The organism is Halopenitus sp. H-Gu1 (genome assembly GCF_041821145.1).
In the GTDB taxonomy this organism is placed as follows: Archaea; Halobacteriota; Halobacteria; order Halobacteriales; family Haloferacaceae; genus Halopenitus.
The window spans coordinates 1-57,671 of the sequence record NZ_JBGUBC010000016.1 but is presented as its reverse complement, the minus strand read 5'-3'; the positions used below and the strand labels follow the sequence as shown (position 1 = coordinate 57,671).

General features: G+C 57.7%; 54 protein-coding genes and 1 pseudogene (1 of these 55 running past the window's edge). 26 read left to right on the top strand and 29 right to left on the bottom strand.

The window, feature by feature from the left end:
* Positions 1–334 carry the 3' portion of a DUF2267 domain-containing protein gene (locus ACERIT_RS11980; protein ID WP_373675091.1) on the top strand. It extends 434 nt beyond the left edge of the window, so the window shows 334 of its 768 coding nt (coding positions 435–768); its start codon lies off the left edge, out of view; its stop codon occupies positions 332–334.
* 165 nt (positions 335–499) lie between these two features.
* Positions 500–1,279, top strand: coding sequence for a high-potential iron-sulfur protein (locus tag ACERIT_RS11975; RefSeq protein WP_373675090.1), 780 nt, complete (start codon positions 500–502; stop codon positions 1,277–1,279).
* Positions 1,280–1,439: 160 nt separating this feature from the next.
* Here the strand turns inward: ACERIT_RS11975 and ACERIT_RS11970 are convergent, their stop codons facing one another.
* The 3 genes from ACERIT_RS11970 to ACERIT_RS11960 all read right to left on the bottom strand — a co-directional run bounded on the left by ACERIT_RS11970 (position 1,440) and on the right by ACERIT_RS11960 (position 3,073).
* Positions 1,440–1,634 (bottom strand): DUF2196 domain-containing protein, encoded by a 195-nt coding sequence (locus tag ACERIT_RS11970; RefSeq protein ID WP_373675089.1) that lies wholly within the window; start codon positions 1,632–1,634, stop codon positions 1,440–1,442.
* Positions 1,635–1,733: 99 nt separating this feature from the next.
* A complete protein-coding gene (locus ACERIT_RS11965) occupies positions 1,734–2,015 on the bottom strand; it encodes a hypothetical protein (RefSeq protein ID WP_373675088.1) in 282 nt (93 codons plus the stop codon).
* A 215-nt stretch (positions 2,016–2,230) separates the two neighbouring features.
* A complete protein-coding gene (locus ACERIT_RS11960) occupies positions 2,231–3,073 on the bottom strand; it encodes a deoxyribonuclease IV (protein ID WP_373675087.1) in 843 nt (280 codons plus the stop codon).
* Positions 3,074–3,233: 160 nt separating this feature from the next.
* Between ACERIT_RS11960 and ACERIT_RS11955 the strand changes: the two genes are divergently transcribed.
* The 3 genes from ACERIT_RS11955 to ACERIT_RS11945 all read left to right on the top strand — a co-directional run bounded on the left by ACERIT_RS11955 (position 3,234) and on the right by ACERIT_RS11945 (position 7,112).
* A complete protein-coding gene (locus ACERIT_RS11955; protein WP_373675086.1) occupies positions 3,234–3,656 on the top strand; it encodes a CBS domain-containing protein in 423 nt (140 codons plus the stop codon).
* A 408-nt stretch (positions 3,657–4,064) separates the two neighbouring features.
* Complete coding sequence (locus ACERIT_RS11950) at positions 4,065–5,300, top strand: iron-containing alcohol dehydrogenase (RefSeq protein WP_373675085.1); 1,236 nt, start codon at positions 4,065–4,067, stop codon at positions 5,298–5,300.
* Positions 5,301–6,290: 990 nt separating this feature from the next.
* Entirely contained in the window at positions 6,291–7,112 is an 822-nt protein-coding gene (locus tag ACERIT_RS11945) for an SDR family NAD(P)-dependent oxidoreductase (RefSeq protein ID WP_373675084.1), read from the top strand.
* Between the two features lie 129 nt (positions 7,113–7,241).
* Here the strand turns inward: ACERIT_RS11945 and ACERIT_RS11940 are convergent, their stop codons facing one another.
* The gene (locus ACERIT_RS11940; RefSeq protein ID WP_373675083.1) at positions 7,242–8,021 is read right to left on the bottom strand and encodes an HpcH/HpaI aldolase/citrate lyase family protein; all 780 of its coding nucleotides are present in this window, start codon (positions 8,019–8,021) and stop codon (positions 7,242–7,244) included.
* A 117-nt stretch (positions 8,022–8,138) separates the two neighbouring features.
* Here ACERIT_RS11940 and ACERIT_RS11935 point away from each other — a divergent pair, with 117 nt between their 5' ends.
* From ACERIT_RS11935 to rdfA, 3 genes are all read left to right on the top strand, one after another.
* Positions 8,139–9,185: a mannonate dehydratase gene (locus ACERIT_RS11935; RefSeq protein WP_373675082.1), complete on the top strand. Its 1,047-nt coding sequence runs from the start codon at positions 8,139–8,141 to the stop codon at positions 9,183–9,185.
* Positions 9,186–9,382: 197 nt separating this feature from the next.
* The gene (locus tag ACERIT_RS11930; RefSeq protein ID WP_373675081.1) at positions 9,383–11,344 is read left to right on the top strand and encodes an archaea-specific SMC-related protein; all 1,962 of its coding nucleotides are present in this window, start codon (positions 9,383–9,385) and stop codon (positions 11,342–11,344) included.
* A 59-nt stretch (positions 11,345–11,403) separates the two neighbouring features.
* Positions 11,404–12,021: a rod-determining factor RdfA gene (gene rdfA / locus ACERIT_RS11925; RefSeq protein ID WP_373675080.1), complete on the top strand. Its 618-nt coding sequence runs from the start codon at positions 11,404–11,406 to the stop codon at positions 12,019–12,021.
* A gap of 94 nt (positions 12,022–12,115) precedes the next feature.
* Here rdfA and ACERIT_RS11920 read toward each other — a convergent pair whose 3' ends face one another.
* Both ACERIT_RS11920 and ACERIT_RS11915 read right to left on the bottom strand, forming a co-directional pair.
* Positions 12,116–13,120: an LLM class flavin-dependent oxidoreductase gene (locus tag ACERIT_RS11920; protein ID WP_373675079.1), complete on the bottom strand. Its 1,005-nt coding sequence runs from the start codon at positions 13,118–13,120 to the stop codon at positions 12,116–12,118.
* A 176-nt stretch (positions 13,121–13,296) separates the two neighbouring features.
* On the bottom strand, positions 13,297–14,469 hold the full coding sequence (locus ACERIT_RS11915; RefSeq protein ID WP_373675078.1) for a M24 family metallopeptidase: 1,173 nt from the start codon (positions 14,467–14,469) through the stop codon (positions 13,297–13,299).
* Positions 14,470–14,608: 139 nt separating this feature from the next.
* On the opposite strand from ACERIT_RS11915, the gene ACERIT_RS11910 reads away from it, so the two are divergent.
* Positions 14,609–15,631 (top strand): glycoside hydrolase family 88 protein, encoded by a 1,023-nt coding sequence (locus ACERIT_RS11910; RefSeq protein ID WP_373675077.1) that lies wholly within the window; start codon positions 14,609–14,611, stop codon positions 15,629–15,631.
* A gap of 139 nt (positions 15,632–15,770) precedes the next feature.
* Here ACERIT_RS11910 and thsA read toward each other — a convergent pair whose 3' ends face one another.
* A complete protein-coding gene (gene thsA / locus ACERIT_RS11905) occupies positions 15,771–17,396 on the bottom strand; it encodes a thermosome subunit alpha (RefSeq protein ID WP_373675076.1) in 1,626 nt (541 codons plus the stop codon).
* 164 nt (positions 17,397–17,560) lie between these two features.
* Between thsA and ACERIT_RS11900 the strand changes: the two genes are divergently transcribed.
* Positions 17,561–18,553: an MBL fold metallo-hydrolase gene (locus ACERIT_RS11900; RefSeq protein WP_373675075.1), complete on the top strand. Its 993-nt coding sequence runs from the start codon at positions 17,561–17,563 to the stop codon at positions 18,551–18,553.
* An 11-nt stretch (positions 18,554–18,564) separates the two neighbouring features.
* Here ACERIT_RS11900 and ACERIT_RS11895 read toward each other — a convergent pair whose 3' ends face one another.
* From ACERIT_RS11895 to ACERIT_RS11880, 4 genes are all read right to left on the bottom strand, one after another.
* Positions 18,565–19,350 carry an inositol monophosphatase gene (locus ACERIT_RS11895; protein ID WP_373675074.1) on the bottom strand — a complete coding sequence of 262 codons (786 nt, stop codon included), beginning with the start codon at positions 19,348–19,350 and terminating at the stop codon, positions 18,565–18,567.
* Positions 19,351–19,491: 141 nt separating this feature from the next.
* Positions 19,492–20,265, bottom strand: coding sequence for an enoyl-CoA hydratase/isomerase family protein (locus ACERIT_RS11890; RefSeq protein ID WP_373675073.1), 774 nt, complete (start codon positions 20,263–20,265; stop codon positions 19,492–19,494).
* A gap of 32 nt (positions 20,266–20,297) precedes the next feature.
* Positions 20,298–21,476, bottom strand: coding sequence for a CaiB/BaiF CoA transferase family protein (locus ACERIT_RS11885; RefSeq protein ID WP_373675072.1), 1,179 nt, complete (start codon positions 21,474–21,476; stop codon positions 20,298–20,300).
* A gap of 124 nt (positions 21,477–21,600) precedes the next feature.
* Complete coding sequence (locus ACERIT_RS11880) at positions 21,601–22,752, bottom strand: acyl-CoA dehydrogenase family protein (protein ID WP_373675071.1); 1,152 nt, start codon at positions 22,750–22,752, stop codon at positions 21,601–21,603.
* A 173-nt stretch (positions 22,753–22,925) separates the two neighbouring features.
* Between ACERIT_RS11880 and ACERIT_RS11875 the strand changes: the two genes are divergently transcribed.
* The 5 genes from ACERIT_RS11875 to dapA all read left to right on the top strand — a co-directional run bounded on the left by ACERIT_RS11875 (position 22,926) and on the right by dapA (position 27,511).
* Entirely contained in the window at positions 22,926–24,083 is a 1,158-nt protein-coding gene (locus ACERIT_RS11875) for an ABC transporter ATP-binding protein (RefSeq protein ID WP_373675070.1), read from the top strand.
* Between the two features lie 13 nt (positions 24,084–24,096).
* Positions 24,097–24,552 (top strand): MaoC family dehydratase, encoded by a 456-nt coding sequence (locus tag ACERIT_RS11870; RefSeq protein ID WP_373675069.1) that lies wholly within the window; start codon positions 24,097–24,099, stop codon positions 24,550–24,552.
* Between the two features lie 136 nt (positions 24,553–24,688).
* On the top strand, positions 24,689–25,165 hold the full coding sequence (locus tag ACERIT_RS11865) for a MaoC family dehydratase (protein ID WP_373675068.1): 477 nt from the start codon (positions 24,689–24,691) through the stop codon (positions 25,163–25,165).
* 23 nt (positions 25,166–25,188) lie between these two features.
* Positions 25,189–26,451, top strand: a complete 1,263-nt coding sequence (locus tag ACERIT_RS11860) for an MFS transporter (RefSeq protein ID WP_373675067.1) — start codon at positions 25,189–25,191, stop codon at positions 26,449–26,451.
* Positions 26,452–26,626: 175 nt separating this feature from the next.
* On the top strand, positions 26,627–27,511 hold the full coding sequence (gene dapA / locus ACERIT_RS11855) for a 4-hydroxy-tetrahydrodipicolinate synthase (RefSeq protein ID WP_373675066.1): 885 nt from the start codon (positions 26,627–26,629) through the stop codon (positions 27,509–27,511).
* Between the two features lie 182 nt (positions 27,512–27,693).
* Here dapA and ACERIT_RS11850 read toward each other — a convergent pair whose 3' ends face one another.
* The 6 genes from ACERIT_RS11850 to ACERIT_RS11825 form a co-directional block, all read right to left on the bottom strand.
* Positions 27,694–27,894 carry a hypothetical protein gene (locus ACERIT_RS11850; protein ID WP_373675065.1) on the bottom strand — a complete coding sequence of 67 codons (201 nt, stop codon included), beginning with the start codon at positions 27,892–27,894 and terminating at the stop codon, positions 27,694–27,696.
* Positions 27,895–28,117: 223 nt separating this feature from the next.
* Positions 28,118–28,969, bottom strand: coding sequence for a carbohydrate ABC transporter permease (locus tag ACERIT_RS11845; protein ID WP_373675064.1), 852 nt, complete (start codon positions 28,967–28,969; stop codon positions 28,118–28,120).
* The gene (locus tag ACERIT_RS11840) at positions 28,966–29,871 is read right to left on the bottom strand and encodes a carbohydrate ABC transporter permease (RefSeq protein ID WP_373675063.1); all 906 of its coding nucleotides are present in this window, start codon (positions 29,869–29,871) and stop codon (positions 28,966–28,968) included. The genes ACERIT_RS11845 and ACERIT_RS11840 overlap by 4 nt, the downstream gene beginning before the upstream one ends.
* Before the next feature lie 101 nt (positions 29,872–29,972).
* Complete coding sequence (locus tag ACERIT_RS11835; RefSeq protein WP_373675062.1) at positions 29,973–31,583, bottom strand: extracellular solute-binding protein; 1,611 nt, start codon at positions 31,581–31,583, stop codon at positions 29,973–29,975.
* A 40-nt stretch (positions 31,584–31,623) separates the two neighbouring features.
* Positions 31,624–32,826 carry a CaiB/BaiF CoA transferase family protein gene (locus ACERIT_RS11830; RefSeq protein WP_373675061.1) on the bottom strand — a complete coding sequence of 401 codons (1,203 nt, stop codon included), beginning with the start codon at positions 32,824–32,826 and terminating at the stop codon, positions 31,624–31,626.
* A gap of 89 nt (positions 32,827–32,915) precedes the next feature.
* Complete coding sequence (locus ACERIT_RS11825; protein WP_373675060.1) at positions 32,916–33,944, bottom strand: glycoside hydrolase family 105 protein; 1,029 nt, start codon at positions 33,942–33,944, stop codon at positions 32,916–32,918.
* Between the two features lie 32 nt (positions 33,945–33,976).
* Here ACERIT_RS11825 and ACERIT_RS11820 point away from each other — a divergent pair, with 32 nt between their 5' ends.
* Positions 33,977–34,300, top strand: a complete 324-nt coding sequence (locus tag ACERIT_RS11820; RefSeq protein WP_373675059.1) for a hypothetical protein — start codon at positions 33,977–33,979, stop codon at positions 34,298–34,300.
* Here ACERIT_RS11820 and ACERIT_RS11815 read toward each other — a convergent pair.
* From ACERIT_RS11815 to ACERIT_RS11790, 6 genes and pseudogenes are all read right to left on the bottom strand, one after another.
* Complete coding sequence (locus ACERIT_RS11815) at positions 34,282–35,124, bottom strand: aldo/keto reductase (RefSeq protein ID WP_373675058.1); 843 nt, start codon at positions 35,122–35,124, stop codon at positions 34,282–34,284. The two genes, ACERIT_RS11820 and ACERIT_RS11815, sit on opposite strands and share 19 nt — an antisense overlap.
* A 268-nt stretch (positions 35,125–35,392) precedes the next feature.
* On the bottom strand, positions 35,393–35,893 hold the full coding sequence (locus tag ACERIT_RS11810) for a gamma carbonic anhydrase family protein (protein WP_373675057.1): 501 nt from the start codon (positions 35,891–35,893) through the stop codon (positions 35,393–35,395).
* Positions 35,894–35,997: 104 nt separating this feature from the next.
* Positions 35,998–37,635 carry an acyl-CoA synthetase gene (locus ACERIT_RS11805; RefSeq protein WP_373675056.1) on the bottom strand — a complete coding sequence of 546 codons (1,638 nt, stop codon included), beginning with the start codon at positions 37,633–37,635 and terminating at the stop codon, positions 35,998–36,000.
* A gap of 157 nt (positions 37,636–37,792) precedes the next feature.
* A complete protein-coding gene (locus tag ACERIT_RS11800) occupies positions 37,793–38,563 on the bottom strand; it encodes an IclR family transcriptional regulator (protein WP_373675055.1) in 771 nt (256 codons plus the stop codon).
* Between the two features lie 836 nt (positions 38,564–39,399).
* Positions 39,400–39,570 carry a hypothetical protein gene (locus tag ACERIT_RS11795; protein ID WP_373675100.1) on the bottom strand — a complete coding sequence of 57 codons (171 nt, stop codon included), beginning with the start codon at positions 39,568–39,570 and terminating at the stop codon, positions 39,400–39,402.
* Between the two features lie 233 nt (positions 39,571–39,803).
* Positions 39,804–40,801 (bottom strand): annotated as a pseudogene (locus ACERIT_RS11790) (transposase).
* Between the two features lie 156 nt (positions 40,802–40,957).
* On the opposite strand from ACERIT_RS11790, the gene ACERIT_RS11785 reads away from it, so the two are divergent.
* The 4 genes from ACERIT_RS11785 (at position 40,958) to ACERIT_RS11770 (ending at position 44,083) form a co-directional block, all read left to right on the top strand.
* Positions 40,958–41,800, top strand: a complete 843-nt coding sequence (locus ACERIT_RS11785; protein ID WP_373675099.1) for an NAD-dependent epimerase/dehydratase family protein — start codon at positions 40,958–40,960, stop codon at positions 41,798–41,800.
* Between the two features lie 156 nt (positions 41,801–41,956).
* Positions 41,957–42,811: an MBL fold metallo-hydrolase gene (locus ACERIT_RS11780; protein ID WP_373675054.1), complete on the top strand. Its 855-nt coding sequence runs from the start codon at positions 41,957–41,959 to the stop codon at positions 42,809–42,811.
* 205 nt (positions 42,812–43,016) lie between these two features.
* On the top strand, positions 43,017–43,307 hold the full coding sequence (locus tag ACERIT_RS11775) for a hypothetical protein (RefSeq protein ID WP_373675053.1): 291 nt from the start codon (positions 43,017–43,019) through the stop codon (positions 43,305–43,307).
* Positions 43,308–43,585: 278 nt separating this feature from the next.
* Positions 43,586–44,083 (top strand): cupin domain-containing protein, encoded by a 498-nt coding sequence (locus tag ACERIT_RS11770; protein ID WP_373675052.1) that lies wholly within the window; start codon positions 43,586–43,588, stop codon positions 44,081–44,083.
* A 33-nt stretch (positions 44,084–44,116) separates the two neighbouring features.
* On the opposite strand, the gene ACERIT_RS11765 is transcribed toward ACERIT_RS11770, so the two are convergent.
* From ACERIT_RS11765 to ACERIT_RS11745, 5 genes are all read right to left on the bottom strand, one after another.
* Positions 44,117–44,908, bottom strand: a complete 792-nt coding sequence (locus ACERIT_RS11765; RefSeq protein WP_373675051.1) for a creatininase family protein — start codon at positions 44,906–44,908, stop codon at positions 44,117–44,119.
* Between the two features lie 114 nt (positions 44,909–45,022).
* Positions 45,023–45,937 (bottom strand): DMT family transporter, encoded by a 915-nt coding sequence (locus ACERIT_RS11760; RefSeq protein WP_373675050.1) that lies wholly within the window; start codon positions 45,935–45,937, stop codon positions 45,023–45,025.
* 210 nt (positions 45,938–46,147) lie between these two features.
* On the bottom strand, positions 46,148–47,623 hold the full coding sequence (locus ACERIT_RS11755) for a CoA-acylating methylmalonate-semialdehyde dehydrogenase (RefSeq protein WP_373675049.1): 1,476 nt from the start codon (positions 47,621–47,623) through the stop codon (positions 46,148–46,150).
* Positions 47,624–47,762: 139 nt separating this feature from the next.
* Positions 47,763–48,776, bottom strand: coding sequence for a PfkB family carbohydrate kinase (locus tag ACERIT_RS11750; protein ID WP_373675048.1), 1,014 nt, complete (start codon positions 48,774–48,776; stop codon positions 47,763–47,765).
* A 145-nt stretch (positions 48,777–48,921) separates the two neighbouring features.
* Positions 48,922–50,619: a formate--tetrahydrofolate ligase gene (locus tag ACERIT_RS11745; RefSeq protein WP_373675047.1), complete on the bottom strand. Its 1,698-nt coding sequence runs from the start codon at positions 50,617–50,619 to the stop codon at positions 48,922–48,924.
* A 581-nt stretch (positions 50,620–51,200) separates the two neighbouring features.
* Between ACERIT_RS11745 and ACERIT_RS11740 the strand changes: the two genes are divergently transcribed.
* From ACERIT_RS11740 to ACERIT_RS11720, 5 genes are all read left to right on the top strand, one after another.
* Positions 51,201–52,454: an MgtC/SapB family protein gene (locus tag ACERIT_RS11740; RefSeq protein WP_373675046.1), complete on the top strand. Its 1,254-nt coding sequence runs from the start codon at positions 51,201–51,203 to the stop codon at positions 52,452–52,454.
* Positions 52,455–52,635: 181 nt separating this feature from the next.
* Entirely contained in the window at positions 52,636–53,073 is a 438-nt protein-coding gene (locus ACERIT_RS11735; RefSeq protein ID WP_373675045.1) for a universal stress protein, read from the top strand.
* Positions 53,074–53,184: 111 nt separating this feature from the next.
* Positions 53,185–53,934 (top strand): proteasome assembly chaperone family protein, encoded by a 750-nt coding sequence (locus ACERIT_RS11730; RefSeq protein WP_373675044.1) that lies wholly within the window; start codon positions 53,185–53,187, stop codon positions 53,932–53,934.
* A gap of 237 nt (positions 53,935–54,171) precedes the next feature.
* A complete protein-coding gene (locus tag ACERIT_RS11725) occupies positions 54,172–54,618 on the top strand; it encodes a universal stress protein (protein WP_373675043.1) in 447 nt (148 codons plus the stop codon).
* A 179-nt stretch (positions 54,619–54,797) separates the two neighbouring features.
* Positions 54,798–55,748 carry a ribokinase gene (locus ACERIT_RS11720; RefSeq protein ID WP_373675042.1) on the top strand — a complete coding sequence of 317 codons (951 nt, stop codon included), beginning with the start codon at positions 54,798–54,800 and terminating at the stop codon, positions 55,746–55,748.
* Between the two features lie 24 nt (positions 55,749–55,772).
* Here the strand turns inward: ACERIT_RS11720 and ACERIT_RS11715 are convergent, their stop codons facing one another.
* Entirely contained in the window at positions 55,773–56,222 is a 450-nt protein-coding gene (locus ACERIT_RS11715) for a universal stress protein (protein WP_373675041.1), read from the bottom strand.
* Between the two features lie 340 nt (positions 56,223–56,562).
* Here ACERIT_RS11715 and ACERIT_RS11710 point away from each other — a divergent pair.
* Positions 56,563–57,671, top strand: a 1,109-nt coding sequence (locus ACERIT_RS11710; protein ID WP_373675098.1) for an APC family permease, incomplete at its 3' end; no start/stop codon positions are given.

Sequence of the window (57,671 nt, the reverse complement as noted above, 5' to 3'; positions counted from 1 at the left end):
TCCGGACGTCGACGCCGAAGCGCTGGTTCGAGCGGTCCTCGAGACGTTGGGGGTGCGACTCTCCCGCGGCGAGGCCGAAGACCTCGCGCAGTACCTCGAAGGGGAGGCCGAACAGTGGCTGATCGACGAGACGTCGTCCGATGCAGCGGATTTCTCGGCGGATGAGTTCGTTACCCGGGTCGCGAGGCAGGCAGACGTCTCCGAGGAGACGGCCCGAGAAACCATCCAGGTCGTCGGCAACGCCCTGTCCGATATCGTTCCATCCGAAGAAATCGAGAGGGCTCTTGACCAACTCCCCGCAGGGTTCGGCTCGCTGCTGGCCCTCAAGGAGTGAACGCCCGCCACAGCGTGCGGAGAGCCCGAACCGCGGGATACCGGACGGATATCTATTGACCGATTGCAAGGAGAACCCCAGATCGTTGTATAAAGTTAATGAACAATTCCAAATTCCAAGAGGAGGCTATCACGTTTTATATTGGGTAGTGTTAACTATGCGCATATGTCGGATCATAATTCGTGGCGGAACCGGGAAGTCAACTACGACATGTGGAGTCGACGAAATTACCTCGTTGCGACGGTCGGCATAGCAGCGTTGAGCGGATGTGCCGGCGACACGGGTAACGGAGATGGGACGACGGAACCCGGTGAGGAAGACGAGGCGGAACTTCCGGAGGGGGTTTCGGCGGAGGAGTTCGAAAGCGGGCCCGTGCCCGATGTGTACCTGGCGGCGACGTCGATCGGGGGCGAACAACGCGATCCCGACGAGTTACACACGAAATCCGACGTCAGTTTCTCCGAATACGAGGAAGCACGGGAGATGGAAGCACACCAACCGGGAACGTGCTGTGCGAACTGTGCCGATTACATTCGGGACAAAAACGGCGACGAATTCGGTGCTTGTGCGGAGGTCGAGGGATACATCGATGGAGAAGACTGGTGTGAGATTTACGAAGCGTTGCCCGAACCGGAAGTTCCCGAAGGGATGTCCAAAGAGGAGTTGGCAACCGCCGAGGTTCCGGAGGAGTACCGGATGGCGAGTTCACAGGCCGGTGAGGAACGCGATCCGGACGATCTCCAGAGTCAGGAGGACGTAAACCTGATGGAGTCTGTGGACGCGATCGAGGACGGGACGGCCCCACCAGGGCAGTCCTGTGGGAACTGTGCGGAGTTCATCCCCGACAAGAACGGCGACACGTGGGGAGCCTGTGCTGCAGTTGAGGGGTACGTTGCAGTCGAGGACTGGTGTACCGTTTGGGAACACGTCACCGAAGAAATTTGACTGGATGTCCATCCTCGACGGTGTAGCGAGTTCCGGCACGGTTCACCGTCGTCCGCCCCCGTTTGGACGTCGCTTACGGCTTCGATGGGAACGACGTGTCGGCTCCCGTCGAAGAGGGCGACGATGAGGGTTCCGCGGAGCCAGCACGCGTACTCGGCGGCTAGACTTCCGGGCCGATACGTTTCACGCGTCCCTGGGCCCCGGATTTGAGTTTCACGAGGATTCCCTTGGGATGGGTTCGTTCGTCAGTGAGGACGACGCCGACCTCGCCGACGATACGGTCGCCGTTCTCCTGTTCGATTTCTACGGCCATCCCTTGTCTCAGTTCGTTTCGGGTTGGAAGATCAGCCGACATAGAAGAACCATTGGTCGCAAACCTCTTAGAATGAGGGCGTCGTTCCCGGGATTCGAGAAGTATCCCGTCGATTCAGCGAGACGTCTCCGACCGGATCACTCACCCCTGTTTGACGGCGTCATTCACTTCCCCGACTTCTTCCCACTGTTCCCCGTCGATCGGACGCCGTCGAAGACGGATCGGCCCGCCTGGTTGCTTGCCGGTCGTGAGTTCATACAGCATTTCACGCACCTCGTTCCGTCCTTCGGCGTGAAAGCCACGTTCTTCGCTCACGTCTACCTCATCGAGGACGGCGTCGACCGTGTCTCCGCCTTCAATCCGAAGTTCCCACTCGCCAGCCCCGAGTTTTCCCATCGTGATTGCGAGTTCGTCGAGTGCCATGGTTTGACTACCGGAGCACCGGACAAAAAACGACGGGTCAATACCGATTGCCGGGAGTCTCCGATATCCCTAACAGGGAGAAGGCTCCTGAGAGGACGAGTGAACGAGACCCCCACGGACATCGGTGACTGCGACGGACGTCGATGACTGTGACGGATATCGGTGACTGGACGAACGTCGGTGGCTGCATCCAGCAGAGTTGATGCCCTCGACGATCAGTCGCCGGCGTAGAGGTGTTTTACCGTCTCGATGTTCCACGCAAACCCCTTCTCGTTCTCGGGCGTCTCCAGAACCATTGGCTTGTCACGAAGCGCGTCATGGGTGATGAATCGACGGAATCCCGCCTCACCGATCGCTCCCTCGCCGATGTGCTCGTGTTCATCCTTTTCGGAGCCGAGCGGATGCCGCGAATCGTTGAGATGGAGATAGTGGACGTTCTCGAGGCCAACGGTTGCGTCGATCTCCGTCACCAGGTCGTCCATCACTGCTTCGTCCCCGAAATCGTACCCAGCAGCGAAGAGATGGCACGTGTCGAGACAGATACCGAGATCGTCGTAGTCGTAGGCTGAGGACTCGACCATCTCATTGAGATCGGGGAGCCGCTTTCCGACGGTGGTTCCCTTTCCGGCGGTGTTCTCCAACAGGATCATGACGCCATCCGGGATATCGAGCTCGGAGAGGCGTTCGGCGACGTTCGCGATTCCGGTCTCCGAACCGGCACCAGTGTGTGCACCCGGGTGGAAGACGTAGTAGGGAATGTCCAGGGTTGCTGTTGCCTCGAGTTCGGCCTGAACGCATTCGATCGACTTCGTCGCGAGGTCGTCTTTCGGCGTCGCGAGATTGATGAGATAGGTTCCGTGAACGATCCACGGACTAACGTCGAACTCCGAGGCGGCGTCTCGGAACGCGTCGGCGTCGCCCTCGTCCACCTCGCTAACCGCCCAGCCACGAGGTGACCCAACGAAAACCTGTCCGCAGTTCCCACCCAGTTCCGCCTCGCGTTCGACGGCGGCAGCAAACCCATCCGCGATCGAGACGTGAGCACCGATCCTGAACATGCTCGATGGTCGTGGAGTCATGCAGTTAATCGTTCCTGCCGGGAGGAGGAGAATGACGCTCTTCCTCCCCTTTAGGATCTGAGCTATTTCCAAGTTACTGAGAATCACGCTACCGGTATAATCCCTCTCTAGTTCAATTATAGAACGGAGGGACCCCCAAATGCCAATCCAAGACCTCGCTCGAGATGATGTCATCAGTGCCAGTACGGACGCATCGGTTTCGGAACTCGCCCAGTTGATGCGTGACGAAAACGTAGGCAGCGTCGTCATTACGAATGACGGGACACCCGTTGGGATCGCTACGGATCGCGATCTGACGATGCGGGTGTTGGCGGAAGAAGCGGATCCGAACGACCAGACCGCCGAGGACGTCATGTCGGGTGAGCTGTGTACTGTCAGTCCGGAGACGGGGTTCTACGAAGTTGCAGCAGTGATGAGCGAGAACGGTGTCCGTCGGCTCCCCGTCTGTAACGAGGACGACGAACTGACGGGAATCATCACCGCCGACGACCTGACGGAACTACTGGCGGATGAAAGCGAGCAACTCGCGTCGGTCATTCAGGCACAACGCCCGTCGTATTGAGTCCGGAACACCCAATCAAGTATGGAATTCGACACGTCACGGTCCGGTTCCGAACGGATCGATGACGACCGGGATCTACCGGATCCACTCTTCCGGTAGTCCCCCGAACGATTTCGGTTGTCGCCCATCGCTTGGCGGTCGATTACACCGACACTTCGATCACTGATGTGAACCGCCTCGGAGGCGCGTGATTCGGGACGTGGAACGTCTCGTTAGCAGTGAAATAGACGGATTCCGCACCATCACCGGGCTTCCCGTAGAATCGTCCATCCCGGAAGAGGCGTCGACCCGAACTGCTCCCGCCGTTACCCCGCGAGGGGCGCTGTGGAACTGCCGAAACGAGTGAGTGGACGAGGAAAGTTCACGATTCCCAAAAGAACTAATTGGGAGTGGTGAGGTGTACTTAATGTGTCATACAAAACGGTTCTTTCTGATCAGACGCGTACAGTCGTTTCACCGAGCAAAGTCGTCGTCGGTGCCGGCGCAGTCAGTCAAACCGGTGAACAGGCATCCCTCTATGGGAACACTGCACTCGTGATCGCAACCGAACAGATATTTGATATACATGGCGAAACTCTTCTCAATACGCTCGAACGTGAAGGCATCGAGACGGCCGTCTACACAGACGTCCGTCCGGATCCGACGGTCGAGAACGTCGAAGAAGCCTACGATCGCTGGACGGAACACGACTGTGACGTGATCGTTACGCTCGGCGGCGGCTCCTCCATCGATACTGGAAAAGGCGTCGGGATCCTCGCCGCCAACGATGGATCGATCCGGGATTTCGGCGTCGATAAAGCAGGATATGAAAGCGTTCCCAATCCGATTCCCCCACTCATTGCAGTGAACACGACCGCAGGAACCGGCAGCGAAGCGACGCGATCGATCGTTCTCAGCGATACCGCTACCGCAACGAAGTTTCTGATCGTTTCACAGAACGTCGTTCCCACCGTCGCCCTTGAGGATCCGGAACTCACCGTCTCGCTCCCGCGCAGCCATACTGCCTTTACCGGAATCGATGCACTGACACATGCCATCGAAGCGTACGTCTCGACGGAATCATACAGTATTCCGGATCATCTGGCGGAGGAAGCCATGGAACGGATCGTCCGCTCACTGCCAGTCGCGTGGGCAAACGGGCAGAATCTCGATGCGCGGGCGGACGTGATGGTCGGACAACTCCATGCCGGGCAGGCCTTCACGAACTCCTCAGTCGCACTCGTACACGGAATGGCCCGTCCACTCGGTGCGCAACTACACATTCCCCACGGGCTCGCAAATGCGCTTATTCTGCCGTACGTCGTGGAGTTCTCGACGATGGCAGCCCCCGAAAAGTACGCGACGATCGCCCGGATCCTCGGTACGGCCAGTGAGGAGGACGGCACGCGTGAAGCCGCCGAAAAGGCCGCCGACGGCATCTATCAACTCTGCGATGATCTCTCGTTGACCGGCTATTTGGACGACTTCGGTGACGTTCCGTCCAGAGACGCGTATCTCGACGTGATCGGCGAGATGACGCAGGACGCGATCGACTCCGGATCGCCGGACAATAACCCCAGAAAGCCGACTCGATCGGAGATCGAGGAGATCTACCGTACTATCTACGATGATGCACTTGCCCCGAACAGTCCCCGCCGCTCCTGAATCGAACGGACGGACGTACCGCTAACGGCGCGTCACTCCGTATCCAGGCGTTCAATCGAACCCGATCGTCGCCGCTCGCGAACTCCTCCGGCACGATTCACGCAAAGCAGAAGTTATCCGAAGAGTGGCTAGCCGACAAGGCGGATCGACGTCGGCAGTCAACGGAATCCCGCGACGTGTCCTCGGCAGCCGTACCGTCCATTCGAGACGGAAAATTCCGAGGGATCGGACGGAGACGATCCCGATAGTATTCCATTAAACTATCAGTCTTAAATACAATATTATAGTTTGATTATTTGAATGTCGAGCACGGTCACATGACCGTTCACGACTGGGTTCGAAAAGCCGAGTTATGGCCAGCTCCGAGTTATGAACAGCTCCGAGTTAGCTGACGGTGGACGGTCGGAGCGCGTCACGGTCGATGCGAAAGCGATCCGGATCACCGACTGACGATACTGACTGTCCCCTGCCGTCGATCCTGAAACGACCAAATCCCCCTCATAGGGCTAGTTCGGACGTATACGATGGCGATGGTGGAAGGGCATCTCCCCGAGTTAGCCGAGAAGCACGACGTTTCCGAGGGCCACGGAAACTCGGATATCTCCGATATATAAACGAGAGAGATCACTTTCGTTACCGCCGCGTTTCTCCTCGATGACGTTGCCGATCCCGCTGGCCGTGTTAGCTGAACGTAGAAGGCGAGGAGCGCAGCGAGATCCGCGACGACGGAACAGAACCGAATCGAACCAACCCGAATTGAGCCGAGCCGAATCGGATCGGGTCGGACCGAATCAGTCCGAATCGGACCGGATCAAAAATATTTGTATAGAAATATGAATTCGAACACCACAGATATCGAACTATTCGAGACACGTGTGGTGGTCCGCCGGGTGGCTCGTATGAATTCGATCGAACCCGAAAACCGGTTGGTCCCTTGCTAAGGGGAGGCACACGAAACACTAAGTGAACTCTGCGCGTGTACAGAGACGTATGACAGGGCAGTTGCAGGGCCAAACGGCAGTAATTACGGGATCAAGTAGTGGAATCGGTTCCGGGATCGCAAAACGCTTCGCCAAAGAGGGGGCAAACGTTATCACTAACTCTCGCTCGTTGGAACGCGCCGAATCCACGGCCACGGAGATCGAGGCTGCTGGGGGCACCGCGATCGCCGTCGAGGCGGACGTCACGGATCGAGAAGCGATGGGTGAGTTGATCGACACGGCCGTCGATGAGTTCGGCTCACTCGACGTCATGGTGAATAACGCTGGGACGACGGTCATCGATTCGTTCGTCGAGTTGGATCCCGAAGACTGGCGTCACGTCGTCGAGGTCAACTTGACGGGCGTATTTAACGGAGCCCAAGCAGCTGCCACGCAAATGACGGAGCAGGATGCCGGCGGACAAATAATCAACATCGGTAGTATCTACGGAATGTCCGGGGTTCAGGGACGAACGCCGTACAATGCAAGCAAAGCCGGCGTTCACAACCTGACGCGAGGGATGGCGGTCGAACTCGCCGAGCACGATATTGGTGTAAACGCGTTAGCACCCGGATTCATTCGAACGGCGATGGACGAACAGACCCGCGACGACGAGACGAACGAGGATCGACTCGACCGATCGGAGTGGCCGTATTACGGCTACTCCGATGAACACATTCAAAATCGGACCCCGATGGATCGATACGGATCCACCGAGGAGATGGCGAACTGTGCCGTCTTCTTAGCGGTCGGTGAGCACTACATGACGGGGGAGATCATGACTGCTGATGGCGGCTGGAATGCGTTCGGATGGGGAAGCAAGGGCACCTGATCGGGACTTCCATTCGTTCCGTTCTATGTCGTTTGAGTTCGTTCCGTTCTATGTCGTTTGAGTTCCGCGATCATCGTCGAGGCGGATCCCACCGAGAAGCGCACGGGAAGGTCACTACCGGCGATCGTCTCACTCTTGGGTTTCAACCGCCTCAGCAAATATCGTGCTCACGTCGTCAAGCCCCTCCCAGAGATGGATGGTATCCTTTCCGGCGATCACGTAATCGAATCCCCTCGTAAGCCATCGTTCGATCTCGGTCGGATCAGGAACGAACAGACCGACGGACGTGTTTTCGGCATCAGCGGCATCGAGTACCGACGAAACGGCATCGACGAAGACGTCCGACTCGAGATCGCCGAAGGTATCGAGTGAGGCGGAGAGATCCGACGGGCCGAGAAAGAGCGCATCGATGCCATCGACGGCTGCGATCGCTTCTGCATTCGTTACAGCAGCCTCGCGTTCGATCTGAGCGACGACGGTGACCTGCTCATCCGCCTCGGTGACATATTCCGTGAAGTTGATACCGTAGCCAGCCGCTCGCGAGCCGCCGACACCGCGGGTCCCCTCCGGTGGATACGTCGCAGCTGAGACGAGTTCTCGTGCTTCAGCTGGGGTATCGACCATTGGCGCCATGATCGCGCTCGCCCCGGTATCAAGCGCCCGTTTCACCGCGACCGGATCGTTTTCGGGGAGCCGCACGAGAGGTTCGGAATCGCCGTCTGCCGCCTCGATCGCATGGATCAGTGACTGGAGCGTTTCCCACTCCGTCGGGGTGTGTTCGGTGTCGATCAACACGACGTCCCCTTCAGCCATTGCCATCACTTCGGCAACCGCGGGGTGTCCGATGGATAGCCAATGTCCCAAAACTGGATCACGATCCCGGAATGCAGTTCGTAACCGTTCGCTCATATCTAACAGGGAACATGGATGGGGTATATGCTTTCCGCTTGGCATACTTCATGATGGCTAACACGACTCCCCACTCGTGACGTCACGTATTTACGCCAGCGATGAGAGACGCCCATCATGGTCGCTCATATTCCGGACGATCGATCGATTACGGTCGGTGTTCGAACTCGAAGTCTCTCACACGATCGACTTCGACTTCTTGCACAACTCGGTGTCACGGACGTGTTCGTCGACCACGGCGAGGTGGCCGAGGAGGGTGAAGCGTTCGTGGGAGGCGAGGGACCGGACGTGTTGACCGTCGGGCCAGGATCGATCCCCACCGTTGACGAGTTCGAAACGGCACGGGAACGCGTCGAGTCCTACGGGCTTCGTCTCGCCGGTATTCACTCGCTTCCGTTCGCACTCTACGGCGATATCATGTTTGACCGGGAGGGTTCCGAGACGTCGTTCGAGGAAATAACGACGCTCATCGAAAATATCGGTGCGGCCGGCATCGATATTCTTGGCTACCAGTGGATGCCACGTGGTCTCGTCCCACTTCGAACGAATCCCACCGAGGCTCGAGGCGGTGCCGAGGCGACTGCGTTTGATTTAGAGGAATTGGACGACCCGGATACGCTCCCGGAAGGCATCGATCGGGAATACACCGAGGATGAACTCTGGGACAATTACGAACGGTTCATCACCACGGTCCTGCCGGTCGCCGAGCAAGCAGGCGTGACGCTTGCACTTCATCCGATGGATCCCCCGGTTATCGAGTCGCTCTATGGGATTCCGAGGCTCTTTCGAAACCGGGAGCACTTCGACCGAGCAATGGAGTTGGGGTCGAGTGACAATCACGGTCTGAAGCTGTGTCTCGGCTGTTTTACCGAGATGGGAGAGGACATGGTGGACGTGGTCGAGCACTTCGGCAGCGATATCGTGTTCGTGCACTTTCGTAACGTCGTCGGCACCGTCCCCTCCTTCCACGAGTCATTCGTCGATCAGGGCAATTTCGAACCCCCAGCCGTGATGCGTGCGCTCTCCCGCGTCGGGTTTGACGGTGCCGTCGTCCCCGATCACGTTCCAAAAATGGAAGGAGACGAGGGATGGCGGCCTGTGGGCCGGTCGTATACCGTGGGCTACCTGCAAGGGCTGATCGACGATATTGATTATACGGGGTGAGGAGGAACTCACGAACGGAGTGACGGCGATCGATTGACAGACTGAAGCCGTTTCACGATCTCTTTCGTAACGCCGATGACGCTTTCCGGGATCTCCTCGGAAGTTGGATAGGACAACAACGATCCTACAGTAATGTCCGGGATAGATACCCGTATCCATCATTGTGCTTATAACGGTACCTCCCTAACGAATGCCCAATGAGTAGTCCCGAGCAAACGTCCGAGGTGGCCCGTTTCAACGTCGAAAATATCGGCGGAATAAGTGAGACGGATATTACAGTTTCACCAGGCGTCACCATTCTGACCGGGAAAAACGCCACGAACCGGACCTCGTTTCTGCAGGCGATCATGGCCGTGATGGGCAGTGATCGAGCGACGTTGAAAGCCGATTCCCAGGAGGGATCCGTTCGGTTAGCACTGGGTGGCGACACGTACGAACGAACCTTACAGCGGGATGGCAAAACCATCAAGACGACGGGTGAGGTCTACCTTGAGGATCCCGACGTTGCCGATCTGTTCTCGTTTCTCCTCGAGGATAATGAGGCAAGACGGGCGATCGCGGACGGCGACGACCTTCGGGAACTGATCATGCGGCCGGTCGACGTCGAGGCGATCGAACGGGAAATCGATCGCCTTGATCAAAAAAAGGGACGAATAGCCGACGAGATCAGCCGTATCGAATCACGTCAACGCGACCTTCCGGACCTCGAAACGCGGCGAAATTCCCTCCGGCAACGGATCGCCGACAAACGCGACGAACTCGCCGCGAAAGAAGAGGAGATCGAACAGCACAGTCACGATATCGAGGAAAGTCGCCAGAACAAAGACGAATTCGAAAACACGCTTGCTGAACTCAGTTCAACGCGGTCCGACCTCGAGTCAGTCCGGCGAAGGATCGAATCACAGAAAGAAAGCATTGCCTCCCTCAAACAGGAGCGTACGGACCTCACGGACACGCTTGAGGACCTCCCGGATGAGCCGATGGGAGATCAACAGCAGCTTGAAGCACGGATGGAACGGTTGCGGACCGAACGCCAGAGACTCAACACCGAGTTGTCCGATCTCCAGAGTCTCATCCAATATAACGAGGAGCGACTCGAAACCCAGGATTCGGACCTCGCTGGGATGCTTGCTGATGGGACGGACGTGGACAACGCCGATTCGCTCACTGACCAACTGCTGGACGATGACGAAGAGAGCGTCGTTTGTTGGACCTGTGGTTCGACGGTCGAGCGAGAGCAGATCGAGGAGACGATCGCTCGGCTTCGGGAGAGTCGGACACGAAAGGTCACACAGCTTGAAGAAACCAAATCCGAACTCGATGAGTTGAAACGAAAACAGCGAACACTGGAACAAAAACGGACCGAGCGTGAGGAGACGAAACGGAGGATCGATCAACTCGAAACCGAGATCGAACGCCGAAACGAACAGCTAGCCTCACTCAAAGATCGACGTCGCGAGTTAACGACGGAAGTCAACACGCTCGAAGAGGAGGTCGAGACCTTCGACTCCGGCGGCTTTGATGAGATCCTGTCGTTGCACAAGGAGGCCAATCAGATCGAATTCGAGATCGATAGTCTCGAATCGGATCTCGAAGCGGTCACCGATGAGATCGAATCGATCGAGGAACTACTGGCAGACCTGGACGGTCTCCGAGTGGAACGCGAACGAGTAGTCGAAGAGCTCACCGAGAACCGAACAAAGATCGACGACATCGAAGCCGAAGCCGTCGAGAAGTTTAACGAACATATGGAGGCGATCCTCGATATTCTTGCCTACGAGAACCTCGAACAGATCTGGATCGAACGGGCGGAACAAACCGTTCGGGACGGTCGCCGGACGATCGATCGGACCGCGTTCGAATTACATATCGTTCGAGCGACTGAGAACGGGGCCGCATACGAGGATACGGTCGATCACTTAAGCGAGAGCGAACTCGAAGTCCTCGGTCTTATTTTCGCGCTGGCGGGCTATTTAGTCCATGATCTCCACGAGACGGTTCCATTCATGCTTCTCGACTCGTTGGAAGCGATCGATAACGATCGTATCGCAACATTGGTCACGTATTTCTCCGAGTATGCCAAATATCTGGTCGTCACGTTGTTACCGGAGGACGCGCAAGCGTTGGACGACGAGTATACTCGAATCACGTCAATCTGAGAACCGTCTTTCGTGCTTGCGAACACAGATACAAAAAGAGATAACAGATCTGATAAAAAATGACTGAGACGCTACAATCAAAGCGATTGACCAAAGTCGAACGGGTGCTTGAGGAGTACGATCTCGAGAATTTGGGTGCAGAACTTGAAGTGCGTTGGACGGGTGACGACGTCGAACGGATGAGTCTTCGGGAGCTTGCGACCTACTTCAACCATCAAGTGCTCGAACGTGTCCTACTCGATGCCGGAATGAGTGCGCTTGAGGACGACGTCAGTTCGATCTATCACAAGTTAACCGCCGATACCGTAACGACCGGCGTTCAAACGGCAACACGAACTCGACTTATGCAAAACGGTATCGATGTGGACAGCCTCCGGCGTGATTTTGTCACGTATCAGGCGATTCGCACCTATCTCCAGGAACGTCGCGGGGTTGAACATACTGGTGATTCCGATAGTGAAAAAAGACGAAAGGATCTCGAACAGATCCAACGACTGCTGGCGCGGGCACGGGTGGTAACCGAAGAGCGGATCGAAAACCTTCGAAATACGGATCGGATGGACGTCGATGACTTTGAAGTGTTCATCGATGCGCAGGTCCTTTGTCAAGACTGTGGGGCCCAATACACCGTGACGGATCTATTCGAACAGCACGGGTGTGACTGTTCGGACGAGTGAGACGTGGGGACGGCTTCCGGATACCGGTCTCGCAATGCGCTCGAATTGAGGAGAGACGCGTCGCATCCCCGCTCCATCTCACCTCCGCTCCGGCTCACCGGAGGGCCGGTGCGACCTCGGTGCCCAGACGTTCGATGGATTGCTCGATCGCGCTCGTCTCCAGACCGGGCACATATGGTCGCAGTAACATGTGTACGGTATCACCGAGGCGTTCTTGGTATCGCTCGAGTTGTTCTATCACTTCCGCCGGAGAGCCGACGATCGCCTGCTGTTTGAGGTGTTCTCGCCGTTCGGCCGATAGTTCATCTATCGGTTCATCCGCCGAGTACTCGTCGTACTTCCGCTGCATGTAGAATACCGGATCTCGGAACGTTTCCCAGGCCGATTCGGCTGATTCGTCGACGAAACAGTACCGTTGAACGTAGGTGGTGAATTCACCTTTGAGCTTCTCAGCTTTGCGAAGACGGCGTTGATACTTCACGCGTTTCACCACCTCCTCGAAGGGAAGCGTCTCGGGTGCAGTCCATGCGTCGGCGAGCATCGCAGCACGTCGAACGGCCGGCTTGGACGTCCCACCAAGCGTGATGGCCGGACTGTCCTCCGGTTTTGGCGTTACCGTCGCCTCGGGAGTCGCAGGATGGAATCGGGGATTGAAACCGAGAGGGCCATCACTCCATGCCCCCCGGGCGATACGGACTGCCTCTTCGGTTTTGAGGGCTCGATCGTCTTTATCCACGCCGAACTGTTTGAACTCCTCGTCCCGATAACCGTTGGTCATTCCAAGAACCAATCGTCCATCCGAAAGCAGACTCACCGTTGCGGCGTCCTCGGCCACACGGATCGCATCGTGGAGGGGTGCAAGTAACATCGACGTCCCAAGGGTAATGTTCTCGGTCGCTTCCGCGAACGCTCCAAGCGTCGGTAGAAGTCCTGACATATACCCCTCAGGTGTGAAATGGTGTGCTGAAACCCACGCGCTGTCGAGTCCGACGTCGTCGGCGGTCGCAACCAGGTCGGTCATATCCGAATACACCGCCGTTAGCGGGCGATCGTCGTCCGGGTGTTGCAAGCCGTTGAATAGACAAACGCCAATATCCATGGATACTCCCAATGAACTCAATGCAATTATATGCGCGGATTTGACACAATATTTATGATTGTTTCTCGGGTATTTAGACTGACGAATGGATGGTCGATCTCTCCCATCGAGTTATCGACGCCTCGATCGTCGTCGAGTCGAACCCACAACAGGATATCTGGGAGGTTCGTTCCCACTCAGAGAAACGGGTGGATTTCCTCGGGAAGCGTTTCCGGGTCGGTGAAGTTCAATTGCCGAGCACCGTCCTCCTCGATCGCAACCATGCGTTCGACGCGAAGCCCACCACCAGGGATACCGTGGAGATCGAATTTGAACGAAATGACCATCCCTGGCTCGAGTTTTAGATCGACGGCCGGCCCGAGATTTGGCCACTCGACGACGTCGATACCGACGCCGTGACCGATCGCACGGGTTCCCGTCGCGAACGGTTTGAACTCCTCATTCCAGCCTTCGTCTTTGACCCGAGAAATGACGCGATCGTAGAGGTCGGAAATCCGCATTTGGGGACGGATTTCCTCTTCGATGATCTCCGTAGCGACTTCGTTCGCCCGGGAAAGTACCGCCGCTTTCTCGTCGTCTTCCCCCGCGATTGCAGTGATGGCTACGTCAGCGGCATATCCTCGATACTGGGGAGAGGCATCGATTATCACGTAGTCTCCGTCCTCGATATGGTGATCCGGTGATGGTCGCCACGTGGGATGGCGAGTGTTTTCGCCGGCGATGATCACGTATGCGGACCCGATCTCCGCCGATCGCCTGCGGGCCCCATACTCACCCACGGCGGCTAAGTCGGCTTCGCTATCACCGATAGCCATCTCCTGAACGACGTCGACGATGCTTTGATCGCCGATCGTTGCCGCCCGTTGTAACATTCGGATCTCCGCATCGCTTTTGAACTGGCGAAGTCGTGCGAGTAATTCGTCGTCACGAACTATCCGGCGAGTACCAAGTGCATCCTCGAGTTCGTCATACCATCGAACGGGTAACAGGTTCTCCCCGCACAGTCCCACGTTCGAGATTCCGTCGGACCGATCCACGACGTCACTGAGCGTCTCGGTGAGATCGGAGACGGATCGAACGTCATCGATCCAGGACCGCTCTCTGGCTCCGTGGCTGTTCAACGTTCCCGTCAGTAGTATCGGTTCATCATCGATGGGTACGAGAACGAGTTGATGAGCCTCTTCGAGAACGTTGATTGGTTTGAAATTTGAGAGATAAAACCCATCACCGATTCGATACTCGTCGGCGTACACGACGAAGAGGTCGTATTCTTCGTTTGCCATCTCATCACGGACGGCGGTAATGCGTCTCTCGTACTCCGCCTCCGGTAACGTGGGTGGTGATTCCATACCGAAAATACCGCCCCATTTTCACATAAATCTACTGCGCACGTCCTACGTTCACTCTGAACACGGTCGATATCCCAGGATATGGATAAAATATTTTTCATGACATAAGCGTTTTATACATTCGTGGTGATCTGTGGGTATGGCTTCAGGCCACGATCATTCGGCATTAGTGGAGCGTGTAGCGAACCATACGTTGGAGCGGGACATGGAATCGGAGACCTGGCAGAAAGCCGTGGCGATAAACGGGCTTCTCGAAGTCGGAGGGTACGATGAGGAAGCAAAACGGCTGGTCGACCGTTCGATCGCGACCCAGACCACAGCCGGTCAATTTTCATACGGATCGCTCGATCCGAAATCCTGGACGGACGACGTCGAGTATAAATCCCAAACCGATCCAGCAGCTCTCGGCTATCCCGCCCTTGAATTCTACGACCGAACCGGGGACGAAACCTATCTCGACGCCGCTCGACGTCAATACGAATATCTGGCCGAGCAAGCCCAGCGAACGGCCGAGGGCGGTATTGGCCATCACCGGGGGAAGATGGAACTATGGGTTGATGCCATCTATATGCTCTGTCCGTTCCTGGCTCGATACGGGGCGGTCGCCGATGAGCCCGCCGCCTTCGACGATGCTGCTCGCCAAGTGATCGTTCAAACGAAGTATCTACAGGATCCCCACACGGATCTCTACCGACACGAGTGGCGAGAACAGCCCAACGTCTACCCCGAAGACACCTTCTGGTCGCGAGGTAACGGCTGGGTTGCAGCCGGGATCCTCGATGCCCTGGAGTATCTCCCCGAGTCCCACGAAAAACGGGATCGGCTCGTCGAGATATTCCGGAGCCTCTGTAAAGCGGTGCGTCCACTACAGGACGCCTCCGGCTTCTGGCATAACATTCTCGACGACGACCAATCGGCCTTGGAGACGTCCGGCACGCTGATGTTCGCGTATGCCTTCCAGAAGGGCATCGAGCGGGGCTACCTGGACGAGGAGACGTACGGGCAAGCAGCACGGGATGGCATGGACGTCTCGATGGGAGTCGTCCGCGAAAACGGCGAGGTCGGTCGGGTCGTCGGCCCCCCGGGAGGTCCTGGGGTTCCGTTCGCAGTCACCTCCTACGGCCAGGGATGGTTCCTGCTTGCTGCCGCACAGCACGAGTGACGGCGTCCTCCGCGTGAACGACCCCGCCACTCACCGCCGGAGGGAGCTCCACGAGAAGGTGTGTCCCGTTTCTGTTACTTGACGATTCGTTCGCACACACAAAAACCGAAGCGGTCCGGGGACGTCGATTCGAAGAGACCTACGGTGCGCCCATTCCTCCGGCCGGTCCGTTGGCGGGCAGCTTGTCTTCATCGATCTCGAAGGACATCGGAAGGAAGTCATCGATCCGAAGGATCGTTTCGGCCACCTGCGGGGCGGTGGTGATCGATCGGAGCTTTACGGAAAACGGTTCGATGATCCCGGCCTCTACGGGATCGATGATCTCGCCGGTCTCCCCGTCGATCCCCGCCAGAGTATCACCATTGGATTGCACCGCTCTCAGATTGACGAGGCCCAGTATCGGATCGACACCGGCATTCTCAGCGAGCGTGCTTGGGACGACCTCAAGTGCGTTCGCGTACGCCTCGATCGCCAGCTGTTCGCGTGAATCGAACTCCTTTGCATACTGATGTAACCGAAGGGCGATCGCGGTTTCAGGTGCGCCACCACCGGGGATGATCTTTGGCTCATCAATGGCGCATGAGACGACCGAGATGGCATCCTTCACCGCCCGATGGAGCTCGTCGACGACGTCGCGTGTCGAGCCGTACAGTACGAGTGTTGCAGTCGTCTCAGTGGCACAGCCCTGGACACGTGTCTGTAATTCCCCACCGAGATCGGTCTCTTCGACGATCTCGGCATATCCGAGGTCGTCCGCCGAGAGTTCACGCACGGTCCCTTTGACGTTGGCTCCGGTAGCCTTTGCGAGATGGGCTATCTCGTCGTCGTGGACGCGTCGAACGACGTACATCCCTCGCTTGGCCAACCGTTCGCGAAGTTCCTCGGCGATGTTTTCACCCCCGATCACCGCATCGACGCCGAGATCATCGAGGTGATCGACGATCGAAACGATCTCTGCCCGCTGGTTCTCCTGAATTCGGGCCACATCCGACGGCGTGGTCACGTCCACGTCGAGTTCCAGACCGGACTCTCGGGGTTCGATGTCCTTGTCGAACACCGCGATGGTGGCGTCCTCGACGCGATAGGGAGTCACCGAGTCGGCTCGTTCTTGATCCAGTATGACGCCGTCCATCATGACGGAGTTATCGACGGGAGCGCCAGTGATCTTCTCGATCCGGATGGCGTCCCGATCGACGTCGCCGTCAGTACGAACGCGCTGGACGGCCTCGACGACCAGCGACGGCACCACGTCCTCCTTCATCGTTCCCTTTCCGGACATCGACGTCGCAGCCAGGCTCGTCAATCGCTCCGTATCCGAAGGCTCGATCACGGTCGCGTGTTCATCGAGGATCTCGCCGGCACGTTCGGCGGCTGCACGGTACCCACGTGCAATAGTCGTCGGATGGATATCCCGCTCGATGAGCGTCTCCGCTTCGCCCAAAAGCCGACCGGCAAGTACCGCCGTGGTCGTCGTTCCATCACGGACTCCGTCCTCGTGGCTCACGGAGAGATCGGCGATGATATCGCCGATAGGATGATCGACCATCTCTCTGAGAATACTTGCTCCGTTGTTCGTGACGATCCCCATCCCGTCGTCATCGACGAGGAGTTTGTCCAGACCTCGCGGACCGAGCGTCGTCCGAACGAGCTCACCGACCGCCTTCCCGGCAGCGATATTTGCCATCTGAACGCTTCGCTGGTCCGAACCCGAACTCCCAACGGTACCGTCATCGGCGGTGATATCTTGTGGTGTGCGTCCGACCATCACGGCGGTAGTCGACGACGGTGCTATGTAAAGCCATCGTGTGACATCCTTCCCGGAGTACCTGCCGGAGCGTCCGCCGTGGACGGAATTCGATGGCGGCGGCGAAGAGATGTGAGTCCGGATAACTGAAGCCTTGATTAAGCCCTACACACTACTCAGCCATCATGGAGCGCATTTCATTATCGAACGCGGCGTTCGAAGGGAACAACAACGTGTTCGTATTTGACGACGGGCCCGAAACGGTTCTGATCGATACGGGGGACAGCACGCCCACCACAAAACAGCAACTAGAGGCGGGTCTCGAGGAGCGAGATATCGAATTCGCCGACGTCGACGTGATATTCCTCACCCATTGGCATGGGGACCATTCGGGACTGGCAGGTGAAATTCAAGCACAAAGCGGTGCCAAGGTATACGCCCACTCGGCGGACGCACCACTCATTCGCGGGGATTCGGACGCCTGGAGTTCCCTCCGATCGCTTCAGGAATCGCGTTTCGAGGAGTGGGGAATGCCACCCGAAAAGCAGGAGTCACTTCGAGAGTGGTTGCATGAACACGAAAACGAGCGTGAATCCCCTCACGTACGCACCTTCGAAGACGGCGAGACGTTCTCGTTTAATGGACGCGAACTCACCGTTGCTCATCGCCCTGGCCACGCTGCGGGGCTGTGCGTGTTCGAACGGGAAGTGGCCGGGCGAAACGACGTCTTCTGTGGTGACGCCATGTTGCCCGTATACACGCCCAACGTCGGCGGTGCCGACGTCCGCGTTTCACAGCCATTGATCAAGTACCTCCGGTCGCTCCAACGGATGATCGATGCGGACTACGATCGAGCATGGCCGGGTCATCGATCGGTGATAGAGAGGCCTGCACAGCGGGCAACGGAGATCATCACCCATCACGAGGAACGTGCATGGCGAGTGCTGAATGCATTGTCCAAACGTGGTCCCAGTGACGCGTGGACGGTGAGCGACGAGCTATTCGGAGATCTCGACGGGATACATATCCTCCATGGCCCCGGCGAAGCGTCCGCACACCTCGAACAGTTGCACGATTCGGGTGAGGTGATCGCCACGGATGGTACCTACCGTCTGACGGCCGAGACGGAGACGGCACTCAGGGAACGCGACGACGACCGATGGCCGATCCAATATTGACGGCTCGACGTTCATTTCAGCAGTGACTGAACGGCATCGAGAACTCGATCGTGTGCAGTGCCGTTGGTGGCGACGAGACCGTCAGAACTCGGAGCCCATGGATCCCCATGGACATCCGTCACCGTTCCACCGGCTCGTTCGACCATGTACACGCCCGCGATCGTATCCCACGGGTTTGCTCGGGGCTGTGTTGCGGCTGCAACATCAAGTGATCCGGCAGCGATCTTCGCAAGCACGAACTGTGCGGAACCGAACCGGCGGAGATCGCCGAACTGCCTGATCAAGGTCGCCATGAGTTCACCGAACTCCTGATCGCGATCGGACCCATACCGAAGGATGGGTGCGACGGTAAACGTCTCGACGTCGGTCTTGGTACTCACTTCCATCGGATTGCCGTTCCACGTTACAGCGGTGTCATCGGCCAGGTAGACGTCACCCACGGCCGGAGCGACCGACACGGCCGTCGTCGGATCGCCGTCCTCTACGACCGCAACGGACGTCGTCCAGAGCGGGATCTCGTGGACGAAGTTGGTCGTGCCATCGATCGGATCGATCACCCAGACGATCCCGTCGTCGGGAACCGTTTTGAGCGCATCCGCTTCCTCTCCGACGATGGTTGCATCCGGATGGTCCCGTTGGATCGTTTCGATCACCCGCTCTTGTGCCCGGGTGTCCGCCTCGGTAACGTAGTCCATCTTCGAGGATTTGGTGTCCACGGAGAGGGCAGACCGATACAGTTCCTCGGCGACAGTAGCGCCTGCCTCGGCGGCAGCCAGCGCAGTTTCTGTCCGTGACATGTGCGATTGCCGTAGGAGAACTCAGACAGGAACCGTCTTAACGATGTTGACGGACCGGATCCCTTCGGGAACGACTTCCCGTGGGACGACCACCGATCCCGGACGTTCCAAATGGTCAACCTCGGATCGATCCCGAACGTCCTACCGTCTCGAAAAGTCCGGTTCGTCGTCCTCGGTGAATGCTCGGATACCCTCGGCCGTGTCCTCGGTGGTGTAGAGATACGCTGCAACCGCCTGCTCGTACTGCTTTGCAGCGTCCAGACTCGCATCCATCCCCTCGTTGACGAGACGAATGGCCTCCTCGATCGCCAGGGGGGCGTTCTCCTGGGCCTCCCCGATCAGATCCCGAGCGGCCTGCTGAACGGTGTCCGTTTCAGCGATCCGATTCACGAGACCGAGGTCGTGTGCTTCCTCGGCCGAGATCGGGTTCCCGGTTACTATCATCTCTTTTGCTTTGTTCGGTCCGATCACACGCGGGAGGCGCTGTGTCCCCCCACCACCGGGGACGAATCCCAAACTGACTTCGGGGACCCCGAACGGCACCTCCGGCGCGGCCACGACGAGGTCCGTCGCCAGAACCAGTTCGAGGCCACCGCCGTACGCGAGTCCATCCACGGCTGCGACGACCAACGCGGGATGGTCCTCGATGTAATCGTTGACACGATTTTGAAGTCGGACGAACTCCATGAATTCCGTCTGGTTCGACATCTCTTCGAACATCGCGATGTCGGCTCCGGCAACGAACGCACGATCGCCAGCCGTCTCGAGAACAACGCCGTCGGCTTCGGTCTCGACCGCTTGGAAGGCATCCCGTAATTCGGTGAGAACGGTGGCATTCAACGCGTTCAATTTGTCGGGACGGTCGATCGTGATGTTCGCGATCCCGTCGTCAATTTCGTGGGTTACAAGTGGCATATATCTGTAATAACTCGATTTTCAACCCGTCTCTACTCCTCGCGGGCCGTGATCCGTTCGATCAGTTCCTCCGAGTAGCCTCGCTCACGGAGTACCTCCTCCGTATGTTCGCCGGAACGAGGCGGATGCCGTCGCATCTTCGCGGGGGTTTCACTGAACTCGACCGGGAGGTCGGGGAATTCGAGTTCCCCGATATCGGGATGATCGACGGTTTGGATCATGTCGTTGGCATCCACCTGCGGGTGTTCGAGCGCGTCCGGAAGTCCATTGACCGGTCCACACCAGATGTCCTCCTCCCAAAGGACGTCGAGCCAATGTTCAGTCGATCGCTGACGCGTTTTCTCCTCGATGAGATGTTTTAATTCGTCACGACGCTGGTACGCCTCCTCCCAGGTGTCGACGGCCGCGAGTTCGGCGAGTTCGAGCGCTTCGCCGACCTCGTCGGGTGGCGACAGCGAAATCGTGATGTGTCCATCGGCGGTCTCATAGACGGCATACGGTGCCTGGTTGTATACGTGGCCAATACCGGCCTCGCTGCGTTCGGGTTCGGTTCCCGTGTTCGCATATACGGAGATCTCCTGCATCATGAGTCCCAACGCCGCATTGAGTAGGCTCCCGTCGACGCGCTGTCCCTGACCAGTCCGATCCCGATAATGAAGCGCAGCGAGAATGGAGAAGGCGATGGTCGCCGACGAGAAGAAATCGACCGCCGTCGATCCAAGCGGTGTCGGCGGGTCGTCTCGCCGGCCAGTGATGCTGGCCAGTCCCGAGACGCCCTGAATGATGATGTCCTGTCCGGGACGATCGGCATATGGCCCCTCGCGGCCCCAACCGGACGCGGAGGCGTAAACGAGCCCCGGGTTTCGCTCGCTCAGCTCCTCATACCCGAATCCAAGACGCTCCATGACGCCCGGGCGGAAGTTCTCGATAACGACGTCCGCATCGGAGATCAGGTCGTAAGCGACGTCCTTGTGTTCTTCGTCCTTTAGATCGAGTTCCACGCTTCGTTTGTTCCGGTTGAACGAGAGAAACACTGCACTCTCGCCGCCCGGGAACTGGTTTGCCATCGACCAGTGGCGCTGCCATTCTCCCCCGGGACGTTCGATCTTGATCACTTCGGCACCGAGATCGCCGAGCATCTGGGCAGCGACGGGCCCCTGAGCGAGCTGTGCAAAACTAACGATTGTGAGGTCTTCGAGCGCGTCCTCCATACGAGCCATTCGGAAGGAGGCGAACTAAAACTTTCCTGTGATTATTGACACATTTTCAGTCGAGATGGATGGACGAGAACGCCGACGAGTCCGCCATCGCGAACGCGCACCTCGTCGGAGTCACTCACTCGGTATCGAGCATGTGATCTGCAATGATGTTCCGCTGGATCCCGCTTGCACCTTCGTAGATCCGTGTGGCTCGGGAGTCCCGAAAGTATCGTTCGACGTCGTACTCCTCGAGGTAGCCATTGCCGCCGTGGAGTTGAATGGCGTTGTCGATGACGTCGCTCGCTCGTTCAGTGGCGAACAATTTGGCTTGGCTCGCGAGGTGGGCCGCATCCTCCTCGTCGTTTTCGACTGCACTTGCGGCACGGTACACGAGACTCCGAGCCGCATTGAACGTCGTCTGCATATCCGCAAGCGTATGTCGAACTGCCTGGAAACTGCCGATCGACTGTCCGAACTGTTCGCGATCGTGAACGTACTCCTTCGTCGCATCGATCGCAGCACCGGCGGCACCGACTGCCTGTGCTGCAACGGTAATGCGTCCGTACCCGAGCGACTCCATGAAGTAGTAGAAACCCTCGTTCTCCTCACCAACGAGATTATCCTCCGGAACGTGAAGATCGTCGAAGACGACGTGACCGAGGGGCGCCGAATGGCCACCGAGGCGATCCTCAAGCGGCGTGACGTCGTATCCATCCGCATCGGTCGGAACCATGAACGCGCTGATCCCCTCATGGCCCGCATCCGGATCCGTCTTCGCAAACACGAGAAGCCGATCGCCAATGGTCGAATTTCCGATGAACTTCTTTTCACCGTTGATGACCCACTCGTTCCCATCCCGTTCCGCCCGAGTCTCCATGCTTGCGACGTCGGAGCCGTGGTCCGGTTCGGTGACGGCGATACCATCGAGGATGTCGCCGCTGGCAACGCCGGAAAGCCACTCCGATCGGAGTTCCTCATCGGCATATTCGCTGACGACGTAGACGTTGGTCGAGAATCCCGTGAGTCCAAGCGCCCACCCGAGATTGGTGTCGGCACGCCACGTCTCTTCAGTGACGATGGCGCTAGAAACCATGTCGTACCCCGGTCCACCGTATTTTTCCGGGATCATCAATCCGACGTAGCCGGCATCGGCCGCACGCGATAACAATTCGTGTGGATAATCGCCCGTTCGATCGAACCGTTGGGCGACCGGTTCGATATGCTCGTTGCCAAACTCTTGAACCTCCGTCCGAAGCTCCCGCTGCTCCGTAGTTAATTGGTAACTCACAGCAGGAAGGAGGATTACTCAGTAAATAGATGTTTCGTTAGGATATCTCGTATCGTACTCCGCCCTCCCGAGATCGTCGTTCGTCGATGCGGTGGTCATCTCCGCAACTGGTAGAGAGGTGATCATCTCCGCAACTGTTAACAAGAATGGCACCGAACACGCTATCAAGTCTCATGGCACAAAGTAGCGATTCCGCCACTAGTGACGTGGAAAACGGGCCGAGCGGTGAAAGCGTCGTGACTGCCACCGGTGAGAAAATAGTCCTCGAAGACGTCCGTAAAACGTTCGCAAACGGATCGATCGTCGCTGCAGAAGAGATAAATCTCAACATCAGTCCGGACGAGTTCGTCGTTCTACTGGGCCCATCTGGGTGTGGAAAAACGACGACGCTACGATGTATCTCGGGACTGGAAACCCCGGATTCGGGAACCATCACGATCGGGGATCGGGACGTGACGACGACCAAACCGAAGGACCGAGACCTCGCATTCGTGTTCCAGTCGATCGCTTTGTTCCCCCACATGACCGTGCGGGGTAACATGCGATTCGGGCTGGACATGAACACGGATCTCGACGCGGACGAAAAGAAACGACGCGTCGAGGAGGCAGCGCAGACGCTGGGGATCGAGGAGATGCTCGATCGTAAACCAGCCGCGCTTTCCGGTGGGCAACAACAGCGAGTGAGCATCGGTCGAGCAATGGTCATGGAGCCGTCCGCATTCCTTCTCGACGAGCCGTTCTCGGCACTCGATGCGAATCTCCGCGACCAAATGCAGACTGAAGTGAAAAAGTTGCACCGACAGATCGGCTGTGCGATGATCTTCGTCACCCACGACCAGGACGAAGCGATGACGATCGGAGACAAAATCGTGGTTATGGACGATGGACGCATCCAGCAGGTCGGATCGCCACACGAGATCTACAACGAACCTGATACCCAGTTCGTCGCGCAATTTATCGGATCTCCGTCGACGAATATATTCGAGAGTACGGTCACCAAGCAGGACGACGAGATCGTTCTCGAAAACGAACTGTTCACCAAGACGGTCTCAGCCGACGTCGCGGACAAACTCGAGGCGTATGTGGGTCGAGAGGTGGCTATCGGCATCCGTCCCGAATATCTCCAACTCGATGAGACGGGGCTGTTCGATGCGGACATCACCCTCATCGAACCACAGGGATCGAACGACGTCGTCCACTTGGACAGTGGGACGCGAACGATGAGAACGACGGTCACGCAGGGAGACGTTACCGCCGATCAGTCCGTCGGCGTCTCGTTCGATCTCGAGGATGCATGGCTGTTTAACGAGGACGGCGACCGGATCGTCTGAACGGAGGCTACAAATGTCGGATAACTCGTCACGATCGGCCCGGTATTTCGAGGAGTTGGAAGTCGGCGAATCCGCCGCCTTCGAGAACGCTCGAACCATCACCGGGGCGGATATTGCGAACTTCGCTGGAGTGAGCGGTGATTTTCATCCGATCCATATGAGCAGCGAGTTCGCACGGGAGGAAACGCAATTCGACGGTCGAATCGCGCATGGACAACTGATCTCGGACGTCACCGAGAGCATCGCTGCCGATGAAAACCGTCATGCCTTCTCGTACGGCCACGATGAGACACGCTTCGTGAAACCGGTCTATCCGGGGGATACGCTATCGCCTCGTCGAGAGTTAGTCGAAAAGGAGGTATACGACGAGGATTACGGCCGTGTCGTCTATGAGTATGAAACGACGAATCAGGACGGCGAGGTCGTGTTCGTCGACCGCCATACGATGTTAGTGAAGCGCCGGCCCTAGCGTTCGACGGAGCCCCGTTTTATTCGGCGATTCGAGTCCGGTTTCGAGTTTCGTGGTTCAGTCATCCCCGTTGGAGCCTACCGGACACTATCCGTGCCTTCGGAACGTTGATTATCGTTCCAACATATCCCAAGTCATGGCTGCCGAACCGAGAGTCTTCGAGGAGTACGAAGTGGGCGAAACGTATCACACCCGCGGACGAACCGTGACACACTCCGACATCCGAATGTGGATCGGGGCAACTGATGGAACCCATCCGAACCACGTAAACAGCGAGTATACCGCAGATCATCCGGTATTCGATGATATCGTAGCGCCGGGGGTCTACACGCTCGGGCTGGCGGATGCGTTCTGTGCGAAGACGGTCTCCCGGCCCGCAGCCTACGGGATGAATTACGGCCACGACAACGTCCGCTACCTCGCGCCGGTATACGTCGGTGACACCGTATCCGGATCGGTGACGATCACGGAAACGGAGAGCAAAGACGACACGTGGGGTCTGTTAACGCTGGACGTGGAGTTGACGAATCAAAACGATGAGACGGTACTCGTAGAAGACCACAAGATGCTCATCGCGAAATCCGTCGCTGCTGTAGAAGAACGCGAAGAGTAAGACGAGCGAGGACGGAGATAGATATGAGTTGGTCACTACCGCGTCTGTCGGCTGAGACACCAAACGCGATCATCGGATCGGTGAGCCTCGGGCACTTCATCTCGCATTTTTATTTTTTGGCGTTTCCCCCGTTGTTCCCGCTTCTTTTCAGCGAATTCGACGTGACGTACGCCGAGTTGGGACTGCTCGTCTCCTCACTGTACGGGATGATGTTCGTCTTTCAGATTCCCTTCGGATGGATCGTCGATCAGGGGTATGCAAAACACGTGCTCGTTGGCGGATTGCTGTTGACCGCAGGCGGAATACTGGGAGCAAGTACTGCCACGACGTATCCGGTATTGTTGGGATTTGCCCTCCTTTCAGGGATCGGACAGGCGACGTATCACCCCGCGGATTATGCGCTATTGGACACGGTGAGTACGGAGGCTCGATCCGGTCGGAGTTTCGGCGTGCACACGTTTGCCGGATACGCCGGTTCCGGTGTAGCACCGATCGTGATCGGCGGTCTCGGGCTCAGATATGGATGGCGACCCGCTCTGTTGATCGCCAGCACGGTCGGGATCGTCTACGCACTGATCATTGGAGTCAGTATCGAGCCCGTCTACGATAACGCACTGCAGTCGACGAGGACGTCGGAACGGGACACGACCGATAGCTCGTTGGCTAAAGAAATATTCCAACCCTTCTTTCATCCGTTACTCGTCGCCATGTTCGTCTTCTTCATTGCCATCGTCGTCGCGGAATCCGGCATTCAGTCATTTACGATCGTCTTCCTCGTCGAGTCGCTCGGATTGAACGAGGCGACGGGGAATGCAGCGTTGACGTCGTTCTTCCTTCTCGCATCGATCGGGGTGCTCATCGGGGGCTATCTAGCCGACCGCTACAGTTCCGCAACCATCGCGATCATCTTCCTCATCCTCACCACCTGCGTTGCATTCGTGCTTACGTTCGAACTGTTACCAGTCACCGTTACGACGTCGCTTATCCTCTTTGCCGCGATCGGGTTCGGCTATGGTGCCGTCATGCCGGCCCGAGATCGGCTCGTTGCCGAGTTTTCACCCGAACAATCAGTTGGGAAGAGTTTCGGAGTGGTATTTACCGGCGCGGCGATCGGCGGCTCGGTCGGACCGGTCTTGATCGGGCGAGCGATCGATATTGCCGGATCGTCAATCTCGATGTTTCTCGTCGGGCTGTTCTTCCTCATCGGGGCAGCGATCGTCGTCTCGATACAGCTCGCACGCACTCACGGACGAGCGATATCGGTCGCGTTCGGAGGCGGAACCTGAATGACGGCGTCCGATCAGCCCTCAGGCGAGGTGGGAGTCGAGTAGTCGTACCGTTCGATGACGCTCCTCGAACGACGTCACAACCAGGCTACGATCGGTGGGGAAGTGAGCTGTCGACAACCATAATTAAAAAAAGAGAAAGAATTAGGTTACTTACAGTCCAGAGATAACCTGGATGACATCGATAACACACGGAGTTTTCCCGCCGATTCCGACTCCAATGGACTCGAACGGAGAGATCGATTACGAAGGCCTCGAAGACGTTATACGGCACGTGGAGGCCGGGGGAGTTGACGGCATCGTTCCTTGTGGCACGACCGGCGAACGATCGACGCTCCGACCCGAGGAACATCGCCGCGTGATCGAAACCGCGGTGGAGATGGCATCGACGCCGGTCATTGCTGGAACCGGATCACCGTCGACCTGGGAGACCATCGAACTCACCCGCCATGCTCAAGCGGTCGGTGCGGACGGGGCACTCGTCATCGGTCCCTACTACACCGGGCCAAGTGAGAGCGACCTCGTCGATCATTATCGTGAGGTTGCCGATGCCGTCGACATCCCGATACTCATCTATAATTTCCCGGGCGGAATGGGATTCAACATCACACCGAGCGTCGTCGAGGCCGTCGCGGACCATCCAAACATCGAGGGGATCAAGGACTCAAGCGGCGAGATCGATCAGATAAGCGAACTCTGTCGGCGGACACGAGACGCCGACTTCGACGTACTATCGGGATGGGACTCGCTCGTCCTTCCCGCAGTGAGTCTCGGTGCCGTCGGATTGATCGGTATCTGTGCGAACGTGTTCCCGGAACGATCCGGTGACCTGCTCACAGCCGCAAAAGAGGGAGACACGGCCAACGCTCGGGAACTCCACGACGCTCTCACGGCGCTTGAAACCGAACTCGTAGCCGAGAAACCCCCCATCACGATCAAACAGGCGCTTGCCGAGATGGGTGTCTGTGAACCGCACGTCCGCGCACCACACTCGACGACGGACGATGCGGGAGTCACACGGATTCAGGAGGCCATGACCGACTTTCGAAACGCCCTCTAACGCTTGGATCACCGCATTCCCTGGCGAACGGATAGTACATCACAAGCGATCGCATGAGGTAGTGCAGTGGGACGACGGCGTCCCTGACTCGTATTCTATCGCGGACCCCAAAACGGAACTCCGGCGCGGCTCCCGTCGTGGAGTTCGGGACGCGAGAGGAGCCATCAGGTCTTGTCGTCGGATCAATCAGGCCGTTCGTTGAAATATGCCAAGAGGCCGATGAGAATCGTCATGATGACGAATACCCCGCCGACCTCATACGCTCCCTGAAGCAGGAGGAAGGCCGTGAATCCGAACCATGCAAGCACGATCCCGATCGAGATCAGATAATACCCGACCTGGAGGAGTTTCACCACTGGGCTAGTCGCCAATCTTGCCAACATTACAACAAGGGTCTTTCCGCTCCAAAATAAAGGTTTCTACCGGATCGAAACGGAATCCCGCGATGGCCCGACCTGCACACTCAGTCGGCGGGACTGACCGGCGTGGCGATTCCGTCAAATGCCAATCTGTTCTTGAAGGTGGACGTTCAACTCGGAGGGTTCGTCTGCACGAGCGTGTGTCACCACGACCGCGAAAACTCCCGCGAAAAAGGGGGAGTTTCGATCAGACTGCGAACGACTCGGACAGGTGCCGCCGGGCGACGAGATACAGAACCGTTGGCGGGATACCGACGACGAAGGCCATGGAAACGACTAGCCCCCAGTATCGTTGCTGTCCACCGGTCGTCTCGAGGAACAGTGCCACGACGGACGGTCGCGGACCGGTTCCCGTCGTCAGCATGTTCGAGAACAGGAAGTCGTTCCAACCGACGAGGAAGGCCAGGAATCCCGTCGCCATCACTGCCGGCAGAGACAGCGGCAGGATGACCTTATAGAGGGACTGTAGTTCACTACACCCGTAGACTTGTGCTGCTTCCTCGAGGTTCGCCGGAAGTCCTTCGAAGAAGTCACGAAGGATCCATATCGCAAACGGCGTGACGAACACCTGATACGCCAGAACGACGCCGAAAATCGTGTTATGGAGCCCGAGCGAATACCACGTGTCGGTCAACGGGATGATCAACAGGATGTACGGGAACAGCAGTGCGACCATTATCGCACGGAATCCCCACTCTTTGCCGGGGAAGTCCTGTCGACCGAAGATGTACGCTGCCGGGATACAGATGAGCAGCGATAGCGCGGTCGTCCCCCCCGCAATAAGCGCGGAGTTGATCAGCGCCTCGTCGAGGACGCCGAACGCCTCAACCCACGTCTGAAGCGTCACTTCGTTGGGGATGAGGTGTGGGTCTCCACTGAAGAACTCCGCTGGCGACATGAACGTGACAGTCAGAGCCAACACCATCGGGAGTACCACGATGACGGTGAAGAAGGCGATAGCCGCGTACTTCAGCAACGCGAACATTGCCTCTTCGGTGTCTCGGAAGTACAGGAACCCGCTATCAGTTGCGCTGCTCATGCTGATGTCCCCTCCTTGCGGGCCTGTTCAAACTCACGGATGAACAGCGCCACGAACGCGATCGTTAACACGAGCAGGACCATCCCGACGGCGAAGCCGCGTCCGAACTGGCCCTGGTTGTACGCGAACCGATACAACAGGACGCCAAGAACGGACGTATCGTAACCGGGTCCTCCCTGCGTGAGCTGGAAAGCCTGTGAAATCTTCGAGAGATTCCAGATAAGCCGGATGCTCACCGCGACGAGGATCGCGGATTTGAGTTGGGGAAGAGTGATCGAGAGGAACATCTGTACCCGGTTGGCGCCGTAGACGCGTGCCGTTTCATAGTAGCTGTTGGGGATCGACTCCCGGGTGGCCACGATGATCAGGAACATGAACGGCCAGAACGTCCACACCAGGACGCCAGTCACGACTGCCAGAGCGGACGTTCCGTCCTGTGCCCAGTAAATGGGCTCGGCGAGAATCCCCAATTCAGTGGTGAAATTCCAGATCGTGCCGTAACTGGGATTGAGGAGGAATAGCCAAATGGTGCCGGTCACGACGGGAGGCATCGTGTACGGAATGATGAATCCGGTACTAACGATGGACTTGAATTTCGAGAGGTTCGCGACGAGACAGGCGGCCGCTACCGCCAGACCGATCTGGAGGAAGGTCGACGCCCCGAACCAGAGCGTCGCGTATAGCGACGTATAGAACGGTTCCCACGAGAACAGGTACAGGTAGTTCCCAAGGCCAAGCCACTGTGGATCTCCTCCTGTCGGCCAGGAGTGCAGGCTCATCCATGCACCCTGAACAAGCGGGATCCACAGGAGAAGGACCATATACAGCAGAGTCGGTATGAAAAGCAGGTACCAAAGCCAGTTATCCTCTAGGGCACGGACGACTCCACCTATCCGTGGCATCCCGGCGAATCGATCCCGTATCGGTTGAGTGTTTTTTGCCATATAATGAGCGTGAGAGAGTGTTTAGTAACGTGGTTGTGATTGGCAGTGTCAACGTGGACTTACTCGACGGACCACGTGCCGACGTCACCCAGCTCGTCGATGGCGTCCTGACACAGTTGGGTTCCACGTTCCTGAACTGAACTCATCGCGTCCTCCGGTGACCGATCTCCTCCAAGGACTTCCTGGACGGCCGGTGCGATCTCCGTGAACATGATGGAGTTGCTGAACCGGTGGTGGGGCCAGGTCGTCTCCGCATCGACCAGTTCGGACGTAAGGGTCTCCTTGATTTTGGTCGCTTCACCACCGATCGGTTCGGTGTTCTCCCACTGGTTCTGGTTGATTCCCATCCAGCCGATGATGTTCGTGTAGTCGGACTGGAAGTCCTCACTCATGATCCGGTTGTGGACCTCGAGACCGACCTCCATTTTGCGATCCCAGCGTTCCTGGTCCGCATCCGAGGGCGCCTTGTTTATCCCGCTGTCGTGGAAGCCAACGTGTACTGCGGACGTGTCACCATCGTTCCCACGCGGGAACGGAAGGTATTGGAAGGTCCCCTCCTCCACCTGGTCACGGGCGCGGCGGAGCCACGTCGGGTAGTTCAGTGGCTCGAATTGAGCCATGGCAACATCGCCCGCGATCATCTGCTGTGAGATCTCCTCGTCCGAGATGGTGGGGGTCTCCGGACCGCCGACCCCCCACTCACCGACGGGTGACTCCTGTGTATCCCGCAGCTCGGCGAGCCACCGGGACCAAATCTGGTCGCTACTCTCTCCCGGGTACGCCTCGGTACCGTCCTCGGCGATGTACCGGCTTGCCTCCGCATCCTCGGCGGCCATCATCGGGCAGAGATTGTCGTTGTAATCGAACGTCCCGCCGTGTCCATAGAATCCCCAGTTCGCGGAGGAGTTCGCCTGGACGTCCTGTGCCATCTCCATAAGCCCGTCCCAGTTACCCTGTGCATCGCCCGTCCTCGGAATGTCATCGGTGCTGTATCCGGCTTCCTCGAGAATATCCGTCCGAACGGCGAGTCCGTTCCGGATACCAGCGCCGTGGGGGAAATCCAGGATCCCCGATTCGCCTTCGATATCCCAAAACCGGTAGGCGTCCTGCTTGAGGTCCATCGCCCAGTCCATGCCGTCGATGGCCTGATCGTCGAGACTGTCCTTGTAGTCGTCGAAGGGCCTGATGTGGCCGGTCGGGATGATACGGCCGAAGTAGAAGTCCTCGCCGTTCCATGCGACGGGGTACTCCTCGTTTTGCCAGGCCTGGACCCACTCCTGACCGCTCATCGCCGAATAACTGGAGTAGTTAACGTTAACCGTGGCACCCGTGTCGTTCTCGAAGTTCTCGAAGAACGCCTCCATGCGCTCGCTCCCACGCTGGGACTGGACGTTGATCACGTCCCAGTAATCGATGGAGATACCCGAGAAGTCCTGGTCACCATCGCCGTTCGTGGTGCCACCATTACCGTTGCCATTACCGTTGCCGTTGCCATTACCGTTGCCGTTGCCATTACCGTTGCCGTTACCATTTCCACCGTTGCCGGCACACCCAGCCAAGAGCGTTCCAAGACCAACCGACGTCGCCTTCATGAACCGTCGCCGTCCACCGAAGGAAGACCCGGAGGAACTGTTCATCGATTTCGAACTCCGTTTGTCATCTGCTGACATACAAAGACCTTGTTCATCAACAACACATATATACTTTTCGTCACTCACGGAAGTCGTGTATTTGTATGACGTCGTCCGTAGCCAACATCTCGATCAGATCGTCATCGTATCCCAACTCCGTGAGCACTTCTCGTGAATGTTCGCCCACGCGCGGTGGTGGCCGTTCGACGCTTGCCGGCGTCTCGGACATGTCCACGGGAAATCCGGTCGTCCTGAAGGACCCGACGTCCGGATCCTCGATCTCGAGTATCATCTCGTTGTGCTGAATCTGTTCGTCCTCGATCATGTCCTCCAGATCGTTGACGGCGGCCGCCCAGATGTCCGCCTCGAGGAGCTGATCGAGCAGCGCCTCCGTTTCCCGTGTTCGAGTAACGGTCTCGATCGTCTCGTGGATCTCATCACGATACTCGTAGGCGTCTTTGGGGGAGTCATACTCTCCGAACCCATCCATTTCGAGAGCATCAGCGAAATCGTCCAAGTCGCCGAGTGAAACGGCAATCCGCCCGTCGATCGTCTCATAGACGCCGTATGGCGCACCGAACTGGGCGTGTGAGAGGCTGGATTTGGGACGGTTGAACTCCCGATCCATGTTTGCAACCGCAGCGACTTCCTGACACATCCCGGCGATCAACGAGTTCAACAGACTCGCCTCGATCTTCTGTCCCTGTCCGGTTTGGTCCCGGTGATAGAGCGCGATCACGACATGAAGAGCCATAAAGAGTGCGGACAGTTGGTCCGCAATGAAGGTGCCGGCGGCAGTCGGTGGATCGTCACGACGACCGGTCGCACTCATCAAGCCACTCAACGCCTGGATCAACAGATCCTGTCCCGGGCGGTTCTCGTAGGGGCCCGACGATCCATACCCGGATGCGGACGCGTAGACGATGTCGGGGTTGTACTCACGGACGTCCTCGTAGCCGAACCCGAGTTTTTCCATCACGCCCGGTCGAAAGTTCTCCACCACGACGTCGGATTCCGCCACGATGTCTCGGACGACTTCCGTCCCCCGCTCGTCCTTGAGATCGACGGCAATGCTGCGTTTGTTCCTGTTCATCGCGAGGTAGTAGGGGCTTTTCCCCTCGTACATCTCACCGGCGACTTCCAGGTGGCGTTCGTATTCCCCGCCGATCGGTTCGATCTTGATGACGTCCGCACCCATATCACCCAGTGCCATCGTCCCCCACGGGCCCTGCATCATCTGGCTAAAGTCGGCGATAGTGATCCCGTCGAGCGCCTGTGACATACCATGCCGATGCGCGGCAGTACAAATAAAACCACCTCCGGATGACACCGTTTGGCGGAAACGTCGACGGAAACGTGAATCCGTGTCGACTACCGCATTTCACAGGCCGCTTTCAGAAACCATCCCTGTCCGTAGGACGTAACGGTTAGCGGTGCGCCGGGACCGCCCGGCGGACCGGCAACCCGACGGACGGCGCCATCGTCCGTGACGGCGCCGACACAGACCTCCATCGCTCGATTTGCCGCCTCGAGGTATTTCTCGTCGTCGAGCAGTCCCATCTCGTATCCCTTCCGGAAGGCGTAGGCAAACATGAGGCTGCCGGAGGTCTCCAAGGGCGTCTGATCGTCGTCGAGGACGTTATGCCAGTACCCGCTTGCGTCCTGTCTGGGAAGCACGGCCGCAGCCAGACGCTGGAAGATATCCCCCAGTTGCTCCCGGTCCGGATGGTCGTCCGGGAGGTACTCGAGCGTGTCGAGGATCCCAGCCGCCGCCCAGCCGTTTCCACGCGACCAAAAGGCACTTTCCGGGAACGTATCCGGCTGTTCACGCCACTCGTGCCGGAACAGATCCGTGTGTGGGTCCTGAAGCCGTTTCGCCTGCACCAGTATCTGGCGCGTCGTCTCATCGAATGCCTCCTGAGTGTCGGTCACGTCGCCATAGGAAGCGAGAAACGGGCAGATCTCATAGATCGTATCGACCCACAGTTCGATCTCGCCTTTATGCTGTGGAATTCCCCCGTCGTCGGTTCGAGGCGCCTTTCGAAGGAATTCGTATTGACGGGTCGCAGAATCCAAATACTCGGGATCGTTCGTTCGGCGATACAAATCAAGGACGGAGACACCGATAACGCTTGGATCGACGAGTCCCTTGAACTCCTCGAGATCCGTCCACTGCTGATGTGGTTTACTGTCCAACGACCCATACGAATACTGGCCTGCAGTCGTTTGCGTCTCGATGGATCGATCGGCGAGCTCCCTGGCAGATTCGATGAATCGTGGATCCTCGGTGGCTAACAGTCCGAGGATCGCGATCCCCTTTTCCCATTCTTCACTCTCCATGTCCCGCTTGACGGTGTGTTGTGCGACGCGATCGATGATCTCCGAAGGTACCTCGAACATCCCACTGGCCGATCCGCTGGGATACAACTAAAATGTCCCGGGCAATCATCCCGCACTCGATTCGGAGACAAGCCAGGGCTGTGGTTTCGGGGCAGGAGGGATGCAACCGCCTGTCCCCATACGGGCGAAATCGGGACGCGACCTCGACGATCGAATCGCGACCTCGACGATCAAACAACAAGAAGGAGAAGGAGAAGGAGAAGGAGAAGGAGAAGGAGAAGGAGAAGGAGAAGGAGAAGGAGAAGGAGAAGGAGAAGGAGAAGGAGAAGGAGAAGGAGAAGGAGAAGGAGAAGGAGAAGGAGAAGGAGAAACCCCGTTCGAGTAACGGAGCGATCCGCTACTCCGAGATACCGTAGGTGTAGCGACTCCAGTCGCGTCCGGGGGTATCGTAGACGGGACTATCCTCGTCCGCATCATCGATCCGACGGAGATCGTCTTCATCCATTTCCCAGTCGAACAGTTCGAGGTTCGAACGAACGTGCTCGGGAGTGGACGATTTGGGGAGGGGCACGATGCCGCGCTCGGTCTCCCATTTCAAGGCGATCTGGGGGGCGGACTTATCGTACGTTTCAGCAAGTTCCTGGATGACCGGGTTCTCGAAGACGGCCGTCCGACCGAGTGGGGCTGCAGCCTCGATCACGGTGTCGGTCTCACGACAGTAGTCGACGAGATCGGGACGCTGGAACAACGGATGGAACTCGATCTGGTTGACGGCGATTGGAACGTTCGAGATATGCTGTGCACAACTCAACTGGTAGCTCGAAAAGTTCGACACGCCGATATTCCGGACCCAGCCGCGCTCCACGACGTGTTCCATCGCGGACAGCGTCTCCCGCAGTGAGACTGCCGGGTTGGGCCAGTGGATCAAGTACAGATCGAGATAGTCGGTACCGAGCCGTTCGAGCGAGTCCTCACAGGATTCGATGAGCGACTCGTAATTGAGATGCTTCGGCAGCACCTTCGACGTGAGAAACACGTCTTCCCGATCGTACTCGGAGAGGGCGTCACCTATTTCGGATTCGTTTTTATATCCTTCAGCCGTGTCGACGTGTCCGTATCCGGCATCCAGACCCGCTCGAACGGACTGTTTGACCGTCTCGCCACCGATATCCCAGGTCCCGACACCGACCGCCGGGAGTTCATCACCGCTCGGGAGTGTTACAGTTGGGGGTTGTGTCATGTGGTGCATTCTGTGTTCTAATCGGGTTGGTTAATACTTTTTCACTGCCGGGCGAGTGACCGTCGAATACCCTCGACACGAGCACACGACTCGAACACCATCGGCGCGAATACACGATTCGGATGCCAGCGGCGCAGATCCCTGGTTCAGAGTAAGTACCCGGAGGATTCCGACTGCTTGACGTCGAAGATCCATCTCGAGAGGTTGCTCACCGCTCGTTAGGGCTCACCCGTTACGTGCCGAACCCGAATGGTAGCAACGGCATCGATCAATCCAGCCGTTCCGACGTGTTTTGGTGTGTGGTTGCGAGCGCTCGATACTCGGCAGCCGATTCCCACGTTCCCGGATCCTCCAGTTCCGTTTTGGGTTCGGCTGGAATCCCGACCATGAGCGTCTCGGGGGGCACTTCCGTTCCCTCAGTTACAACAGCACCGGCTCCGATAATGGATCCGTCGCCGACGTGCGCGTCGTCCAGAATAACCGAATTCATCCCCACGATTACGCCATCGCCAACGGTTGCGGCGTGAACGATGGCATTGTGACCGACCGTCGTATCGGTTCCAAGTACCGCATCCTCGTGTAATACGGCATTATCCTGGACGTTCGAACCCGTTCCAACCACGATCCGGCCGTCATCCCCTCGAAGCGTCGCGTTCGGCCAGATACTCGCCTGGGGCTGTATCACGACATCACCGATAACGACCGCCGTCTCGTCGATATGCGCCGAATCCGCTATCGTGGGAGACATTCCATCATAGGATCGGATCATAGTGAGAGACTGTGAGTTAGAACAACTTGAAACCCATCTATTGAACAGACTTACGGGAGCGACCGTGATACCGTCGGGTTTCGATCGCGTCCCCGTTCGGGATCTCAGGCACTGTGCTCGTACTCTCGGAGGTCTCGACGTTTGAGCTTGCCACTCGTGGTTTGTGGGAACTCCGAGACGAATTCTATCTCACGTGGATACTCGAATTCAGCCAGCCGATCTCGAACCCATCGCCGCAATTCGTCGCGAAGATCCTCATCGCCCGTGTGATCGTTGGTCGTCTGAATGAACGCCTTGATCCGCTCTCCGCGGGATTCATCCGGGACGCCGATGACGCCGACCTGTGCCACGGCGGGGTGTTTGAGCAGAACCGTTTCGACCTCACCCGGACCGACTCGATAGCCGGACGTGATAATGACGTCGTCCTTCCGGGATTTGAACCAAAAGTATCCGTCTTCATCACGATAGCCGAGATCGCCGGTCCGGTGCCACCGATCCGTGCGGGCGGCGTCCGTCCGGTTCGGATCGTTCCAGTATTCGAGATAGACCATCGGATCCTCCGCATATGCGATGGCGATCTCGCCTTCGTTGCCATCGGGCAGTTTCTCACCGGTTTCGGGATCGAAAATGGCCGCCTCGTGGCCGGGGATCACCTTTCCCATGCTCCCGGGCTTCCGATCGAACCACTGGTGACACGTCGAAACGAACACGTTTGCTTCCGTCTGGCCGTAGATCTCGTTTATCGTCACATCGGGGAGGGCGGCGGCTGCCCAGTCGCGGATCTCGGGGGTGAGTGCTTCACCACCAGCGACGATGACGTCGAGGGAGAGATCGAAATCGACGGGATCCCGAGCGTCACGCATCATTCGAAGCGCAGTCGGCGGGATAAAGGTGTTAGTCACCCCACAGTCCTCCAAGATCCGATATACGGAATTCGGGTCGAAGCCCTCCATCCGATCGCAAACGACCGTCTGTCCGTAGTGCCACGGGGGGAACACGACGTTTCCAAGGGCGCCGATCCACGCCCAATCCGCAGGCGTATAGAACACGGAGTCGGAGACGTCGAGTTCGTTTGCGGCAAGAAAGGAGGGACACGTACCTGCCCACAACGCGTGTCGGTGAAGAACGCCTTTCGGTGGACCAGTCGATCCGGACGTATACATCAGAACCGCCGGCGTGTCCGGTGTCGTTGCAGATATTTCGAATTCAGGACCACCCATCCCTTCGAGGGCTGAAACCGATCGATCAGTGTCCAGCGTCTCACCCGGGGGCGAGGCAACGAAGACGTCAGTGAGTTCCGGGCAACGCTCAGCCACGTCTCGCACGGTCTCAGCGACGTCGACGTCGACGACGGCTACCGTCGCGTTCGCATCCTTGAATCGATACTCGAGTGCATCCGAACCGAACAGCACTGAAAGCGGGATGGAAATCGCTCCAAGCTTCCAGCAGGCGAGATGAACGATCGGATTTTCGGACTGCTGGGAGAGGACGACTGCAACGCGATCCCCCGCTTCGACGCCGACTTCCGCGAGGGCATTTGCGACGCGGTTAGAGCGTTCGTCGAGTTGGGCAAATGAGAACGACTGATAGCCATCAGCGGTCGTTTCGATCAACGCCGTCCGTGACATGTCGTCGTGTTTGCGGAGGAGGTCCGCTGCAGCATTGTACTCCGAGGGTAGATCCCACTCGAAATTCTCGATCGCCGCAGAGTATGAGGAGTCAACCGATATCTGCCATACCATCTGTACCTGTGGCTATGATCCACCCTCACAAATATACTTTTATCAAAAATGGAACTAGTGCTGTTGTCTCATGATCTAATAGAATATCCGACATTCGTTCGTCAAAATGCGTACAAAGACGATCCGTCAAAACGGCAAAGACGACTCGCCAAACGGATCAGTCCATCTGCTTTTTCAATTCCAATTCGATTGCGTTGGTCGTCCCCGAGATCAGGTTTGGAAGGTCGTTCTCGAAATAGTCACCCGTCATACGTTTTTCAGGCCCGGATATCACGATTGATCCCATAACGTCTCTGTTATGCAATATTGGACTCGCAACGGCCCGATGGTTTTCGACCGTTTCGCCGCGATTGAACGCATATCCACGGTCCCGTATTCGAGCGAGTTCCGATCGAAGTTGCTCAGCGTCGGTTACGGTGTTCTCCGTCAATTTTTTCAGACCACGAAGTTCGATTACTTTCTCGATCTTGTCTTCCGGTAAGAATGCCAGAATAGCTTTTCCGGACGCGGAGTGGTGTAGATGCTCACGACCTCCAAGCTGACTGTAAGGTTGGACTGCATATTCACCCATCGCTTTGTCCAGAAAAACCGCGTACCCATGCTCCTCCTCTACAAACCACGCCAATTCGCCGGATTCCTGAGCGACCTGTTTGAGAAACGGGCGAACGATCTCCACGATACGTTTCGTTCGTTTCGCATTCATACCGATGCTCAAAAATTTCAATGCGATCTTGTATTCATATCCCTCCTTCACGATGTATCCATTACTCACTAATGTCATCAGATGTTTGTGAACGGTGCTGGGCGCCATATTCAACTCGTCCGCGAGTTCAGTAACCCCAGCACCTCCTCGCTCATCCAATATTTCGACGATATCGAATACAGTATTAGTTGTTTTCACGGCGCGATCTGGTTCAACATCTTCCATGTCCACTGGTACCTAATGTCTAAACATAACCTTTTGGATCTGAATCATCGTACATTACATTTTATACACGACAATACAGCGCCCTTGTTACCGATCTCTTTTTCGGAATGAGCGAAATCAAACCGACCCTGAAATCGAGCAAGATAGCGAGTAAAATCACTGTCAGAGCCTCCTCTGGTCCAGTATGCCTGTCCAATGGGAAACCCATGCGTGAGGTAGTCTGAGTCCGTCTCTCGGTAACGAAGAACACGGTAGACCGAAGATGACGACCACCGCCGGCACAACCCCCCTGGAACAGCTAAACAACGCTCGGTGGCCTTCATTCGTTTAGCGAGGGTCACGAACCCAGCTAAAATTCAGTATAAATCGATGGGTGGACTTCGACGTTGTCGAATAGAATTCGTTGAGAAAATAATACACGACAACCATCAAAAAGCAGCCTCCCCGCGTTCAATGTTTGATCGGAGAGCAGATCTGTCCGAACGACCCACCATGTGGGACAAATCACGGGGCCGATCCACGTGAAGACGATCGAACGTGCTCGATCTCGGAGTGAGAATAACAACTGTACAGCTGTTATCCATGAGATATGATCTCAATAGTTGTATTCGTAATTAGCGAATCCATATCGAAGTGCCACATCCAACTTGATCCCACAGCAGGGAGACGTTCTCAAGGGGAAACACTGGGCCACTACGACGGGACACGGGTTATTTAAACGGGTCAAACACGGTGTATGATCCGACGTCGAGTTCGTTCCGTACCAGGTCAGGATTGGATCACGAACACACCGAATGGCGACCCTTTGGCCGCCGAATTTCGGGCGTAGCCTCCGCTCAAAGCGCTCCGTCGCTGATCGTCGATCGTGATCCGGAGGTATACCCCTCCACCTCGCATTCGACATCAGCGAATGTAGTTTCAAATAACCGACAGGATGCCCCCCGTTCGACGGCGCGCAAACAGCCACGTCCCTCGATCCCGCTTTTCCCCGTCGCTACCGAACTCATCACGTCTTGGAACCGCTCACGGAGATCATCTTCTCGCGCTTCGAATTGCTCGACGTTCGGCGGTTGGTCGTTACTGACATATTCGACGCTCGCAAGCACCACTCGCTAACAGTGAGGGGCAGATTCAGGTGAGCTGATTCCAGAAGGAGGCGACGGTTTGGAACGACCTTCGACAGTCTCCCTTGTAGCGGAGGTGGAACGATTAGTCAATGGAGCGTGTCATAGAATCGGTCTCATAGCTTGAGTTTCTCACGACCAGGATCATCGTCCCGCTCAAAATTGGTGATTGCAACGACGATTCGGAGACACAGCGCTACGAACATTTCTGTTCGTGCGTGGACGCGGCCTCGGGCGCGGACGTGCCCGAGGCCGCAGTCCTTGACTGCATCGTTGGTTCGTTCGACTCCTGTGCGTCGGTTGTACGTCTCGTCCAAGATGGATTGCTTCAGCTGAACGTCCTCGCTCTGTTCCTCGATGCGGTCTTCGACCCTGTACTCGATGTCTTTCGGATCGTCAGTGTTTCGCGGGTTGTACGGGGCGACTGGCACGACCCCTGCGGCCAGCAGGTGGTCGTGCCAGTCGAGGATGTCGTAGGCGCTGTCTCCAACATCCAGATCGGGATAGCGACGGCGAGCGCGTCACGCGTGACGCGCATCGCCGTCTCTTGGGATGCTTGCTTAGCTTGTGTGAACTCCGCCGCTATCGGGATTTTTGCTCCGGTTGAGACGATCGTACAGCCGAATCCGTAGTAGTACTCCTCAGCTGTTGGATCGTAGTTCCACGACGCCGCGTCGTTGTACCGAATCGCTTCGATGTGTGTCGAATCGATAGAATATGTCGAGTCGAGCAGGCCGCGGGCGGCGGCCTGCTCGACGAGCCTGTCGAAGACATCGTTGATGACGTGTTCGAGGTCGGTGAGGAAGCGGTCAACTGTGTCTCTGGATGGCGGTTTGTCGAGTCCGCAGTAGTACCAGACGAGGCTGTGCTGGAGTTCCCGTGTGACCGGACGTGTGCCGTAGACATCCTCGTAGTAGCAGTGCAGAAAGCCGCGAAAGAGATCCGGTGGCTGATGGACTCGTGTTCGCCCCCGCTGCTCGGGGGCGAACACGTCGTACTCAAGCAGAAACTCGAACTCAAGATGTTCGAACAGCGGTACTGTCTCGGTAGCCGCGACATTCAAGAAGTCGTCTACCGAAGCTACGTCTTGCAGGGCGTTGGTACTGCTGGACACAGTTTCCAAACCCTGCGGCCTCCCTTGGGAGGCTTTCTATGACACGCTCCAATGGACTAGTTTTGGTAGTTTATTTTTCATGAGGGATAATTGACCTCATTCATCTCAGAGACCATCATATTTATACAGCATGTGAGTCAATCACACTCCATGTCGATGGATGTTCTAGTTACTGGCGCCTACGGACGCGTAGGTACGGCAATCATCGATCACCTGCACGAGAAAGACGAATACGAGTTCACGTACCTGAACCGCTCGGATCGACCGGAAGACCATCCCTACGGTGGATACGATACGATCGTTGCTGACGTGAGCGATCGGGAAGCGATACAGTCGGCCTTCGAGGGCCAGGACGCCGTCATTCACCTCGCAGGATATCCGAGAACTGATGCCACCTGGGGGGAGGCCCTCGAGAACAACGTAATCGGGATGTACAATACGCTGGAGGCCGTAAGGGAAGCCGAAGTAGAGCAGTTCATTTTCGGCTCGACGAATCACGTTGTCGGCATGTACGAGGTCGACAACGCGCCGGACATCTATTATCCCGACTCCGACCTCATGATCGACCACACAGCACCTCGCCGACCCGATTCCTACTACGGAACCTCAAAATCGTTCGGCGAGGATCTGGGTCGATACTACACCGAAAACTACGCAAGTCCGACCCAGTTCTACTCACTCCGGATCGCCAGTATTCGCCATGCCGAGTACGACCACCCCTACGGCGACGCCGAACGCGGTGTTGACCAGGGTGAGTGGGAACGCGGGAGCGAGGAATACCAAGAGATGGTCGCACGGATGAAGGCAATGTGGCAATCTCGAAGGGACTTCACCCACCAGGTCGAATGCTGTCTTGCCGACGACGAAGTCGAGTACGACGTCTTCTACGGAGTGAGCGACAACGACCGACGCTGGTTCGACCTCGAACATGCTCGTGAGGTGATCGGATACGAACCACAGGACAACGGTGACGAGTGGGACTCCCCACCAGAGCGATGAGCCACTCACGAGCAGATTACATATGTCTCGGGACATATCCTGGCTCTGTCCGCCGCTACGTACGTTCTCGGTGCTCAAAGCACGCTCAATACCGTTATCTGCGAGCATTTCTCTAGCGCCAGTATATTTATTGATCTTCGAGGTCAGTCACTCAGTATGATACGTCCGACGTGGGATGACTGGCTTGTAGAGGAAGTCGAACGTAGTGACCCGGATGGTCTCTCGGTGTGGTATCTCGGCTGTAATGGCTTTATTCTGCGGACGGAGACGACCACACTATACATCGATCCGTACTTCGGTTCCGGCGGACACCGTCCGTACGCGATCAGGATGATCCCAGTCCCGATGGATCCGGCAGATACGACGTGTGATGCAGTCCTCGTTACTCACGAACACGCAGATCACATGCATCCACCCTCGTATGCTCCCCTCTTCAAAGAGGACGAAACGCGGATCTACGCACCGGAAACCGCCTATGAGGATCCCGATTACGGCGGCGATCTCCAGGTTCCCGAGAGCCAGCGAACCATCGTTACTGTTAACGAGACGTTCGAAGTCGGTGATCTAACTGTCCACGTCCGAGCCGCAAACGATCCGGACGCGAAAGAGCCCGTTTCCTACGTGGTGGAACACGCATCTGGCATTTTCTATCACGGCGGGGATAGCCGGTACACGGAGGAATTCGATGCGATCGGGTCGGACTTCGACGTGGACGTGAGTGCCCTTGCGTATGGCACTCGAGGTCGATTCTTGGATGGAGAGACGGGCGAATCCCGGTCCGCGAATAACTATCTGAACGGCAATCAAATCATCAAGTCCGCGAACGCACTGTCGACCGATCGACTGCTTCCCACACACTATGACTTCTGGAAAGGATGGACTGCCGATCCAACCGCACTGCACGAGTATGCCACCTCGTACCCGTATCCCCGTTCGATTGAGATGGTCAGCGTCGGTGATCGGATCGATCTCGATGAATACGGTATCGTACCGCCGCAGTATACGCAATGATCGCTCGCCCAACTGGACTCACTGCGGTCAAAAGACGAAGATCGACGAGCGTGTTAATGTACACGGGAGACCACCAGATGGCGAAGGCTTGTAACCACGTTTCCGCGATCGGCGAGTCGATATCGCTGAAACAGTCTGAAAGCGAAAATATTCGTCGTTATATATCAAAAATTGTATTTCCATCCGAGTTACGATCGCCGTGGATTTGAGCGCAGGACTCGAAGCCATCCCGTCTGAGGCCGCAAGCGAGATCAGCAGCGTCATGGACGAGAAACACGGCGGTACCGAGAGACGTCGCATCTCGTTCGCACACTGGAAGCCCACGATTTCTGGGGACGTCGGAGACGTCGTGTTTCCCGGCCAACTCGATCAGAAACGTCGGTGCAAACGTGGTCGTGCGTGTCTGGGACAGCCGTGTCTCGGAGTTCTGTTCGTTTCGGAATCGATGGCAGCAGGCAACCAGTACCAGACATCAGTGACTCGGGTCGCCCGTTGATCGACCGCAACACGATCCCGCACCATACCCAAATTATTAAATTATTTAACTGTATTTGAAACCGATTATTCTGTCCGATTAGCGGCGAATACCGTTTTCAGTGAGTTCGTGAGGTGTCCGTTCTCGTTCAATAACTGCCGGATACGGAGAGTATGAGCCGATCCAGTGGATCAACCTCGACAGGTCCAAAGGTAGTGTGGTCTGGCACGCGATACGGAGTGTGAGTAGAGTCTACGGTAAATTTAATTCGATCGCTAGCGAGTTCGTCTATATCAATCATGGTACAAGATATTGATGCGCTTGTCCGGAAACGAGACGAGGGAACGTCGGTATGGTGGTCCCGCGGGTCTATCGTCACGGTCTGGGTAAGTGAGGCGGAAACGGATGGGGCGTTCGCCATCGCTGAGCAGTTCTGCCCCCCGGGGTATGAGACCCCGCTGCACGTCCACAACGAGCACGACGAAGCGCTGTTCGCACCAGACGGCGATTTCGACGTGTACTACGACGATGAACGCGTCCAGGTCGGGCGCGGTGAACTCGCGTATTTCCCGAAGGGGGTCCCCCATGGCTTTCGAAACACTGAAGATCGGATGGCGAGGATCCGGATCGCGTTCGAGCCGGGACTCGAGCGGGGGTTCCTCCAGGCCGGTGTCCCGGTTGAGACGCCGACCGGAGGCCTCCCGAACCCACCGTCAGAAATTGCGGACGCTGAGAAACTCATCGACGTGGACGAGGTGTACGACACCGAAATCGTCGGACCATTACCGGACTCATGAGTCTATGCCGAATTCGTGTTTTCAGGGGAGACATCAGTTGAATTCGTGGAGCTCGCGTATGATGTCGGCGAGTTCCGAGACGACGTGCTGGAAGATGGCCCGACCGGTTTCTGCACTCGCTGCGGTCGGGTCGCCGACGACACCTGAGTCGGTGTACTCCGTGAAGGTCCGATATCGCGAGAGTGGCCCTCCGTCAAACATGTCGTGGACGCCGTGTTCGTGGGGTTCGTCCCGAGAATTGCTCACGAACTGATCTTCGTCGACGAGGGCAGGTCTGCAGTGAAGCATAAGCGACGTCTCAAATTCACCGGCGTGGCTCATTCCGCCGACGTCCGTCTGGCGTATTTCGTCCACGTATGGGGCTGCGAGGTCGAAGTAGGTCACCCCGGCGACCGCACTGTCGGGGTTGGCAGCGCCGACGACGCTGACAGCACTCTCGATCATCGAGCCATTCCCGCGGTGGCCGTTGACGAACAAGACCACATCGAATTCCTCGGATAGCGCAGAAGTCGCGACATCCTCGAAAAACCCAACAAGCGTCTCGTGCTCAATCGAGAGCGTCCCGCCGAACGGCTGATGGTGTGGTGAGAAGCCGGGGGAGACGGAGGGAGCCACCAGCACGGGGACGTCCTCACTGACGCGCTCGGCGGCTGCGTGGGTTACTTCTTCAGCGAGGATAGTATCGGTCCCAACGGGGAGATGATCGCCGTGTTGTTCAACGCTGCCAGCCGGGATAACGGCGACCGAACCGTCACGTTCGGCGACGTTGCGTACTTGGGAAGCCGTGCATTCTCCCCACTTCAGAACCCCGTCCTGGGTACCCATGATGAGAAAAAGACCCAGTGAGACGAAAAGTATTGTCCCGACGTCCAACGGACCTTGCGTACAACCGGATGCATATCGGACGGGGGAGACGCCCCCTCACCGACGACGAGTTCATCACGTGTTAGCAGGCTTCGCTGCGGAGAGAAATTCACGGATAGCAGTGTGCTTGATGAGTGTGAATCCGATGAAGATGGCGATGAATCCCGCAATGCTGAGTGTATCGATCAGTCGACCCAAAAGCAGGTAGCTGAGCCCCGTCGCGGCGATTGGTTCGAGATACCCGATGAGATTGATTTCAGCGGCACCGAGCCTGTCGAGTAGTTCGAAGTATATGAGAAAGGCAATTGCTCCTGCCAGGATGCCCAGGTATGCCAACGTTCCGGCGGCAATCGGGGTCCACGTGACGGCAGTCACCGACTCGCCTCGCGCGATCGCGACCCCGTGTAAAAGCGGTGCTCCGAGTAACATCGCCCAGGCCTGGAGACTCTGGACCGGCATGTCAGTACGGAACGGCCGCGTCAGTACGCCACCGAGGGCCCAGAACGTTGCCGAGGCAAAGACGAGACCGACCCCGATTACGTTCGCCGAAAGTAGATTCGCGGGATCGGGTTTGCTAATGAGCCCGATACCGATCAGACCACAAACGAATCCGACAAGACCGATGCCAGTGAGACGGTCGTTGAGTAAGCGGCTGGCAAACACGGCAGTCAGTACGGGGCTGAAACTGATGATGATCGCCGCCACGGCACCGGAGATGAACGGCACGCCGAGATACAGAAACGCGTGTGTGCTGGCGATTATCAACACGCCTGAAATTCCGACGACGAGCCACTCGGCTCGCCGACGGGGGTGCCAGTGATCGGTAGTGATGAACGCATATCCCAGGATAGCGGTGCCAGCAATGTAGAATCGGTAGGAAGCAAAGAGTACTGGCGGGAAGTGGGGGAGCCCGAGCTCGATGGCGACGAACGACCCGCCCCAGAGAAGTCCGAGTAGAAGGAACAGTCCTGTCGTCGATGCCCGCTTCACGAATTGTACAAGTCGACAGCCCATATATAAATAACGAACCCGGTACAAAACGATCGACAGGAAACGTCAGATGTACCTCATGTTGGTTTCCCGTGTTCGTTCTCGCTACCGAACTCTCCGTCTGTCAGTAGCGGGTGGCAGCTACCAGTTTCCGTCGATCGTCTCCGGAATCGAAAAGCGTGGGCAGATGCCCGACGGTCTCCGTCCGTTTCAGGCGTCCGGCCAGCGCTCAATGTAAATTTGCTTGTCAGTGTAGAAGTGGATCATGTCCTCGCCCTGTGCGTGGAGGTCCCCGAAGAACGAGTCCTTTCGTCCACCGAAATGGAAGAATGCCATCGGCGCAGCGGTCCCGGCGTTGACGCCGAGATTTCCGACGTCGGCTTGATGACGAACCTTGCGGGCATCGGCGCCACTGCTGGTAAAGAGGCTGGCCGCATTGCCGAAGTCACTGCGGTTCATCACGTCGATCGCCTCGTCGATGTTGGCGACGGGCAACAGGCCGAGTACGGGACCGAATATTTCCTCGCGAACGATCGTCATATCCGTGTCCACGTTACCGAAGACGGTCGGAGCGAGGAAGTTCCCGTTCTCATAGCCCTCGACCTCGATGTCCCGCCCGTCGAGGAGTAACTCGGCGCCTTGGTCGATCCCACTCTCGATCATCTCGCGGACGCGAGACTCGTGTTCCGGCGTGATGAGCGCGCCGATATCGGTTCCTTCGTCGAGACCGTACCCGACTGTCTGGGATTTCGCCTCCTCGACGACGCGGTCGACAAACTCATCGTAGATGCTCTCGTCGACGACGACGACGTCGTTCGCAAGACACCGTTCTCCGCCACAGGCACACGCCGACGACACCGTCTTCTTCGCGGCGAAGTCGAGATCGGCGGATTCGGCGACGATAACGTGGTTTTTGGCGCCACCTTGTGCCTGAACACGTTTGCCGTTCGCTGCCGCCCGCTCGTAGATCGTCTTGGCAACGGGGGTGGAGCCAACGAACGACGCCCCTTGGATCCCGTCGTGATCGAGCAGGGTGTTAACGGTATCGACGCTCCCGTTGATGAGTTGAACGACGCCGTCCGGGAAGCCAGCTTCGTCAATCAGTTCGAACATCCGCTGGGCGACGACGGGGTCCTGTTCGCTCGGTTTGAGTATGAACGCGTTCCCCGTCGCAACGGCGTAGGGAAGGAACCACAGTGGAATCATTCCCGGGAAATTAAACGGGGTGATCGCGGTGAACACGCCCAACGGTTTTCGAACCGCAGTCTCGTCGATCGAGGGCGCCGCGTTGGGAAGATGACCGCCTTGCATCATCGTCGGGATGCCGCACGCAACTTCGACGTTCTCGATGCCACGGCGGAGTTCCCCTCTCGCCTCGCCCATGGTTTTCCCGTGTTCTTTGACGAGAATGGTTGCGAGTTCGTCCTGATGTTCTTCGAGCAGTTGCTTGAAGTTGAATAGCGGTTGGATTCGGTCTTCAACGGGGGTCGAACTCCACTGTTCGAACGCCTCTTGGCCCGCCTTGACGGCCGCATCAACGTCTTCCTCGGAACTGAATCCGACGTATGAGACCTCCTCATCGGTTGCGGGGTTGACGATCGCTTGTCCCTCCTCGGAGGGTTCCTGCCAGTCGCCGCCGACGTAGTTGTGGACGTCCTCCCAGGGGGGAGCTGTATCGAGTGACATTAGACGGTGACAAAGTCACTCTCCTCCGTAATAAACGTCCCGACACTTTTTTATCCAATGTGAATGGGATGAACGATACCATATCCAATTCGGGAATCCCTGCTCATGTTCCGATCGATAGCTCCCGAGACGGGGGCGATCAGGGGGGAGATCGATCCTCGACGAAGGAACTGATGTCGTCGACGGTGCCAGTATCTCCCGACTCGACGTAGTACACCGCACAGGCGTTCCCACACGCGAGTGCAGTCTCCCACTCCCAACCACATGCCAGTGCGTGAGTCAATCCACCAGCGAACCGATCGCCGCCTCCCGTGTGACGCTCGGCGTGATCGACGTGATAGTTTTCGACTCTCGTTCGTTCGTCGCTCGTCGCAACGGCAGCCTCGTCCCTGGCGTGCATTACGGCCGCCGTGATGCCAGTCGCTTCCTGAATCGCGGCGAGTCGATCGACGTCGTCATCGAACGACTTGGCGATGGGTGCAGCCGTCGTTCGAATCTCCTCCCGATTCGCGGTATAGACGACGTCAAACGTCTCTTGGAGGGCTGCGAGTGCACTATGCAACGCGTCCATTTCGGCGCGGTCGCTTCCAACGATGTCTCCCGGATCGAATACGAACGGAACGCGTGGGAGATCCTCCTCGCTCAGTTGGTGGAAGGTGCTCTCCAGACCGGACACGGAAACCCAGTTGCTACAGCAGATGGCGTCGGTGAAGAATACTTCGGAGAGATCACTGACGCGTCGTAACTCCTCAAGCGTCCAGTTGATGACTTCCGAATTGCCGACGAGCATGAGGTCCCTGTCGGCGAACGTGAAGACGTACACGAGCGACGGATCGCCCATTGAGACCGTCTCGAAGGGTAACGAGTCGAAAACTGGCGCATCGAGATGACCGTAGCAGGTTACGTTCCCTCCGAGTGCATGAAGTTGTTTCGCGGCATTGACCGCCTGTCCACCGGGCTCGGTCGTTTCAACCTGAAACGGGAAGGACGTTCGGTCGCCGAATATCCCGCGAGCGAAGGACTCCCGAGTTTTGAAGGGATCACTCGTACCATCAGAGACAGTGCAATAATAGTCGATACTCCCGTCGGGTAACGTCGTAACCGTCGGCGAGTCGGAGGTAGCGAGATGCCGGAGAAGCCGGTCGTAGGGCATGGTACTTTCCGTACTCCTCAGAGAATGGATGGAAAGGTTACGATTTGCGATGGGTACCGATCGGAACCCGATCCGATGCGTCCATTCGTTCCGTAACCGATCCGACGCGTCCACCCCTCTCGTGAGCGATCCGACGCGTCGTTGGTTAGAACAAACCGTGAACGGTGCCGTCGTCGTCCACGTCGATGTCCGTCGCGCTCGGATCCGCCGGCAGGCCGGGCATCGTCAGTACGTCTCCCGTGAGCGCAACGACGAACCCGGCACCGGCAGACGGGTAGAGTTCGCGAACGGTCAACGTCCAGTCGCGAGGCACGCCCGCTCGCTCCGGATCGTCCGAGAGCGACGCCGGCGTTTTCGAGATGCAGACCGGAAGGTCGTCCAGTCCCTGCGACTCGACATTCGCGAGATCCGAACGGGCCTGCGACGTGAATTCCACGCCGTCAGCGCCGTACACCCGTGTGGCGACTGCCCGTATCTTCGCTTCGATCGAATCGGACGGATCGTAAACCGGATCCAGAGTGGCGTCGTTCTCCTCGGCTGCAGTCCTGACCAAGCGAGCCAGTTCGATCCCCCCGTCCCCGCCGTCACGGTATACCGTCGAGACCGCCGCGGGAATCTCCCGGCTGTCGCAATGGTCGAGAACGGCATCCATTTCTCGGTCCGTGTCGTCGGGGAATCGATTGACAGCGACGACGACGGGCAACCCCATCGAACGAAGGGTGTCGACGTGGTGGTCGAGATTCGAGAACCCCGCCTTCAGAGCTGCCAGCGAATCCTCGTCGTCGGTACTGGGTGCGCCGTGTTTCTTGAGCCCGTCAACCGTTGCCACGACGACGACTGCGTCGGGCTGGACTCCCTCGCGCGAGACGATGTCGACGAACTTCTCCGCACCGAGGTCCGCACCGAACCCGGCCTCCGTGACGAGATAGTCCGCCAACCGTAACCCAAGGTGATCCGCAAGTACCGAATTGGTCCCGGTAGCGATGTTTGCGAACGGCCCGCCGTGGACGAAGGCCGGGGTCCCCTCGATGGTCTGAACGAGGTTTGGTCGGAGGGCATCCTTCAGTAGCGCAGTGACGGCACCCACGGCGTCGAGATCCGAGACCGCGACGGCGTCCCCATCGTCATCGTATGCGACGATCATTCGGCTGAGGCGCTCACGGAGGTCCGCGATGTCCGTTGCCAGACAGAGCACGGCCATCAGTTCCGATGCGGCCGTGATGGAGAACGTCTCCTCGCGGGGCGGTCCATTGGCGGTTCCCCCCAGTCCCACGACGACGTCGCGGAGCGCCCGATCGTTGACGTCGAGTGCCCGCCCCCAGACCACGCGGTCCGGATCGATATCGAGGTCGTTTCCGTGGTGGCGGTGCGCGTCGACCATCGCTGAGATGAGGTTATGCGCCGAGGTGACGGCGTGGATGTCGCCCGTAAAGTGGAGATTGATGTCCTCCATCGGAAGCACCTGACTGTAGCCGCCGCCCGCCGCTCCACCCTTGATACCGAACACGGGTCCCAGAGAGGGCTCACGAATTGCGATCGCGTTGGATTCGCCGAGTTGCCCGAGCGACTGGCCGAGTCCAACCGTCGTGACGGTCTTGCCTGCGCCGCGGCGTGTCGGCGTCATCGCGGTCACCAAAACCAGGTTGCCGTCCGCCTCTCGGTCAAGTTCGCGATCGATGGCGTCCCACTGCAACTTCGCGATTTCGGATCCCCGCTGTTCGAGATCCGTCGGTGAGAGACCGAGGTCGGCTGCGACGTCCTCGATCGGTCGCCGATCCGCAGTACGGGCGATCTCGATGTCGGGCAATACCGTCTCTTGCTGGGTGGGTTTCTGGGAAGCCATCGTTCTATATGATAGTACGATCGGACGGCACGTAAGCTACGGCCCTTCTCTCAGAGTCTGAAAATCATATGTTTGTTGTACATTCATCGAACATAACCGATTATTTATATTTTGACAAAGGCTCTCGATAGCTGGTGAGCCGAGGATCTGTTCGGTTCGCAGTCTCCAACGCCCCCGTTCGTCGAGCGTCAACAGCTCGGCCTCGCTGGCGTCCTGCAAGTATATCTCGAAGCCAGAGCAACGGTAGCCGACGAAACGGTCCGTTCCTGGATGATACAAGCTGTCTCCGAGGAGGATTCAAACGTCCCCGGTACACTTATGGATCGAATCATCAGAGATATACTGTGCGTCTCAACAGTGGCATCGTACCCGGACGGGCCTCGCAAGCCGGACGGTTATGACACGGGTATCGTTCGGACGATCACCGACAGCAAATTTCGAACGATCATCGATAGCAACTGACGACTCGATCTCGGGTGTGGCGAAAAACCGTGAACAACCACGTCGGAGTCGACGGAAAACCGCCCGATTCGCTATCGATCACCGTGATCTGCTGAGACATTCACTGGGAACGCTAACTGATGGTTGATCCTCTAACGGATCCGCTCGTCGAGGTCCTCGTACGCCTTCTTCTCGCGTTGGGACTTGGTGCACTTATCGGCTTGGAGCGAGAACAAAGCGAATCGGGCGGAAGCTTCGCCGGGAGTCGAACGTTTCCGCTGATCGCGCTCTATGGAGCGCTCATCCAGGCATTCTTCCCGTCCCTGCTCCCACTGGCATTCGGAATACTCGTCGTTCCGCTCACAGTCGCGTATCTCGGGAAGGTCGTGTATAAGCGTGATATCGGCCTGACGACATTCGTGGCTGCCCTCATCACGGCTGTCCTCGGAGCGATGACGGTACACTCCGATCGGAGCGCAGTCGTCGCCATCATCGTTGGCGGCGTCGTCACAGTTCTCCTCTCAGTAAAAGGACCCATCCACGAATTCGCCGACCGGATCGAGAAAAGCGAACGGCGGGCGTCGGCGAAGTTCATCCTCATCGTCCTCGTCGTTCTCCCCGCACTACCCGACCGCCCGGTCGACGTCCTTTACGGACTCAATCCACGATTCGTCTGGTTAATGGTGGTGTTCGTCACGGGCCTTGGGTTCGTTGCGTACCTGCTCGGACGCATCCTGGGGACCGAACGAGGTATCGCCATCACGGGGATCCTCGGTGGATTCGTCTCGTCCACCGCAACGACGGTTTCGATGGCGGAGAAGACCGCACAGAACGAGACGCTCTATCACGTGTGTGCCTTTGCGGTCGTCACCGCGTCCATCGTGATGTTCCCGCGAGCGCTCATCGAGGTCGCGGTCGTCAATCCCGATCTGCTTCCAAGCGTCGTACTGCCGCTGGGAGGGATGACTGCAGTGGGCGCGATCGCTGCCGGGGCGTTGTACTGGCGAACGGCGTCCGATCGGACCCTTGAGCCCGAAGAACTCAAGAATCCCTTTCGCTTGCGTCCAGCCCTCGCATTCGGAGTCATATTTGCGATCGTGTTACTCGTCTCTGAATCCGCCAACGAGTGGTTCGGCGCATCGGGGGTGTACGCGACCGCGTTCTTCACCGGTCTCGCCGATATCGACGCGATGACGATCACTCTTAGCCAACTCGCAGCGGACGGGACGGTCTCAACCCGGGTCGCCACGACGGGAATCGTCATCGCGGCCATCGCAAATACGTTCGTCAAGGCCGTGCTGGCGTGGCTTCTCGGTACCGCCAGGCTGGGTCGACTCGTGTCGATCGTTCTCGGCGTCGTCGTCCTGAGTGGGTTGGTTTTTGTCAGTATATGACACCTATGTTGATATGATTCGACATGATATATTCTTAAGTAGTAATTATATCTGATATAGGTTCACGTTAGCTCGAACGCCGGCGAAAAAGACGGAACTCCTGGCGACCCGAGAGCGGGCCGATTCCCACGTTTTTAGAATCAACAGATATCGTTTGTTCCCTCCGAAGAGATGTATTATCATGTATAATCGGATTCTGGTTCCCACGGATGGAAGCAAAGCGGCTCAGGGAGCCGTCAAACACGCGATCGATCTCGCCACCACGTACGATGCAGCCCTTCACACGATTTACGTGGTCGACACGAACGTTGGAGTTGATGCGTCAGTTGCTGGAACGCTCGAGGCCCTCGAAGAGGCTGGACAGAACGCGATCGACGACGTCATCGACCAAGCGGAGGCGGCTGATGTCAGGACGGTTGAAGCAGCTATTGCGCGGGGAGCACCTCACCAGGCCATCCTTGATTACGTCGACGAGCAGGACATCGATATCGTCGTGATGGGGACCCATGGCCGCACGGGTCTGGACCGATATCTCCTCGGGAGCGTCACTGAAAAAGTCATTCGACTGTCCGACGTTCCGGTAGTGACAGTCCGACGTTCCGGTAGTGACGAGTCATAGGCGACTGGATCGGTTGAGAGTCGTAATCAACCGGACCCTCGTTCCCAGGAACCGACAACGAGGAACGTTATTTAATCAGTACCCCCCAATTGTTTGAGTAGGTATCAACCGATGACTCAGAATTCATCGACGCGTTTCGAGAAGACGACGGAACTTACGACCGACTCGCTGACTCTCATCGAGGGACTTCCCGGATTGGGACTGGTCGCTTCAATTGCCGTCGATCAAATCACGAAGCAACTCGAGTTAGACCAGCACGGAACCATCGTCTCCGACGATTTTCCACCGGTCGCGGCGTTCGATGAGGGTCGGGTTCGTGACGCCGTGCGCGTCTACGCCGGTGAGGATCCGGCCGTAATGACGCTTCAAAGCGACGTCCCGATCCCACCCACGGCAGTCGAATCGTTGAGTGACTGCGTGTTGAACGACGTGGCGGATGAATTCGAACAGGCCGTTTTTCTCGCCGGAGCACCTGCGGAGTCCGAAGAAGAGGTCGGAGAGGTCGTCGGCGTCGCCACGACCGATCAGTTAGAGGCCGACCTAACCGATGCGGGGATCACCTTAGCAGAGGGGGCGGGGGTCATCGGTGGCGTTACCGGTGCGCTATTGGCCGACTGTTATCACGATGATGTTCCGGCGGCGGCACTCATCGTCCGCTCGAATCCCTATATGCCCGATCCCAGGGCGGCTCGTGCCGTCATCGAAGACGCACTGGAGCCCCTCGTCGAGTTCGATATCGACACACAGGAACTTCTCGAACAGGCCGAGGAGATCCAACAGCAGAAACAGCAGATCGCTGAACAGCTCCAACAGTATCAACAACAACAACAGGAGCAACCCCGGACGGGAATGTATCAGTAAGAAGTTCCTGCGTCGCCCATCGCAATTCCTACTCGGAGATCCATCGCTCGACACTGTTCTGATCGAATCACCGGTTCTACCTAGTTCAGGTAACATTCTCAGTCAATTGGAATTACCGAAGGCGCCTACCCCGGATACCCGAAATCAAAAAGTAATGATGGCTTTGGTTACAGCGGACCGACGAGTCCCGAGCACTCACGAATCGTTCGAACGAACCAATGACCAATGGGGAGACGGATGAGCAAGAACGTTCTCGTTCCGATCGATGGCTCGCCGCTGTCGTTCCAGGCACTTCGACACGCATTGAGGGAGTTTCCGGACGCATCAGTCACCGTGCTTCACGTGGTCGATCTGTTCGAACCCGGCTACGGTGCCTATCCGGACTTCGAGACCTCGTATGAACCCTTGATGGGCTCGGAAGACTGGTACGAGCGAGCAGAGGAGGTCTCCCAGCAGCTTTTCGAGGAGGCCGAGGAACTCGCCAATGACTACGACCGCGAGGTCAATACCGTGTCCGAAATCGGCGATCCGAAGCGACTCATCGTGGATTTCGCCGACGAGGAGGACATCGATCACATCGTGATGGGAGCACACGGACGGGCGAAGGAAAAACGGCCCGTCTACGGAAGCATCACCGAGATCGTCGCCCGCCGGGCACCGGTTCCCGTAACGATCGTCCGATGACAGGAACCGTGTCCCGATGAAACCACTCCGAGTGCCGCCGACGATCAGCACTCGTTGGCTGGCGGGAGTGGCGGGGGCGACGACGGACGCCGCTATCGGAGCGACGTCTCCACGCGTCACATCCGAAATCGATCGACTGTCACTAGAGGGATCCAGATAAAACGAGGGTTGATTTGAATATGGAACACGTCATCAGTCTCGGTAGCATCAACGTCGACAGGATCCAACGCGTATCCGACTCGGAGATCGCCGATCTCGAAACCCGCTATGACTGGTTCCCCGATCGCGGCCAGACGATCGAAGTCACGGACGTTCCGGAGGACTTCCCCGACGAGTTCGACAGTATTCGACACGGTGGCAAAGGCGCAAACCAGGCCGGAGCCGCATCGAAGGCGGGAGCGACGGCAACGATGCTGGGGAAGGTGGGTCCCGACCACGAGGAGTTCGACGTGCTGGCTCACCTTCGAGAAGCGGGGATCGACGTGACCCTCGTGGATACCGCGTCGGAACCGACGGGAACGGCCTACGTATTCGTTGATTCGGAGGGGGACAACTGGATCGTCGTCCGGCCCGGGGCCAACGATACCGTGGATCAGACGTACGTTCAACAGCAGTACGACACGATAGCGACGGCCGAGTGTCTACTCCTCCAAAACGAGATCCCGATCGAGCCGGTGGCAGGATTGCTTTCGGATCTCGCTACGGAATCGGATCCGCCGACGGTCGTGTTGGATCCTGCGCCCGCCGAGGGAGCCGAACGACTCCTCGAATACGACGCTGTAGATTATCTCACCCCGAACGAAACGGAGTACGAGGCGCTACAACCCTACCTCGATTCGTATGACGGCGTCGTGATTCGAAAGCGTGGGGGCGACGACGTCATCGTCGAAGGGGATCAACGGTTTACCGTGACGCCGCCGTCGGTTGAGGTGGTCGACACGACCGGTGCCGGCGACGTCCTGAACGGATTCGTGGCAGCACGACTTGCGTCCGGCGCGTCCGTGCAGGAAGCCGTCGAGATCGGAACGATCGCCGGGTCATTGTCAACGCGTCGGAAGGGTGCTCAACGAGGTGTTCCGACACTCGACGACGTTCGAGCGTTCCAGGAATCACAAGCGGAAGAGACGTGAACGACACGCCGGTTGCGGCCGTCGTCAGCGAACGACGGTGACTGGAACGGTCGCCCGTTCGACGAGCGCCTTTGCAACGCTTCCGAGCATTCGATCCGTGCGCTCCGAGCGGCCGCGGTGACCGACGAAGATGGTGTCGAAGTCCGTCTCTTCGGCGTAGTCCGTGATCACCGTGACCGGATCCCCGTACAGCAGTTCCGTTTCGACGTCATGACCGAGTTCCTCGGCGAGGGTCGTCGCGTCATCGAGAACGTTGAGTCCCCGATCTTCAGCATCCTCCACGCTTTCGAGGAGGAGTCGCTGGTCGGCATCGGAGAGTCCCGAAATCGGTTGACTCCCTCCCTGTTCGTAGACGTCGGGGTCCACCGTATGAACGACGGTTATCGTTCCCTCCGTTGCGTCCGCGATGTCAGTGGCATACGCGAGCGCATCGTCGGCTTCCTGGGACCCATCGACAGCGACGAGGAGCTTCATGAAGAAAAGTTGGTGCCATACCATTTTAAACGACCCGTCGATTACGAGAGTATGAGATCGAATCGAAATCCGCAGAGGTGGGGCGGGCCATTTCCCAATGATCGGTGTGTCGGTTACCGGAGGCGTCCTGGGTTCCATCCGTTCTCCCCGATTCCATTCTTCTCAATGGTTCCAGCAGCCGTATGTCGGGTGCGCACCGATGGCGGTCACGATCCGTGATCGAGGCCACATCCCCACCGTCTGACCACGGAAAAGCTAAACCGAATACACACCAACGGTGAGTGACGTGAGCACGGCTGGCAACCCGGACGACGACGAAGGGGGGTCGGACCTCGAACGGATGATCAACCTCCCCGGGGCGGTCGCGATTGGCACGGGAACCATGATCGGGGCGGGAATTTTCGTGTTTCCCGGCCTGGCCGCGGGACGGGCGGGGCCGGCAGCGATGATCTCCTTTGCGATCGGGGCCGGTGTGGCGCTTTTGATTGCGCTACCGACGGCGGAACTGGCCACCGCCATGCCCGAAAGCGGGGGTGGCTACTACTTCATCTCCCGCGGGCTCGGCCCCACCGTTGGCGGTGTTGTGGGAATCGCACTCACGCTCGGACTCGTATTCGCGGCGGCGTTCTATCTCGTCGGATTCGGTGAATATGCAGTGGTCGTCCTCGGAGAACTCGGAATCCGATCGGTAGTTCCAGCGTCAGTCGGATCGCTGTCTACGGTTTCAGTGATAGGAATCGGAGCAGGGAGCATACTGACGATCATCGGGATCATCGGAACTGAGAACGTGGAAGCGATACAGAACGCTCTCGTTGGAGTCCTGGTCGCGATACTCGTCGTGTTTCTTCTCCGTAGTGGGCTGGACGTGCTCGGAGTATTGGGCACCTCCCGCGTCCCCGCCACGTGGATCCCATACGGATACGGGACGATTCTCACGACCGCCGCGCTGGTGTTTACGTCCTATCTCGGGTTCGCGCAGATCGCGACGGTTGCAGGAGAGATCGTCGAACCGAGCCGGAATCTTCCGATCGCATTGATCGGCTCCGTGCTCCTCGTTGGGGTCTTTTACATCGCCATGGTGTTCGTTGCAGCGAGCACGTTCACCCCGCCCGTCCTGTTGGAACACGGGGAGACAGCCACCGTCGAGGTCGCTCGTGCGTATCTCAGCGGAACGGGTGCGGTCGCGATCCTGATTGCGGGATTTCTGGCAACGCTTTCGAGTGCGAACGCGTCGCTACTCAGTGGCTCTCGAACGCTCTATGCACTTAGCCGGGACGCGATCGTTCCGGAGTTGGCTGGACGCGTGAGTCAGCGCTATGGCACGCCTCACTTCGCGCTTGCGTTCGTCGGCGGGATCGCGATCGGACTCGTGCTCATCGAACGGATCGAGATCCTCGCAGAGGTAGCCTCGTTCCTCCATCTCCTAATGTATGGATTGATCTGTATGAC

Coding starts and splice junctions, on each gene's coding strand:
- ACERIT_RS11975 (WP_373675090.1), top strand. CDS start 500: ATGTCGGATCATAATTCGTGGCGGAACCGGGAAGTCAACTACGACATG.
- ACERIT_RS11970 (WP_373675089.1), bottom strand. CDS start 1,634: ATGTCGGCTGATCTTCCAACCCGAAACGAACTGAGACAAGGGATGGCC.
- ACERIT_RS11965 (WP_373675088.1), bottom strand. CDS start 2,015: ATGGCACTCGACGAACTCGCAATCACGATGGGAAAACTCGGGGCTGGC.
- ACERIT_RS11960 (WP_373675087.1), bottom strand. CDS start 3,073: ATGTTCAGGATCGGTGCTCACGTCTCGATCGCGGATGGGTTTGCTGCC.
- ACERIT_RS11955 (WP_373675086.1), top strand. CDS start 3,234: ATGCCAATCCAAGACCTCGCTCGAGATGATGTCATCAGTGCCAGTACG.
- ACERIT_RS11945 (WP_373675084.1), top strand. CDS start 6,291: ATGACAGGGCAGTTGCAGGGCCAAACGGCAGTAATTACGGGATCAAGT.
- ACERIT_RS11940 (WP_373675083.1), bottom strand. CDS start 8,021: ATGAGCGAACGGTTACGAACTGCATTCCGGGATCGTGATCCAGTTTTG.
- ACERIT_RS11935 (WP_373675082.1), top strand. CDS start 8,139: ATGGTCGCTCATATTCCGGACGATCGATCGATTACGGTCGGTGTTCGA.
- ACERIT_RS11930 (WP_373675081.1), top strand. CDS start 9,383: ATGAGTAGTCCCGAGCAAACGTCCGAGGTGGCCCGTTTCAACGTCGAA.
- rdfA (WP_373675080.1), top strand. CDS start 11,404: ATGACTGAGACGCTACAATCAAAGCGATTGACCAAAGTCGAACGGGTG.
- ACERIT_RS11920 (WP_373675079.1), bottom strand. CDS start 13,120: ATGGATATTGGCGTTTGTCTATTCAACGGCTTGCAACACCCGGACGAC.
- ACERIT_RS11915 (WP_373675078.1), bottom strand. CDS start 14,469: ATGGAATCACCACCCACGTTACCGGAGGCGGAGTACGAGAGACGCATT.
- ACERIT_RS11910 (WP_373675077.1), top strand. CDS start 14,609: ATGGCTTCAGGCCACGATCATTCGGCATTAGTGGAGCGTGTAGCGAAC.
- thsA (WP_373675076.1), bottom strand. CDS start 17,396: ATGGTCGGACGCACACCACAAGATATCACCGCCGATGACGGTACCGTT.
- ACERIT_RS11900 (WP_373675075.1), top strand. CDS start 17,561: ATGGAGCGCATTTCATTATCGAACGCGGCGTTCGAAGGGAACAACAAC.
- ACERIT_RS11895 (WP_373675074.1), bottom strand. CDS start 19,350: ATGTCACGGACAGAAACTGCGCTGGCTGCCGCCGAGGCAGGCGCTACT.
- ACERIT_RS11890 (WP_373675073.1), bottom strand. CDS start 20,265: ATGCCACTTGTAACCCACGAAATTGACGACGGGATCGCGAACATCACG.
- ACERIT_RS11885 (WP_373675072.1), bottom strand. CDS start 21,476: ATGGAGGACGCGCTCGAAGACCTCACAATCGTTAGTTTTGCACAGCTC.
- ACERIT_RS11875 (WP_373675070.1), top strand. CDS start 22,926: ATGGCACAAAGTAGCGATTCCGCCACTAGTGACGTGGAAAACGGGCCG.
- ACERIT_RS11870 (WP_373675069.1), top strand. CDS start 24,097: ATGTCGGATAACTCGTCACGATCGGCCCGGTATTTCGAGGAGTTGGAA.
- ACERIT_RS11865 (WP_373675068.1), top strand. CDS start 24,689: ATGGCTGCCGAACCGAGAGTCTTCGAGGAGTACGAAGTGGGCGAAACG.
- ACERIT_RS11860 (WP_373675067.1), top strand. CDS start 25,189: ATGAGTTGGTCACTACCGCGTCTGTCGGCTGAGACACCAAACGCGATC.
- dapA (WP_373675066.1), top strand. CDS start 26,627: ATGACATCGATAACACACGGAGTTTTCCCGCCGATTCCGACTCCAATG.
- ACERIT_RS11850 (WP_373675065.1), bottom strand. CDS start 27,894: ATGTTGGCAAGATTGGCGACTAGCCCAGTGGTGAAACTCCTCCAGGTC.
- ACERIT_RS11845 (WP_373675064.1), bottom strand. CDS start 28,969: ATGAGCAGCGCAACTGATAGCGGGTTCCTGTACTTCCGAGACACCGAA.
- ACERIT_RS11840 (WP_373675063.1), bottom strand. CDS start 29,871: ATGCCACGGATAGGTGGAGTCGTCCGTGCCCTAGAGGATAACTGGCTT.
- ACERIT_RS11835 (WP_373675062.1), bottom strand. CDS start 31,583: ATGTCAGCAGATGACAAACGGAGTTCGAAATCGATGAACAGTTCCTCC.
- ACERIT_RS11830 (WP_373675061.1), bottom strand. CDS start 32,826: ATGTCACAGGCGCTCGACGGGATCACTATCGCCGACTTTAGCCAGATG.
- ACERIT_RS11825 (WP_373675060.1), bottom strand. CDS start 33,944: ATGTTCGAGGTACCTTCGGAGATCATCGATCGCGTCGCACAACACACC.
- ACERIT_RS11820 (WP_373675059.1), top strand. CDS start 33,977: ATGTCCCGGGCAATCATCCCGCACTCGATTCGGAGACAAGCCAGGGCT.
- ACERIT_RS11815 (WP_373675058.1), bottom strand. CDS start 35,124: ATGACACAACCCCCAACTGTAACACTCCCGAGCGGTGATGAACTCCCG.
- ACERIT_RS11810 (WP_373675057.1), bottom strand. CDS start 35,893: ATGATCCGATCCTATGATGGAATGTCTCCCACGATAGCGGATTCGGCG.
- ACERIT_RS11805 (WP_373675056.1), bottom strand. CDS start 37,635: ATGGTATGGCAGATATCGGTTGACTCCTCATACTCTGCGGCGATCGAG.
- ACERIT_RS11800 (WP_373675055.1), bottom strand. CDS start 38,563: ATGGAAGATGTTGAACCAGATCGCGCCGTGAAAACAACTAATACTGTA.
- ACERIT_RS11795 (WP_373675100.1), bottom strand. CDS start 39,570: ATGAGTTCGGTAGCGACGGGGAAAAGCGGGATCGAGGGACGTGGCTGT.
- ACERIT_RS11785 (WP_373675099.1), top strand. CDS start 40,958: ATGGATGTTCTAGTTACTGGCGCCTACGGACGCGTAGGTACGGCAATC.
- ACERIT_RS11780 (WP_373675054.1), top strand. CDS start 41,957: ATGATACGTCCGACGTGGGATGACTGGCTTGTAGAGGAAGTCGAACGT.
- ACERIT_RS11770 (WP_373675052.1), top strand. CDS start 43,586: ATGGTACAAGATATTGATGCGCTTGTCCGGAAACGAGACGAGGGAACG.
- ACERIT_RS11765 (WP_373675051.1), bottom strand. CDS start 44,908: ATGGGTACCCAGGACGGGGTTCTGAAGTGGGGAGAATGCACGGCTTCC.
- ACERIT_RS11755 (WP_373675049.1), bottom strand. CDS start 47,623: ATGTCACTCGATACAGCTCCCCCCTGGGAGGACGTCCACAACTACGTC.
- ACERIT_RS11750 (WP_373675048.1), bottom strand. CDS start 48,776: ATGCCCTACGACCGGCTTCTCCGGCATCTCGCTACCTCCGACTCGCCG.
- ACERIT_RS11745 (WP_373675047.1), bottom strand. CDS start 50,619: ATGGCTTCCCAGAAACCCACCCAGCAAGAGACGGTATTGCCCGACATC.
- ACERIT_RS11740 (WP_373675046.1), top strand. CDS start 51,201: ATGGTTGATCCTCTAACGGATCCGCTCGTCGAGGTCCTCGTACGCCTT.
- ACERIT_RS11735 (WP_373675045.1), top strand. CDS start 52,636: ATGTATAATCGGATTCTGGTTCCCACGGATGGAAGCAAAGCGGCTCAG.
- ACERIT_RS11730 (WP_373675044.1), top strand. CDS start 53,185: ATGACTCAGAATTCATCGACGCGTTTCGAGAAGACGACGGAACTTACG.
- ACERIT_RS11725 (WP_373675043.1), top strand. CDS start 54,172: ATGAGCAAGAACGTTCTCGTTCCGATCGATGGCTCGCCGCTGTCGTTC.
- ACERIT_RS11720 (WP_373675042.1), top strand. CDS start 54,798: ATGGAACACGTCATCAGTCTCGGTAGCATCAACGTCGACAGGATCCAA.
- ACERIT_RS11715 (WP_373675041.1), bottom strand. CDS start 56,222: ATGAAGCTCCTCGTCGCTGTCGATGGGTCCCAGGAAGCCGACGATGCG.